This is a genomic window from Accumulibacter sp., from assembly GCF_023806625.1.
Classification (GTDB): domain Bacteria; phylum Pseudomonadota; class Gammaproteobacteria; order Burkholderiales; family Rhodocyclaceae; genus Accumulibacter.
Genome location: NZ_JAMTDX010000003.1, coordinates 1 through 51,658, shown reverse-complemented (window position 1 = coordinate 51,658; position 51,658 = coordinate 1). Strand labels below are relative to the sequence as shown.

Annotated in this window: 52 protein-coding genes and 2 pseudogenes; 35 read left to right on the top strand and 19 right to left on the bottom strand. The window is 68.1% G+C overall.

Annotated elements, in window-relative coordinates; all coding sequences use genetic code 11:
* Positions 1-310: 310 nt before the first annotated feature.
* The 4 genes from NFW05_RS00705 (at position 311) to NFW05_RS00690 (ending at position 3,203) form a co-directional block, all read left to right on the top strand.
* The gene (locus NFW05_RS00705; RefSeq protein WP_295301909.1) at positions 311-658 is read left to right on the top strand and encodes a hypothetical protein; all 348 of its coding nucleotides are present in this window, start codon (positions 311-313) and stop codon (positions 656-658) included.
* Positions 659-842: 184 nt separating this feature from the next.
* Entirely contained in the window at positions 843-1,439 is a 597-nt protein-coding gene (locus NFW05_RS00700; RefSeq protein ID WP_295301908.1) for an RNA polymerase sigma factor, read from the top strand.
* On the top strand, positions 1,436-2,269 hold the full coding sequence (locus NFW05_RS00695; RefSeq protein WP_295301906.1) for a hypothetical protein: 834 nt from the start codon (positions 1,436-1,438) through the stop codon (positions 2,267-2,269). The genes NFW05_RS00700 and NFW05_RS00695 overlap by 4 nt, the downstream gene beginning before the upstream one ends.
* Before the next feature lie 115 nt (positions 2,270-2,384).
* On the top strand, positions 2,385-3,203 hold the full coding sequence (locus NFW05_RS00690; RefSeq protein ID WP_295301905.1) for a hypothetical protein: 819 nt from the start codon (positions 2,385-2,387) through the stop codon (positions 3,201-3,203).
* A gap of 34 nt (positions 3,204-3,237) precedes the next feature.
* Here the strand turns inward: NFW05_RS00690 and NFW05_RS00685 are convergent, their stop codons facing one another.
* Entirely contained in the window at positions 3,238-3,546 is a 309-nt protein-coding gene (locus NFW05_RS00685) for a transcriptional regulator (protein ID WP_295301903.1), read from the bottom strand.
* Between the two features lie 3 nt (positions 3,547-3,549).
* A complete protein-coding gene (locus NFW05_RS00680; protein ID WP_295301901.1) occupies positions 3,550-4,476 on the bottom strand; it encodes a sodium-dependent bicarbonate transport family permease in 927 nt (308 codons plus the stop codon).
* Between the two features lie 178 nt (positions 4,477-4,654).
* On the opposite strand from NFW05_RS00680, the gene ppc reads away from it, so the two are divergent.
* Complete coding sequence (gene ppc / locus NFW05_RS00675) at positions 4,655-7,447, top strand: phosphoenolpyruvate carboxylase (RefSeq protein WP_295301899.1); 2,793 nt, start codon at positions 4,655-4,657, stop codon at positions 7,445-7,447.
* A 16-nt stretch (positions 7,448-7,463) separates the two neighbouring features.
* On the opposite strand, the gene NFW05_RS00670 is transcribed toward ppc, so the two are convergent.
* The 7 genes from NFW05_RS00670 to NFW05_RS00640 form a co-directional block, all read right to left on the bottom strand.
* Positions 7,464-7,925 carry a DUF4124 domain-containing protein gene (locus NFW05_RS00670; RefSeq protein WP_295301898.1) on the bottom strand — a complete coding sequence of 154 codons (462 nt, stop codon included), beginning with the start codon at positions 7,923-7,925 and terminating at the stop codon, positions 7,464-7,466.
* A gap of 57 nt (positions 7,926-7,982) precedes the next feature.
* Entirely contained in the window at positions 7,983-9,002 is a 1,020-nt protein-coding gene (locus tag NFW05_RS00665; RefSeq protein ID WP_295301896.1) for an L-threonylcarbamoyladenylate synthase, read from the bottom strand.
* Positions 8,989-10,146 carry a 5-(carboxyamino)imidazole ribonucleotide synthase gene (locus NFW05_RS00660; protein WP_295301895.1) on the bottom strand — a complete coding sequence of 386 codons (1,158 nt, stop codon included), beginning with the start codon at positions 10,144-10,146 and terminating at the stop codon, positions 8,989-8,991. The genes NFW05_RS00665 and NFW05_RS00660 overlap by 14 nt, the downstream gene beginning before the upstream one ends.
* 192 nt (positions 10,147-10,338) lie before the next feature.
* Positions 10,339-10,836 (bottom strand): 5-(carboxyamino)imidazole ribonucleotide mutase, encoded by a 498-nt coding sequence (gene purE / locus NFW05_RS00655; RefSeq protein WP_295301893.1) that lies wholly within the window; start codon positions 10,834-10,836, stop codon positions 10,339-10,341.
* A 139-nt stretch (positions 10,837-10,975) separates the two neighbouring features.
* Positions 10,976-11,827, bottom strand: a complete 852-nt coding sequence (gene folD, locus NFW05_RS00650; RefSeq protein ID WP_295301892.1) for a bifunctional methylenetetrahydrofolate dehydrogenase/methenyltetrahydrofolate cyclohydrolase FolD — start codon at positions 11,825-11,827, stop codon at positions 10,976-10,978.
* Between the two features lie 112 nt (positions 11,828-11,939).
* Complete coding sequence (locus tag NFW05_RS00645; RefSeq protein ID WP_295301890.1) at positions 11,940-12,575, bottom strand: indolepyruvate oxidoreductase subunit beta; 636 nt, start codon at positions 12,573-12,575, stop codon at positions 11,940-11,942.
* A gap of 241 nt (positions 12,576-12,816) precedes the next feature.
* Entirely contained in the window at positions 12,817-14,721 is a 1,905-nt protein-coding gene (locus tag NFW05_RS00640; RefSeq protein WP_295301889.1) for a thiamine pyrophosphate-dependent enzyme, read from the bottom strand.
* Positions 14,722-14,970: 249 nt separating this feature from the next.
* Here NFW05_RS00640 and NFW05_RS00635 point away from each other — a divergent pair, with 249 nt between their 5' ends.
* From NFW05_RS00635 to NFW05_RS00595, 9 genes are all read left to right on the top strand, one after another.
* Positions 14,971-15,765 carry a cobalamin-dependent protein gene (locus NFW05_RS00635; RefSeq protein WP_295301887.1) on the top strand — a complete coding sequence of 265 codons (795 nt, stop codon included), beginning with the start codon at positions 14,971-14,973 and terminating at the stop codon, positions 15,763-15,765.
* Positions 15,762-16,814 (top strand): uroporphyrinogen decarboxylase family protein, encoded by a 1,053-nt coding sequence (locus NFW05_RS00630; protein WP_295301886.1) that lies wholly within the window; start codon positions 15,762-15,764, stop codon positions 16,812-16,814. The genes NFW05_RS00635 and NFW05_RS00630 overlap by 4 nt, the downstream gene beginning before the upstream one ends.
* On the top strand, positions 16,814-18,562 hold the full coding sequence (locus NFW05_RS00625; protein WP_295301884.1) for an ATP-binding protein: 1,749 nt from the start codon (positions 16,814-16,816) through the stop codon (positions 18,560-18,562). The genes NFW05_RS00630 and NFW05_RS00625 overlap by 1 nt, the downstream gene beginning before the upstream one ends.
* Entirely contained in the window at positions 18,559-20,199 is a 1,641-nt protein-coding gene (locus NFW05_RS00620; RefSeq protein ID WP_295301882.1) for an ATP-binding protein, read from the top strand. Before NFW05_RS00625 ends, NFW05_RS00620 begins: the two co-directional genes overlap by 4 nt.
* Entirely contained in the window at positions 20,196-21,848 is a 1,653-nt protein-coding gene (locus tag NFW05_RS00615; protein WP_295301881.1) for an ATP-binding protein, read from the top strand. Before NFW05_RS00620 ends, NFW05_RS00615 begins: the two co-directional genes overlap by 4 nt.
* A 37-nt stretch (positions 21,849-21,885) precedes the next feature.
* The gene (locus NFW05_RS00610; RefSeq protein WP_295301880.1) at positions 21,886-22,338 is read left to right on the top strand and encodes a response regulator; all 453 of its coding nucleotides are present in this window, start codon (positions 21,886-21,888) and stop codon (positions 22,336-22,338) included.
* A 148-nt stretch (positions 22,339-22,486) separates the two neighbouring features.
* Positions 22,487-22,975, top strand: a complete 489-nt coding sequence (locus tag NFW05_RS00605) for a response regulator (protein ID WP_295301879.1) — start codon at positions 22,487-22,489, stop codon at positions 22,973-22,975.
* Positions 22,972-24,291, top strand: coding sequence for a diguanylate cyclase (locus NFW05_RS00600; protein ID WP_295301877.1), 1,320 nt, complete (start codon positions 22,972-22,974; stop codon positions 24,289-24,291). The genes NFW05_RS00605 and NFW05_RS00600 overlap by 4 nt, the downstream gene beginning before the upstream one ends.
* Positions 24,292-24,345: 54 nt before the next feature.
* Complete coding sequence (locus NFW05_RS00595; RefSeq protein WP_295301876.1) at positions 24,346-27,369, top strand: EAL domain-containing protein; 3,024 nt, start codon at positions 24,346-24,348, stop codon at positions 27,367-27,369.
* 43 nt (positions 27,370-27,412) lie between these two features.
* On the opposite strand, the gene NFW05_RS00590 is transcribed toward NFW05_RS00595, so the two are convergent.
* The 3 genes from NFW05_RS00590 to NFW05_RS00580 all read right to left on the bottom strand — a co-directional run bounded on the left by NFW05_RS00590 (position 27,413) and on the right by NFW05_RS00580 (position 29,738).
* Positions 27,413-27,613: a hypothetical protein gene (locus NFW05_RS00590; RefSeq protein WP_295301875.1), complete on the bottom strand. Its 201-nt coding sequence runs from the start codon at positions 27,611-27,613 to the stop codon at positions 27,413-27,415.
* Between the two features lie 26 nt (positions 27,614-27,639).
* Positions 27,640-29,136, bottom strand: a complete 1,497-nt coding sequence (locus NFW05_RS00585; protein ID WP_295301873.1) for a sodium:solute symporter family protein — start codon at positions 29,134-29,136, stop codon at positions 27,640-27,642.
* A gap of 257 nt (positions 29,137-29,393) precedes the next feature.
* A complete protein-coding gene (locus tag NFW05_RS00580; RefSeq protein ID WP_295301871.1) occupies positions 29,394-29,738 on the bottom strand; it encodes a hypothetical protein in 345 nt (114 codons plus the stop codon).
* Between the two features lie 181 nt (positions 29,739-29,919).
* Here NFW05_RS00580 and NFW05_RS00575 point away from each other — a divergent pair, with 181 nt between their 5' ends.
* Both NFW05_RS00575 and NFW05_RS00570 read left to right on the top strand, forming a co-directional pair.
* Positions 29,920-30,330 carry a hypothetical protein gene (locus NFW05_RS00575; protein ID WP_295301870.1) on the top strand — a complete coding sequence of 137 codons (411 nt, stop codon included), beginning with the start codon at positions 29,920-29,922 and terminating at the stop codon, positions 30,328-30,330.
* A 154-nt stretch (positions 30,331-30,484) separates the two neighbouring features.
* Entirely contained in the window at positions 30,485-30,892 is a 408-nt protein-coding gene (locus tag NFW05_RS00570; RefSeq protein ID WP_295301868.1) for a secondary thiamine-phosphate synthase enzyme YjbQ, read from the top strand.
* 46 nt (positions 30,893-30,938) lie between these two features.
* Here the strand turns inward: NFW05_RS00570 and NFW05_RS00565 are convergent, their stop codons facing one another.
* Positions 30,939-32,069, bottom strand: coding sequence for an NAD(P)/FAD-dependent oxidoreductase (locus tag NFW05_RS00565; RefSeq protein WP_295301867.1), 1,131 nt, complete (start codon positions 32,067-32,069; stop codon positions 30,939-30,941).
* 228 nt (positions 32,070-32,297) lie between these two features.
* Between NFW05_RS00565 and NFW05_RS00560 the strand changes: the two genes are divergently transcribed.
* The 5 genes from NFW05_RS00560 to NFW05_RS00540 all read left to right on the top strand — a co-directional run bounded on the left by NFW05_RS00560 (position 32,298) and on the right by NFW05_RS00540 (position 35,634).
* On the top strand, positions 32,298-32,840 hold the full coding sequence (locus tag NFW05_RS00560) for a DUF924 family protein (RefSeq protein ID WP_295301866.1): 543 nt from the start codon (positions 32,298-32,300) through the stop codon (positions 32,838-32,840).
* Between the two features lie 57 nt (positions 32,841-32,897).
* Positions 32,898-33,311 (top strand): secondary thiamine-phosphate synthase enzyme YjbQ, encoded by a 414-nt coding sequence (locus tag NFW05_RS00555; RefSeq protein ID WP_295301863.1) that lies wholly within the window; start codon positions 32,898-32,900, stop codon positions 33,309-33,311.
* 90 nt (positions 33,312-33,401) lie between these two features.
* On the top strand, positions 33,402-34,280 hold the full coding sequence (locus tag NFW05_RS00550) for an NAD(P)-dependent oxidoreductase (RefSeq protein WP_295301861.1): 879 nt from the start codon (positions 33,402-33,404) through the stop codon (positions 34,278-34,280).
* Positions 34,280-35,149 carry an NAD(P)-dependent oxidoreductase gene (locus NFW05_RS00545; protein ID WP_295301858.1) on the top strand — a complete coding sequence of 290 codons (870 nt, stop codon included), beginning with the start codon at positions 34,280-34,282 and terminating at the stop codon, positions 35,147-35,149. The genes NFW05_RS00550 and NFW05_RS00545 overlap by 1 nt, the downstream gene beginning before the upstream one ends.
* A complete protein-coding gene (locus tag NFW05_RS00540; protein ID WP_295301856.1) occupies positions 35,146-35,634 on the top strand; it encodes an LEA type 2 family protein in 489 nt (162 codons plus the stop codon). The genes NFW05_RS00545 and NFW05_RS00540 overlap by 4 nt, the downstream gene beginning before the upstream one ends.
* A gap of 23 nt (positions 35,635-35,657) precedes the next feature.
* Here the strand turns inward: NFW05_RS00540 and NFW05_RS00535 are convergent, their stop codons facing one another.
* Positions 35,658-38,468 (bottom strand): Hsp70 family protein, encoded by a 2,811-nt coding sequence (locus NFW05_RS00535; protein ID WP_295301854.1) that lies wholly within the window; start codon positions 38,466-38,468, stop codon positions 35,658-35,660.
* Positions 38,469-38,921: 453 nt separating this feature from the next.
* Between NFW05_RS00535 and urtA the strand changes: the two genes are divergently transcribed.
* From urtA to ureG, 12 genes are all read left to right on the top strand, one after another.
* On the top strand, positions 38,922-40,190 hold the full coding sequence (gene urtA / locus NFW05_RS00530) for an urea ABC transporter substrate-binding protein (protein WP_295301853.1): 1,269 nt from the start codon (positions 38,922-38,924) through the stop codon (positions 40,188-40,190).
* 90 nt (positions 40,191-40,280) lie between these two features.
* Positions 40,281-41,879, top strand: a complete 1,599-nt coding sequence (gene urtB, locus NFW05_RS00525; RefSeq protein WP_295301851.1) for an urea ABC transporter permease subunit UrtB — start codon at positions 40,281-40,283, stop codon at positions 41,877-41,879.
* Positions 41,880-41,894: 15 nt separating this feature from the next.
* A complete protein-coding gene (gene urtC, locus NFW05_RS00520; protein ID WP_295301850.1) occupies positions 41,895-43,043 on the top strand; it encodes an urea ABC transporter permease subunit UrtC in 1,149 nt (382 codons plus the stop codon).
* Entirely contained in the window at positions 43,040-43,882 is an 843-nt protein-coding gene (gene urtD / locus NFW05_RS00515) for an urea ABC transporter ATP-binding protein UrtD (protein ID WP_295301849.1), read from the top strand. Before urtC ends, urtD begins: the two co-directional genes overlap by 4 nt.
* Positions 43,883-43,894: 12 nt before the next feature.
* A complete protein-coding gene (gene urtE / locus NFW05_RS00510) occupies positions 43,895-44,587 on the top strand; it encodes an urea ABC transporter ATP-binding subunit UrtE (protein WP_295301847.1) in 693 nt (230 codons plus the stop codon).
* The gene (locus NFW05_RS00505) at positions 44,587-45,447 is read left to right on the top strand and encodes an urease accessory protein UreD (protein WP_295301846.1); all 861 of its coding nucleotides are present in this window, start codon (positions 44,587-44,589) and stop codon (positions 45,445-45,447) included. The genes urtE and NFW05_RS00505 overlap by 1 nt, the downstream gene beginning before the upstream one ends.
* 9 nt (positions 45,448-45,456) lie before the next feature.
* Positions 45,457-45,759, top strand: a complete 303-nt coding sequence (ureA, locus tag NFW05_RS00500; protein WP_295301845.1) for an urease subunit gamma — start codon at positions 45,457-45,459, stop codon at positions 45,757-45,759.
* 10 nt (positions 45,760-45,769) lie between these two features.
* Positions 45,770-46,078 (top strand): urease subunit beta, encoded by a 309-nt coding sequence (locus NFW05_RS00495; protein ID WP_295301844.1) that lies wholly within the window; start codon positions 45,770-45,772, stop codon positions 46,076-46,078.
* The gene (gene ureC / locus NFW05_RS00490; RefSeq protein WP_295301842.1) at positions 46,075-47,796 is read left to right on the top strand and encodes an urease subunit alpha; all 1,722 of its coding nucleotides are present in this window, start codon (positions 46,075-46,077) and stop codon (positions 47,794-47,796) included. Before NFW05_RS00495 ends, ureC begins: the two co-directional genes overlap by 4 nt.
* Before the next feature lie 2 nt (positions 47,797-47,798).
* Positions 47,799-48,329, top strand: a complete 531-nt coding sequence (gene ureE, locus NFW05_RS00485) for an urease accessory protein UreE (RefSeq protein WP_295301839.1) — start codon at positions 47,799-47,801, stop codon at positions 48,327-48,329.
* Positions 48,330-48,336: 7 nt separating this feature from the next.
* Entirely contained in the window at positions 48,337-49,023 is a 687-nt protein-coding gene (locus tag NFW05_RS00480; protein ID WP_295301837.1) for an urease accessory protein UreF, read from the top strand.
* An 8-nt stretch (positions 49,024-49,031) separates the two neighbouring features.
* A complete protein-coding gene (ureG, locus tag NFW05_RS00475; protein ID WP_295301835.1) occupies positions 49,032-49,661 on the top strand; it encodes an urease accessory protein UreG in 630 nt (209 codons plus the stop codon).
* Between the two features lie 71 nt (positions 49,662-49,732).
* On the opposite strand, the gene NFW05_RS00470 is transcribed toward ureG, so the two are convergent.
* The 3 genes and pseudogenes from NFW05_RS00470 to NFW05_RS00460 form a co-directional block, all read right to left on the bottom strand.
* The gene (locus NFW05_RS00470) at positions 49,733-50,020 is read right to left on the bottom strand and encodes a hypothetical protein (protein ID WP_295301912.1); all 288 of its coding nucleotides are present in this window, start codon (positions 50,018-50,020) and stop codon (positions 49,733-49,735) included.
* Positions 49,933-50,118: pseudogene (locus NFW05_RS00465) on the bottom strand (IS3 family transposase); the annotation flags it as partial. The gene NFW05_RS00470 and the pseudogene NFW05_RS00465, both read right to left, overlap by 88 nt.
* A gap of 119 nt (positions 50,119-50,237) precedes the next feature.
* Positions 50,238-50,471: pseudogene (locus NFW05_RS00460) on the bottom strand (hypothetical protein); the annotation flags it as partial.
* A gap of 2 nt (positions 50,472-50,473) precedes the next feature.
* On the opposite strand from NFW05_RS00460, the gene NFW05_RS00455 reads away from it, so the two are divergent.
* On the top strand, positions 50,474-50,692 hold the full coding sequence (locus NFW05_RS00455; RefSeq protein WP_311104720.1) for a S24 family peptidase: 219 nt from the start codon (positions 50,474-50,476) through the stop codon (positions 50,690-50,692).
* Between the two features lie 51 nt (positions 50,693-50,743).
* Here NFW05_RS00455 and NFW05_RS00450 read toward each other — a convergent pair whose 3' ends face one another.
* On the bottom strand, positions 50,744-51,031 hold the full coding sequence (locus tag NFW05_RS00450) for a BrnA antitoxin family protein (RefSeq protein ID WP_295301832.1): 288 nt from the start codon (positions 51,029-51,031) through the stop codon (positions 50,744-50,746).
* Positions 51,018-51,284: a BrnT family toxin gene (locus tag NFW05_RS00445; RefSeq protein ID WP_295301830.1), complete on the bottom strand. Its 267-nt coding sequence runs from the start codon at positions 51,282-51,284 to the stop codon at positions 51,018-51,020. Before NFW05_RS00445 ends, NFW05_RS00450 begins: the two co-directional genes overlap by 14 nt.
* A 45-nt stretch (positions 51,285-51,329) precedes the next feature.
* On the opposite strand from NFW05_RS00445, the gene NFW05_RS00440 reads away from it, so the two are divergent.
* Positions 51,330-51,658 (top strand): transposase (locus NFW05_RS00440; RefSeq protein WP_295301828.1); only part of this gene is annotated, 329 nt, incomplete at its 3' end.

Sequence of the window (51,658 nt, the reverse complement as noted above, 5' to 3'; positions counted from 1 at the left end):
TTTCATGGTCGGGGGCGAGTGGGCCCACTCATGATTGGTTAGGCTGGTCGCGTTTCGGGAGGCCTGCTCGTGCAGGCGCCGACGATCGAGGAAGCGCTCGCAGGCGAGCGACGATGGTCGGCCGATGAGGCTACGGCCCGGAATGGCGGGGAGCGCGTCGGCGGATTGCCGGGACACCGGAATCCGAGAGAAAAGTCTAATTCGGCGGTCGAATATTCGGTATAATTTGTTGCGTTGCAGCATATCCCGGCTTACGAGGCTCGGCAGACTGCGCGACGCCTGGCCCAGCCAGAACAAGAGGAGTACCCGCATGAAAGCACCAAAAATCCTGCCCTGGATCGCCCACAAGACCGGGATCAGCGAAGAACTCGCGCTCAAACTGTGGCGGCGCGCGGCCGGCGAGGCCGAATACGTCACCGGCAGCTGCACCAGCTCGGAGTATTGCCGGCTGGCCGTCGAGCGTTTCATCGACTACGCGGAAGCCGAGGGTCAATGCTCGGTCGAACGAGAAACCGTCGCCGCGCGGACCTGCGTTTCGTGGCTCTGCCGTTATCAGAACCGAATCTCCAGGCTCAACCTGATCACCGCCCAGAACGTCTTCCGCCTGTGGCAGGCGAACTGGAACCAGTTCTTCGGCAACGAGCAGCGCGCCGCCTGAGATCCGGCCCGGGCACCGTGGCCAGCCGGCGCAAAGCCGGCGGCAAGTGTGCCGGGCGGCGCCCGGACCTCGACCGGCAGCCAGCGGGAGAGCGCCACCTCGTTCCTCTCGCCGCTGCCGACGTCCATCTCCCCGGTTTCTCGAGACGGCTTGCGTTTGAGCGCGGGCCGGCTAGACTGCGTGCATGCACGCCGACTGGAGCGACGAGAGACTGATGATGGCCTACCGGGATGGGGATGCGGATGCCTTCACCGCGCTGTACGGGCGCTACCGGGGCTCGCTGCACCGTTATCTGGTCCATCACTGCGGCAGCCCGGCGGTCGCCGAGGATCTCTATCAGGATGTCTGGATCAAGGTGGTCAACGCGCGCGCCGATTACGAGCCACTGGCCCGTTTCTCGACGTGGCTTTTCAGGATCGCGCGCAACCGTCTGATCGACCACTACCGCAGGCAGTCGTCGCAGCCCGTGGCCAGCGCGACGACCAGGGCGAGCCCCGAAGACGACGATCCCGACGAGGAGGAAGCGTGCTTCGCCGGTCTGTGTGCGCCCGACCACGAAAGACCGGATGCGCTCGTCGAGCGGCACGACAAGGCCAGGCGGATCAGCGAAGCGTTGGCCAGTTTGCCGGCGCCGCAGCGCGAGGCGTTCCTGCTCGCCGAAGAGGCTGGCCTGACTCTCGATGAAATCGCGCTGGCCACCGATTCGGGGCGTGAAACGGCGAAAAGCCGCCTGCGCTACGCGCTGAACAAGCTCAGGCACTCCTTGCAGGATCTGCTGTGAGCGACCCGAGCATCGAAATGCCGCACGATCCGCAGGTCTCCGGGCTCTACCGGCGGTACGCGACCGATGAGCCGTCGGCAGCCGTCGACCGGCGAATCCTCGCCCTGGCGCACGCCGCCGTGTCGAAGCAGCGCCCCGGCGTGCCGCCGAGCCGCTGGTGGCTGCGCTGGCGAACGCCACTGGCATTGGCGACGACCGCCGCACTGACCCTGACGCTGTCGATCCTTCATGAACGGCAGACCGGCGAGCGGGCGGCGCAGGAGCCGGTCGAGGCCCCTGCCGGGAGCGGACCGGCGTCGGTCGGGCAGGCCGCGCGGGGCCCGGTCAAGTCCGGAGCCAGCGTCGCCGAGCCTCGACCGCTCGCGCCGAGTCCGGCAGCGAAGGCGGAGCTTCGGTCAGGTTCGCCGGCGGCAGCCGACGTTCGAGCACCGGCGCGGACGGCGACCGAACGGCCAGGCGAAGGTGACCGAAGGCGCGCTGAAGGAGCCTTTGCCGGGCCGGCGGCGCAGGGAGGCGCCGAAAGAGAGACAGGCGCTGCGACCAATGCTTCGCCGGCGGCCGGCGCGGACAGAGCGCTTCCTGCAGCGGCCGCTCCCCGTGGGCTGGGCGTCACGCGCGAGTCTGCGCGCGCCGAGACGGCCCCTGCGCCGGCCCCGTCCGCGCCGTCGGCGGCGCGGACGGAGAAGAAGGCCGAGCGTTCGCCGGCCGCGTGGCTCGAGGAAATCCGCAGGCTGCGCCGTGAGGGCCAGATCGATGAGGCCGACCACCAGCTTGCCGAGTTCCGCCGCCTGAACCCCGACTTCCCGGTGCCCGAGGACCTGTTGCGCTAGACGCGGGGCAGCGCCGCGGTGCGGATGCGCGCAAGATTCGCTGGTCGCGTTTGACCCCGGTTTCGCGCGCGCTGCGTTTATGGACTCATCCCCCTGCCCAATCGAGGAGAATGCCATGAAACGATTCGCCGCCCTGCTTGCCGCCCTTCCGCTTGCCGCGTGCATCAGCTTCGCTGACGCCGGTTCACTCGTCGATGTCGGCGTCGTCGACCGTACGACCGGCCAGAAGCTGCGCGTCTATCGCCACGACGGCCGCCTGTACGTTGCCGGTACGCCGGGCAATCGCTACGCGGTCGTGCTCCGCAACCGGACTGGCGGGCGCCTGCTGACCGTCGTCTCGGTCGATGGCCTGAATGTCCTCAACGGTCAGACGGCGTCTGTCGACCAGTCGGGCTACGTCCTCCATGCCGGACAGGAGGCCGGAATCTCGGGTTGGCGCAAGAGCCTGGACGAGGTGGCCGCGTTCTATTTCACCGCGCTCCCCGACAGCTACGCGGCGCGGTCCGACCGCCCGCAGAACGTCGGGGTGATCGGTGTCGCCGTCTATCGCGAGGCCGCGCCGGTCGCCCCGCCACCGGTCGGGCTGTCGACCCGCCAGGAGAAGAGCACCGCTTCTGCCGACGGCGCCGCAGCAAACGAAGCAGCCGCACCCCCGGCGTCCGCTGGGCAGGCCACGGCTCCGGCTCCGGCAGCGGCCGACCAGGCGGCAGCCAAGCGATCCGAAAGCCGTCTCGGAACCGGGCACGGCGAACGAGTCAGCGCTCCGACACAATACACCGACTTTCGCCGGGCCAGTGACGCCCCCGCCGAGGTGGTCACGATCTACTACGACAGCTACCCGCGGCTCGTCGCGCAAGGGATCATTCCGCGGGCCAAGCCGCAACCGGTTCCCGACCCGTTCCCTGGCGGGTTCACGCCCGATCCGCGAAGCTGATCGCCGACTCGGGACAGGATCGTTTCGCGCCCGGTCACGCCCTGTACTTCTCCGGGCGCAGCACGCCGACCTCGCAGACGTAGAGGCAGATGCTGTAATGCGCGAAGTAGCTCTGCTGCAGGTGTTCGCCGAGCACCTCGCAGGTGTGCGCGTCGCAGAGGACCTCCATGCGGATGCAGCGGTCGGCGTCCCAGAGCGCTTCGCGTGCGCCGCTGCTGCCGCCCCCACGGGCATCGACGATCGTGTAACCGTGCGCGCCGAGCCGCAGCGCGTCCTCGACGAGCCGGGACTCGAGCGCCGCCTCGGCGAGGATGACGAGAAGCCTGCATGGATGAGTCTGCATGGGTCAGCTCCTGAGCAGCTGGGTCAGCTGGAAGTACAGCGGAATGCCGACGACGATGTTGAAAGGGAAGGTGATCGCCAGCGCTGCGGTGATCGAGATCGCCGGATTGGCTTCGGGAACGGCGATGCGCATCGCCGCCGGCGCAGCGATGTACGACGCGCTGCCGGCCAGCGTCGCGAGCAGCACCGTGCCACCCGGGCTGAGACCGATCACCGTGCCGAGCAGGATGCCGAGGCCGGCCGCGACCAGCGGCATGCCGACGCCGAAGCCGATCAGGAAGAAGCCGGTCTTGCGCAGGTCGCCGAAGTGGCTCGCCGCGACCAGACCCATCTCGAGCAGGAAGAGGCAGAGCACGCCCTTGAACAGCTGGAAGAAGAACGGGGTCAGTGGCTCGATTCCCTTGGGGCCGGCGGCCCAGCCGACGAGCAGGCCGCCGACGAGCAGGACGACGCTCTTGCCGAGCAGAACTTCGTGGAGCAGCTTGCTCCACGCGACGCTGCCGCCCGAGCGGGCGAGAAGCACGCCGACGACGATCCCGGGAACCTCGAGCAGGACGAGCAGCAGCGGCATGTAGCTTTCGTGTGGCATCGCCTGCTGGACGAGGAAATTGACGCCGACGGCGTAGGTGACGACGCTCACCGATCCGTAGTGGCCGGCGATCGCTCCGGCGTCGCTGCGTGAGAAACGGCCGATCGCCCGCAGGACCGGGTAGGCGAGCAACGGAATCAGCGCGCCGAGCGCAACCACGGCAAGGGCCTTGGGGAGGATCGCCAGCGGGTCCTGTTTGGCCAGTTCGGCTCCTCCCTTGAGCCCGATGGCCAGCAGCAGGTAGATCGACAGCGCTTCGTAGAGCGGCGCCGGAATCCGCAGGTCCGAACGCATCAGGCGCGCGACTGCGCCGACGATGAAGAACATCACTGCTGCATCCATGGGCGGGCTCGCTCGGTGAGTATCGGCGACCTTCGACCGCGCGCCGGTGGTCGGGTTCCCGGTGATCGCGAGAAAACCTGCCGACGGCGTCGGGTCGCCGGATCGTCGCCCGAGCGGCCTTGACGCGCCTGGCGCCGATCCTGATAACATTCGCGCGAACCCTTCGCTTCAGCAGGCCATGCCCAGACCAGTTCCCCACCAGGCGCCTTCCGCGGACGACAAGGACCAGCCACTCGTCGAAGACATCCGCCTGCTCGGCCGCATACTCGGCGAGGTGATCCGCGAGCAGGACGGGTCGGAGGCCTTCGCTCTCGTCGAGCGGGTGCGCCAGCTGTCGATCGCCTACCGGCTGCGCAGCGACGAGCAGGCCGGGCGGGATCTCGACGCACTGCTGCGCAGCCTGAGCAACGAGCAGACGGTCAGCGTCATCCGCGCGTTCAGCTATTTCTCGCATCTCACGAACATCGCCGAAGATCGTCACCACGTCCGCCGCCGGCTGCATCACGAAAACGCCGGGCACCTGCAGGAGGGCTCGCTGGCGCTGACCCTGAAGCGGCTGGCCGACGCCGGAGTGCCGCCCGAGACGATCGCCGGGACGCTCCGCGACGCGCATGTCTCGCCGGTGCTCACGGCTCATCCGACCGAAGTCCAGCGGCAGAGCATCCTCGCCGCACAGCGGGCGATCGCCGAACTCGTCGAGCGCCGTGACGGGCTGTCGAGCCCGCGCGAGCGTGCGCTCAACGAAGCTGCGATCAAGGCGCGGGTGACGCAGATCTGGCAGACGCGGATGCTCCGCCTGGCCAAGCTCAGCGTCGCCGACGAGATCGAGAGCTCGCTTCAGTACTACGGGATGACCTTCCTCGCCGAGGTTCCGCAGATCTACCGGAATCTCGAGGACGAACTTCCGGGCGAGCCGATCGCCCCCTTTTTCCGGATGGGCAGCTGGATCGGCGGCGATCGCGACGGCAATCCCTTCGTCACCGCCGAGACGTTGCGCCTGGCTCTGCGGCGCCAGGCCGAGACGGCGATCCGCCACTACCTCGCCGAGCTCCACGAACTGGGCAGCGAGCTGTCGATCTCGGCGCTCTGGGCGCAGGTCAGCGCCGAGGTCGAGGCGCTCGCCGAGCACTCGCCGGACACCAGCGAGCACCGCCGCGACGAGCCCTACCGGCGCGCGCTGATCGGCATCTATGCGCGTCTCGCAGCCAGCCTGCGGAGACTCACCGGGCAGTCGGCCGCGCGCGATGCGCTTGCGCCGGCTCCACCCTATGCCTCGGCAGACGAGTTTCTCGGCGACCTCGGAGCAATCGAGCGATCGCTGCGCGCGCACCACGGCGATTCGCTGGTCGGGCTCAGGCTCGCTCCGCTGATCCGGGCGGTCGAGGTCTTCGGCTTTCATCTGGCGACCGTCGACCTTCGCCAGAGTTCCGATCAGCACGAGAGTGTGCTGGCCGAGCTGCTCCGCGTCGCGCGGATCGAGGCGGACTACGCGGCGCTCGGCGAAGCGGCGCGCCGTTCGCTGCTCGTCCGGCTGCTCGGCGACGTGCGCCCCTTGCGTGTCCGCGGCGCCGTGTACAGCGCGCAGACCAGCGCCGAGCTCGCGGTTTTCGAGGAAGCCGGGTCGCTGCGGCAGCGCTTCGGGCAGCGGGCGATCCGCCAGTACATCATCTCGCACACCGAGGCGGTCAGCGATCTGCTCGAGGTGCTGCTGTTGTTCAAGGAGACGGGGCTGCTGAGCGGGGCGCTCGACGCCGAGGCGACGAGCCAGCTGATCGTCGTCCCGCTGTTCGAGACGATCGGTGACCTGCGGCGCGCGCCGGCGATCATCCGCAGCTTCTTCGCGATTCCCGGCGTCGCTGCGCTGATCCGTCGCTCGGGCGCCGAACAGGAGATCATGCTCGGCTATTCGGACAGCAACAAGGACGGCGGCACCTTGACCAGCAAGTGGGAACTGTACAAGGCCGAGACGGCACTGGCCAGGTTGTTCGAAGAGCGGCGCGAAGTCCGGGGAATCACCTTGCGCCTGTTTCATGGCCGTGGCGGCACGGTGGGTCGTGGCGGGGGCCCGAGCTACGAAGCGATCCTCGCTCAACCGCGGGGAACCCTGAACGGCCAGATCCGCCTGACCGAGCAGGGTGAGGTGATCGCCTCCAAGTACGCCAATCGCGACATCGGGCGGCGCAATCTCGAGACGCTGGTTGCGGCGACGCTCGAGGCGACCCTGCTGCCGCCGAAGCGGGCTGTTCCCGGGCGATTCGTCGACGTGGCCGAGGAACTCAGCACGGCGAGCATGGCCGCGTACCGCCGGCTGGTCTACGAGACGCCGGGTTTCGCGGACTACTTTTTCTCGGCCACGCCGATCCGCGAAATCGCCGAGCTGAACATCGGCTCGCGTCCAGCCTCGCGCAAGGCGGGTCGGTCGATCGAGAGTCTGCGAGCGATTCCCTGGGGCTTCAGCTGGGGCCAGTGCCGCGTCGCGCTTCCCGGCTGGTGCGGCTTCGGCTCGGCTGTCGAGGCCTATCTCGCCAGCCGGCCGGCAGACCGCGAGTCACGGCTCGAGCTGCTCCGCCGGATGTACGCGCAGTGGCCGTTCTTCCGGACCTTGCTCTCGAATCTCGACATGGTCATGGCCAAGACCGACCTCCGGATCGCGCGCCGCTACGTCGAACTCGTCGAAGATCGTGAATTGGGCGAGCGGATTTTCGGACTGATCGAGGCCGAGTGGCGGCGAACCCGCGAGGCGCTGGCGCTGATCACCGGCGAAAGCCGGCTCTTGGCGTCGAATCCTTCGCTGGCCCGCTCGATCGAACATCGTTTCTCGTATATCGACCCGTTGCATCATTTGCAGGTCGAACTGATGCGCCGCTACCGGGCGGGGTTGGTGGCTGGCGATCCAGGACTGGAACGTGTCCGGCGGGGGATTCACCTGTCGATCAACGGGATTGCCGCCGGGCTGCGCAATACCGGCTAGCCGGCGCGGTCGGCGATCATTGGCCGTCGCAGGTTGCGGCGACTTCCTTGCGCAGCGCCTCCCGCTGCGCGGCGCGCTTCTCTTCGCTCCAGTAGAGCCGTTTGCCGCTTTCGTCGAGCGAGTACGTGGCCGACGACCTCTCCGCCAGCGCCAGGTCGTGTTTGAGAGCGACGCATCTCATTCTGCGCGCCTTCGCCTTTTCCTCTTCGGCCTGCTGGTTCCGCTCCTGCTCGCGACGTTCGATCTGCCGCTTCTGGAACTCGACCTCCTTTTCCTGCCAGGTCTTTGCCGCTGGCCGGGGGGTCTGGCCGCTCGTCGACGGCGACGCTGCGCTGTCGATCGCCTCGGCCTTGCGCGTCACTGGAGGCGTTTCCGAGAAGTGCGTGACGCCATTCTCGTCGACCCATCGGTAGATGCTCGCTGCCGAGCTGTCTCCGACGACGAGCAGCAGCAGCAGGGTCAGCAGTCTCTTGTGCATGGACATCTCCTGGCGCGTGGACCGTTCAGCAACCAACGGCAAGCGGCCGCATGCCGGCTAGCGCGGTGCGCACGCCGCCCGGGCGAGGCGGTCGGCGATCGCCGCCCAGGCCGCCGTGGTGGGAAGCTCCTCGACGAGGATCAGATCGACCCCGGCCTCGTCGAGCTCGCGCAGCGTCGCGTACAGCCCGCGCGCGTAGCCCCAGGGCTCGTCGGGAAGCCGGCTCAGCGCGGTGACGTCGCCGGCCGGCAGTGAGGCGCTGTGGCAGAGCAGCGCGCAACGCCGGCCGCCGCCGCGCAGGCGCTCGACGACCTCGCCGAGCCGCTCGGCGGGGACGATGCGCAGCGGGGTGGCCGGCGCATAATGCGCGGCCAGCGACCCCGGGACTCGCGGCGCGTCGTCTCCAGTCTCTCGGCCGGCCGGCTCCGGCCAGAGGCCGGTGACCAGCGCGATCTGTGCGGCGCTGATGCGTCCCGGCCGCAGCAGCCTTGGCGGTTGGTCGTCGCCCCGACTCAGGTCGAGAATCGTCGACTCGATGCCGACCGGGCACCGGCCGCCATCGAGTACCAGCCCGACCCGCTCGCCGAGTTCCTGACGCACGTGCGTCGCCTCGGTCGGACTGATCCGGCCGAAGCGGTTGGCGGACGGTGCGGCGATGCCGCTGCGCCCGCCGACTCCGCCACCGGCCTCGGCCCAGGCACGGAGCAGGGTGAGCGCCAGCGGGTGCGCCGGGACGCGTAGGCCGACGGTTTGCTGGCCGCCGGTGACTGCCGTGGGTACGCCGGGTGCGCGCCTGAGAATCAGCGTCAGCGGACCTGGCCAGAACGCCTCGCTGAGTTCCCACGCGCAGTCCGGGATCTCGCGCGCCCAGCGCTCGAGGTAGGCGTCGCCGGGCAGATGGACGATCAGCGGATGGTTCGCCGGCCGTCCCTTGGCTGCGAAAATCCGCGCCACTGCCAGCGGGTTGGCCGCGTCGGCGCCGAGGCCATAGACCGTCTCGGTCGGAAAGGCGACGAGTTCGCCAGCCTGGAGCAGCGCGACGGCGAGGCCGATCTCGTCGGCGTCAGCAACCGGCATCGACGATCCCGATCGCCGCACGGGCGGCCAGCGCGGTCTGCCGGGCGCGCTCGGGGTCGGCGTCGAGCACCGTGAAATGACCCATCTTGCGGCCGGGGCGCGCGTGATGCTTGCCATAGAGGTGGAGCTTCAGGCCCGGTACTTCGTGCAGCTTCGACCAGTCCGGCTCGCGCGAGCGATGGCCGGCGGCGGGGTCGAACCACAGGTCGCCGAGCAGATTGACCATCGCCGCCGCCGAGTGTGCGTCGCCGAGGGCCAGCGGCAGTCCGCAGAGCGCGCGGATCTGTTGCTCGAACTGGCTGTTGAGGCAGGCGTCGAGCGTGTAGTGGCCACTGTTGTGCGGCCGTGGAGCGATTTCGTTGATCAGCAGGCGGCCGGCGACGATGAAAAACTCGACGGCCAGCGTGCCGACATAGTCGAGACTCGCGGCGATCTCGGCGGCGAGTTCGGCCGCCTGCTCGCGCAACGCGCAGGGTACTCGAGCCGGTGCTACCGACAGATCGAGGATCCCGTTGCGGTGGCTGTTTTCGGCGACCGGGAAGCTCGCCACCCGTCCGGCTGCGTCGCGGGCGAGAACGACCGAAACTTCACGCTCGAGGTCGAGGCGGCGCTCGAGGACGCAGGCTTCGCCGTTGAACTGCCGTAATGCGGCGAGCGCCTGATCGCGGCCGGCTACGACGGCCTGTCCCTTGCCGTCGTAGCCGAAGCGGGCGACCTTGATGATTCCCGGGTAGAGGTCGTCGCCGGCTTGCGCCAACTCGTGTTCGTCGTGGATTGCGGAGAAGGGCGCGTGGGGCAGGCGTTGGTCGCGGAGGAAGTTCTTTTCAGCGATGCGGTCCTGACAGACGGCGACCGCGGCGGCGGACGGTCGGACGACGACGAACTTGGCGAGGTAGTCGAGCGCACCCGACGGAACGTTCTCGAACTCGGTGGTCACCGCCGCGCAGATCTGCGCCAGTTCGTCGAGCGCCGGGTAGTCGTCGTAGGCGGTCGGCAGGTGACGGTCGGCGATTCGACCGGCGGGGCTGTTGGGGTCGGGGTCGAGAACCCAGACGCGATAACCCATCTCGTGCGCCGCGGCGACGAAGAAACGGCCGAGTTGGCCGCCGCCGAGCATGCCGAGAGTCGCCGGAGGGAGGATCATCGCAGAGGGCGTGAAGAAATCGTCGCGGGCCGGCCGAGAGGCCCGGCGCGAAGGAAGGGCAGCGTCCTCTGCTTTCCCTCCTGCAGCGAACCACGTGACATGGCGGATCGATAGGCGGGAACGGAGCGAGCGACGCTGCAGGTCGGCTGCGCAGTGGATTGATTCACAACCTCTGAACCTCGCACTGGCCGGTCAGACTTCGGGGAGCTTCATGGCCATGACCTTCCTCGCCTGGGCCTGACGGAACTCGTCGAGCCGCCTGGCGAGGTCGGCGTCGTCACCGGCGAGCATGGCGATCGCGAACAGCGCCGCGTTGGCCGCTCCGGCCTCACCGATGGCGAAGGTGGCGACGGGGACTCCCCTGGGCATCTGGACGATCGACAGCAGCGAGTCCTGTCCGGACAGAGCCTTGGACTGAACCGGAACGCCGAGAATCGGTACCGTGGTCTTCGCGGCGAGCATTCCCGGCAGGTGAGCCGCACCGCCGGCGCCGGCGATGATCGCCCGCAGCCCGCGCTGGCGGGCGCTTTCTGCATAGTCGAAGAGCAGGTCCGGCGTGCGGTGCGCAGAGACGACGCGCGCCTCGAAGCCGACCCCGAACTCCTTGAGCAGTACGGCTGCCGCCTGCATCGTCGGCCAGTCGGAGTCGGAGCCCATGACCACTCCGATCAGCGGTTGCGGCTGATCCATCAGAGTCTGTAAATGAATCTGCTGCGTGGCCAATCTGCGGTCTTGCTCATTCGCTCACTCCTCGCTCATCGATTCGCGCTGTCTCCTCGTTCGGGCGCGCGGTGTGTCGGCCTGCTCGCGCCGATTTCTTCACCACTTCTCAGTGCACGTCCCGTTCCGCGGCTTCGAGCGTGTTGGCGAGGAGCATGGTGATCGTCATCGGGCCGACGCCACCGGGAACCGGGGTGATCGCGCCGGCGATCTCGCTGACCGGGCCGAAGTCGACGTCGCCGCAGAGCCTGCCGTCGGGCAGGCGGTTGATCCCGACGTCGATCACCACGGCCCCCGGCTTGACCATCTCGGCGGTGACGAAGCGCGGCTTGCCGAGCGCGGCGACGAGGATGTCGGCGCGCCGGGTGTGGAAGGTGAGGTCGCGTGTCTGCGAATGGCAGACCGTGACCGTCGCGTTGGCCTGCATCAGCAGCATGGCCATCGGTTTGCCGACGATGTTCGAGCGACCGAGGACGACGGCCTCCTTGCCCTTCGGGTCGATTCCCGAGTCGGCGAGAAACTGCATCACCCCGTACGGTGTACACGGGATGAAGCGCGGGTGGCCCTGGACGAGCGCACCGACGTTTTCGGCGTGGAAACCATCGACGTCCTTGGCCGGGGAAATGGCCTTGAGGACCGCGTCGCTGTCGAAATGTCCGGGCAGCGGCAGTTGCACCAGGATGCCGTGGATTCGCGGGTCGGCGTTGAGTTCGCCGATCTTCGCGAGTACGACTTCCGGCGCGACGTCAGCCGCGAAGCCGATCCTTTCGGAATGAAGACCGGCCTGCGCACAGGCGTTGACCTTGTTGCGCACATAGATCCGCGACGCCGGGTCTTCGCCGACGAGGATCACCGCGAGGCCGGGGCGTTTGCCCCGCTCAGCCAGCGCGTCGGCGCGTGCGCGGAAATCGGCACGGAGCTTCTGGGCGAGCGCGTTGCCGTCGAGAATTCTTGCGGTCATGGTCTGAATCCGGGGAAAGAGGCCAGCGCCCGGCACTGGCCGAACGGTGGCGGAGCCGGCACGAAGCGGCCTGCGCCAGGGAATCGATTCTAGCGCACATTCGCGAAGCGCTTCAGTCGGCCGCGGCCGATACGCGCTCTGCTTCCTCGGCAGCCGCTCGGCCGGCGGCAAACGCGCGCCGGTTGAGCTCGACGATTTCCGGCTTCTTGTGCGCAAAGCGCTTCAGGATGCACTGCTCGAGCACTTCCGCCGGGAAGGGGAGATGGTCGGAGATCGCCCCGAGCATCACCGTGTTGCCCAGCCGAACGTCGCCGAGCCCGAGAGCGATCGCCGACCCGTCGAAAGAGACGACGTGCGTCCCGGCGGCGCGCATGGCGCCGACCGGGTCGGCGGGATAGTCGTAGAGTCCGAGTTCGACGACCGGCGGCACCAGACGTCCGCTGTTCATCAGCACGAGCCCTTGCGGGCGCAGCATGTGCCGCCAGCGCATCGCTTCGGCAGCCTCGAAGCCGAGCAGGACGTCAGCCGTTCCCGGGGTGATCTGCGGCGAGAGGACGCGCTGGCCGAAACGCAGGTGCGACGAGACGACCCCGCCGCGTTGGGCCATTCCGGCGACTTCGGTCTTCTTGACGTCGTGGCCGAGGGCGATCGCCGCTTCGGCGAGAATCTCGGTGGCGGTCATCACGCCCTGGCCACCGGTACCGACGACCAGGATGTTGGTGGTGGTGAAAGCTGCTTCTTGAGCCATGGGGCTGGAGTCTCCGTCGGTCAGAATGAGGTGAAACGGCGCCCGAGGCGGTTATCCGACCTGCCCTCGGAGCAGTGCGGCGGGGTCCTCGGGGGTGCTGCCCCGGCAGGCCGGTGGACCACTCGGCTGGTTCGCCGGTAACCCTGCCGCGGGGTGCTCCGTCCTGCCGACCGCCGTCGGTGCCACGCGACTGCTGCGCCTCGGCCGCCGTCGGGCTCGTCTCCGGCAGCGCGTCGCCAGGCTACGCGCTCGTCGGTGCTGCAGCCTCCTTGCGGACCACCTTGATCGGCATCGCCAGCGTGTCGACATGGACGATCGCGTCAGGCGCGCAGGGCTTGAGGCACAGTCCGCAGCCGGTGCAGGCGGCGCTCTCGATGCGCACGAAGGCCAGGTCGACCTCGCGGCCGCTGGCCTTCCTGACCCGGTCGCGACGCGTGACATGGATCGCCGGACAGCCGACGTCGATGCAGTTGCCGCAGCCGGTGCACCGCTCGTCGAGCACCTTGTAGGGCTTCAGCGGGTGGTAGTCCTTGATCAGCACGCACGGCTGGTTGGTGATGATCACCGAGGGTTCGGGGATCTTCGTTTCCTCGCGCAGGGTCTTCAGCAGCACCGGCAGTTCGTAGGCGTTGACCACGTGGACGCGCTCTTCGCGCACGCCGAGCGCCCTGACCAGTTGGGCGAAATCGACTCGCGGAGCGTCGTTGCCGTGGATGTCCCGGCCACTTCCCGGATTGTCCTGACCGCCGGTCATGCCCACTGCCCGGTTGTCGAGCAGCAGGACGGTGACGTTGCCGCGGTTGTAGACGATGTCGAGCAGTCCCTGCATACCCATGTGCAGGAAGGTCGAGTCGCCGATCACGGCGAGCACCTTGCGGTCCTTCTCGGATTCACTCCGTCCCTTGTCGAGACCGAGCGCCATGCCCATCGACGCGCCCATCGAGATGCACGCATCGAGGGCGTTCCAGGGTTGTCCGAAGCCGAGCGTGTAGCAACCGATGTCGCCCGAAATGGTCACGTTGCGTAGCTGCGAGAGCGTGTAATAGACGCCGAGATGTGGGCAGGCGACGCACATCGTCGGTGGACGCGGGAAGACCGGCATCGGTTGAGCGCGGGACGGTTCGGGCGCCGCGTCGCCGAGCAGGCGAGCGATCGCCGGCTTGAGCACCTGCGGCGAGAGTTCGCCCGACAAGGGCAGGATGTCCTTGCCGATCACCTTCATTCCCTGCGCCTTGAGCTCGTTCTCGATCAGCGGTTCGACTTCCTCGACGACGACCAGTTGCCCGCACTCGGCGGCGAAGCTGCGCAGGCGGTCGAATGGCAGCGGATGCGACAGACCGAGCTTGAACACCGGCGCGTCGGGAAAACTCTCGCGGACGTGCATGTAGGCCGGCCCCGAGGTGACGAAGCCGATCCGGCGGTCACCTCCGGACTCGGCGAAATTGAGCGGCGAGACTTCGGCCTCGGCGCGCAGACGTCGTTCGCGCTCGAACATCAGCGGCAGGCGGCGACCGGCTGCGCTGGGCACCATCACCCAGCGGCTGGCGTCCTTGGCGAAGCCGGCGGTCGGTCGCGCGCTGCGTTCGCCGGTGCTGACCAATCCCTTGACGTGACAGATCCGTGTCGTCATGCGCACGATCACCGGCACCTCGAAGCGCTCGGACAGGTCGAAAGCGGCCAGCGTGAACCGGTATGCTTCCTGCGAGTCGGCCGGTTCGAGTAGCGGAACGTGCGCGAAGCGGCCCCAGAAGCGCGAATCCTGCTCGTTTTGCGAAGACGACAGACCCACGTCATCGGCGATGGCGATGACCAGCCCGCCGACGACGCCGGTCAGCGTCATGGTCATCAGTGCATCCGAGGCGACGTTCATCCCGACGTGCTTCATCGCGCAGAAGCTTCGGGCACCGGCCATTGCCGCTCCGAAAGCGACTTCGAGCGAGACCTTCTCGTTGACCGACCATTCGCTGTAGATGTCCGGATAGGCAGACAATGCCTCGAGCATCTCGGTCGATGGTGTACCCGGGTACGCTGCCGCAACGCGGCCGCCCGCTTCCCACACCGCCCTCGCCACGGCCTCGTTTCCCGACATCAGCAATCGGCTTGCCGGTGCCACTGGCCGCCCGGACATCACTGCTTCAGCACTCATTGCATTTCCTCGCCAACGGGTCTCCTGGTTGGCGGCCCTCGGCGCCGCCCTGACAAGGCCCGTATACTGACACAGATCCTGGCGGCTTCGCGGGCCGGGGGTCCGGCTGACAGCGCCGCGCCGCCGGCAGTGCGTGGGTGCCGTCGGCGAGCTTCATCGCTTTCCGACCCGGCCGCCGGGGCGAACTCGCGCCAACCATCTGCGGCGAGATCTCAAGCCCGGCCGGGTGCCTGCCGTATACGAAAATTCATGGAAATGCTCTGCGCTCGCGGAGCGTCCGCGACCGGCTTCGCGCAGCAGCGCGAAGCCCGTGCCGAATCGCTTTGGCCGGTGGTCGCCGACGCCGCGAGCAGGAACGACTGGCCGCCGGAGTCGCCTGGTCGACTACCCGGTTGCCGCGAGGTGATGGCGATGAGCGACTTGCCGCAGAGTTTTCTCGCGGCCCTCGAGGAACTCGATCAGCTTCGGGCTGACGCACTCTTTCGCCTGGCGCTTGCCGACCGTGCCCCGATCGAAGCCGTCGAGCAGCTGATCGTTCCGGCGCTCGAAGCGATCGGCCGGGGCTGGGACGAGGGACGGACGGCGCTGTCGCAGGTCTATGTGGCCGGCCGCTTCTGCGAACGGCTGGTCTCCGGGGTCTTCCCGGCAGGCATTGAAGCCGGCGGTGAGCGGCCACGGACGGCGATCGTCGTGCTCAACGACTACCATTTCCTCGGCAAGCGAATCGTCAGCGCGGTGCTGCGCGCCAGCGGGATCGCGGTCCTCGACTACGGCCGAATGGACGTCGATGAGCTCGTCTCGCGCGTCGCTGCGGATCGCCTCGAGGTGTTGCTGATCTCGGTGCTCATGCTGCCCGCCGCGCTCCAGGTCGGAGCGCTGACTGCGGCCCTGCGGGCGCGCGACCTGCCGGTCCGGGTGGCCGTCGGCGGGGCGCCCTTCCACTTCGATGCCGAACTCTGGCGCGAAGTCGGTGCGCACGCCATGGGGCGCACTGCCGGCGACGCGCCGGGAATCGTTCGTGCGCTGCTCGAGGAGGGGCGATGAATTCGATGCAGCGCTGCCTGGCTGCGCTGGCGCACCAGGAGCCCGACCGCGTTCCGCTCTTCCTGCTGGCCACGTTGCACGGCGCCCGCGAACTGGGCATGCCGATCGCCGAGTACTTTTCGGCGGCCGAGCACGTCGTCGAGGGGCAGTTGCGGCTATTCAGGAAGTACCGCGGCGATTGCCTCTACGCCTTCTTCTATGCAGCGATCGAGGCCGAGGCCTGGGGTGGATCGACACACTTCCGGGCCGATGGGCCGCCGGCCTGCGGCGAACCGGTGATCGGCAGCGCGTCACTGATCGACAGGCTCGATCCGCCGGCGATCGACGACGCTCCGGGTCTGCTGCGGGTCATCGAGACCATTCGCCGGCTGAGCGACTTTGCCGGCGACCGCGTGCCGGTCATCGGGGTGGCGATTTCTCCGTTTTCGTTGCCCGTGATGCAGATGGGATTCGCCGCGTACCTCGACCTGATCCACGACGACCGGGCGCGCTTCGAGCAATTGATGCGCGTCAACGAGGAATTCACCGTCAGTTGGGCCAACGCACAGTTGGCCGCCGGGGCGACGGCGATCTGCTATTTCGATCCGCTGTCTGCGGCTTCGGTCATTCCGCCGGCGCTCTACCGGCAGACTGGCCGGCGGGTTGCGCGGCGGACCCTCGCCCGGATCACGGGCCCAACGGCAACGCATCTGGCTTCGGGGCGCGCGCTGCCGATCATGGGCGACCTCGCCGACACCGGGACGCTCGCCGTCGGCGTCAGCGCGCTCGAGGACCTGCGTGTTCTCAAGGCGGCGGCCGGCGATCGCGTGGCCCTGCTGGGCAATCTGAACGGGGTCGAGATGCGCCGGTGGACGCCGGTGCGCGCCGAAGCCGAGGTCAGGCGGGCGATTGCCGGTGCGGCGCGGGGTGGTGGCTTCATCCTTTCCGACAACCACGGCGAGATTCCCTGGCAGGTCGCCGACCAGGTCCTGATGGCCATCGGCGACGCCGTCGAGCGCTGGGGCCGTTATCCGCTCGACTGGATTCCCAGCGCGGCTCGGGCAGGCTGATGGCCGGTGCTCTTCGTTTGGTCGTCTGCCGGCACTTCGCCGGCGAGGCCGTCGCAGCCGTTGCCGCCGAGGGCTGGGACGACGTCCAGGTGAGCAGCGTGTGCGCGCGCTGTGGCTGCCCGCCGCTTGGCTGGGACGAGCTCCAGCCGGCGATCGGCGACGCCGGTGCTGCCCTGCTCGTCCTCGGACGACCCTGCCTCGTCGGCCTCGATCGGCTGTCGGATTGCGGGCCGCTGCGGCGCCGCGTGCTCGACCAGTGCTTCCACCTGGTTGCCGACCCAGGGGTCGTCGACCAGGCCCTGGCCGAGGGGGCTTATCTGGTCAGTCCCGGCTGGCTGGCCGACTGGCGAGGCCATCTTTCACGGATGGGATTCGGCGCCAATGGCGCGGCGGAGTTCTTCGCCGAGTTCGCCCGGCGCATCGTGCTCCTCGACACCGGCATCGATTCCGCAGCCCCGGCGTTGCTTGCCGAGATGGCCAAGAGCCTGGGTCTGCCGGCGGGTCGCCTGTCCGTCGGACTCGGGCAGTGTCGCCAGACATTCGCCAGGAGCGTCCTGGAATGGCGCCTCGACGAGGCGCGAGCGACCATCGGCGAGCGTGATGCGCGGATCGCACGCAATCTTGCCGAGCATTTCGCGGCGATCGATCTTTTCGCCCGGCTGGCGCGCAGCAGCAACGAAGCCGAGGTGCTCACGACGATCGGCGAACTCTTCGGGATGCTCTTTGCCCCCGGCAGGTTTTATCATGTGACGGTGGAGAACAGCGTTGCCAATCCCGACGCCACGGTGCCGCAGGACCTGCTGGGACCGCTGCTGGCGTTGCAGGACGACTACGACTGGACGCCCTCGGGTCGCGGCTTCATGCTGCGCATCGCCCGACGGGGCGAGGTGCTCGGTCTGCTGGCCGTCGATGAACTGGCCTGTCCGCAGCATCGCGAACGCTACCTGAACCATGCGCTGGCGATGAGCGGAGTCTGCGCGCTGGCCATCGAGAATGCCCGGGCGCGTGAGCGGTTGCTGGCGGCGAAAAAGATGGCCTCGCTCGGCGCTCTCGTCGCCGGAGTCGCACACGAGATCAATACGCCGCTGGGCATCGCCCTGACCGCGTCGTCGACCATGCACGGAGAATCCCGGGAGATCGTGGAGCGGCTGGCTGCCGGCTGTCTGAGCCGGTCCGACCTGACTCGACACCTCGACCGGGCGAGGTCGGCGAACCGGCTCGTCCGGTCGAGCCTCGAAAGGATCGCCAGGCTGGTCGACAGCTTCCACCAGGTGGCCCTCGACGAGCGTCCCGACGAGAGGTTGCGCTTCAGCTTGCGGGACTGCCTCGATCAGGTGGTGCGCAGTTTCGGCGCTGCGTTGTCGGGAGACCGCGTGGCCGTGCGGCTGGAATGCGATCCGCGGATCGAGATCGAGAGCTTCTTCGCCGACTGGGTGTGCGTCCTGGTCAACCTGATCGGCAACTCGTTGCGCCACGCCTTCGTCGGGCGCGCCCGCGGGCAGATCATGATCGGCGTCGTCGTCGTCGGTGGATCGTTGCACCTCGATTATCGGGACGACGGTCGCGGGCTTCAGGGGACCGAGCCGGGCCGGGTCTTCGAGCCCTTCTTCACCACCGACCACGAGCACGGGGCCGGGCTCGGGCTGTTCATGGTGCACAATCTGGTCACCCATCGCCTTGGCGGTCGAATCAGGTGCTGCGACGATTCGGGCCAGGGTCTCGGCTTTCACCTCGAGGTTCCAAGATGAGCAGCGGTCTGCCTGGCGATGGCGACGACTTTCCGGTGCTTTTCGCCCCCGATCCGGCCGACGAGGTGTTGCAGCGCGATCTTCCCTGCTGGGGAGTCCTGCTCGTCGATGACGAGCAGGACGTCCATGCCGTCTTGCACCTGGCGCTACACGACGTGCTCGTCGAAGGCCGCCGGTTGCGGCTGCTCGACGCCCGCTCGGCGAGTCAGGCGAAGACCCTGCTGGCCGAGTATCCCGACGTTGCCCTGATCCTCCTCGACGTGGTCATGGAGTCCGACCAGGCCGGGCTTGAACTCGTCCGCCACGTGCGCGATGAACTCGGCAATCGCTGCATCCAGATCGTCCTGCTCACCGGGCAGCCGGGCTATGCCCCGCAGCGCGAGGTGGTCAGCGGCTACGCGATCGACGGTTATCGGCTCAAGTCGGAACTCAGCGCCAACCGGATATTCGTTCAGGTCTATTCGGCGATCCGCACCTATCGGCTGATGCGCGAACAGGAGAGCCTGCAGCGCGATCTCGAAGAGAAGGTCAGCGAACGCGATCGCGCGTTGCAGGCCCTGCGCGAAAGCGAGGCGATGCTGATTCGGGCGCAGTCGGTGGCCCACGTCGGGAGCTGGAACTATGAGCTGGTCAGTGACGAGATGCAGCTCTCGGCCGAGAGCTGCCGGATATTCGGCGTTCCCGAGGGGACGGTCGGCAGCTGCCAGACCTATCTCGACAGGTTGGTCCCCGAAGACCGCGAGGCGTTCATCGAGGCCTGGCACGAGTTCCTGGGCAGCGGCGAGGAGTTCGAGCACGAACACCGGATCATCGTCGGTGGAAAGCCGCGTCACGTCCGTCATCAGGCCGACCTGACCCGCGACGGGCAGGGTCGACCGCTGCGCAGCCTGGGCACCACGCAGGACATCACCGAACGCAAGCAGGCCGAAGAGGAGCTGCGTCGGTCGAATGCCGAACTCGAACAGTTCAGCTACGCGATCTCGCACGACCTGCGCCAGCCGCTGAGGATGATCTCCAGTTACCTGCAGCTGCTCGGGATCAGCCTCGCCGGTCGGCTCGACGCCGAGCAGAACGACTACTTCAGCTTCGCGATCGACGGTGCGCGGCGCCTCGACCGGATGCTCGTCGCGCTGCTCGAATACTCGCGAGTCGGCCGTCTGGGCGAGCCACCGGTCTGGCTGCACAGCCGGGTGGTTCTCGACGAGGCGCTGCTGTTTCTGCAGCCGGCGATTGCCGAGGCCGAGGCCCGAGTCAGCGTGCGTGGCCGGTGGCCCCGGGTCTATGTTCGCCCCGACGAGATGCTGCGCCTGTTCCAGAACCTGATCGGCAATGCGACCAAGTTTCGCGTCAGCGGGAGGACTCCCGAGATCACCGTGGTCAGCAGGCTGTCGGGCAACGAATGGGAGGTGTCGGTCGCGGACAACGGCATCGGCATTCACCCCGGACAGATCGGACGGCTGTTCCACGTCTTCCAGCGTCTGCAGGGGCGCGCATCGTTCGAGGGCAGCGGAGTGGGTCTGGCGTTGTGCCGGAAGATCGCCGAGCACCACGGCGGGCGGATCTGGGTCGAATCCGCAGGTGAAGGGCTGGGCAGCTGCTTTCACCTCGTCCTGCCCGTTCCCGGGGAACGTTCGTGATCGCGCGGATCAGCCGCGGCGTGGCCGCACGGCCGTCGCAGATCCGGGCGCTGCTCGCGGCCCGGGTTTGTCAGCCGATCAGCATCGCGCTGGCCGTCTTCGTCCTCGCCGCAGCGCTCGTCGCCGGGCTGATCTGGCGCCAGGAGCGCTACCGCCTGCGCGATGCTCGCGGCCTGGCCGCGACTCTTGCCGCCGAACAGGCGTTCGCGATGCAGTCGGGCCTCGAGCGTGCGTTGTCGGCGACCTATGCGCTGTCGGCGATCGTTCGCCAGGGCTGGAGGAGTGGTAGCGAAGACCGCCTGCCGGCGATCGCTGGCCTGCTGCGGGATTTTCCGGGGTCGACGATGCTCCAACTCGCTCGCGGGGGAGTAGTCAGGCAGGTGGCGCCAGCGGATGGCCACGAGGCGGCGATCGCGCACGATCTGCTCGGCGACCCGCTGCTCGGTGCGACCGCGCGGCGCGCCCGCGACACCGGCCAGCTGACGATCGCTGGCCCCTACGCGATGGACGGCGGCCTGGCACTCGCCGGCTGTCTGCCGATCTTCGTCGACGAGGCCCACGGTCAGCACGGATTCTGGGGGCTGGCGATCGCGGTCATCGCTGTTCACGAGATCGCCGCGCCGGTGCGCCTCGCGGAACTGGTGGAGCATGGTTATGGCTACGAAGTGCTCTGGTCGTCGCCGGATAGCCACGGCGCGCAACTGATTGCCAGGTCGGCCAGCGCCGTCGGGAGCGATCCGGTGGAAAGGGTCGTTCCCGTAGCCAACGCCAGCCTGATCCTGCGGCTCGCGCCACCGGTTGGCTGGGGCGATGTGCCCGGGCTGCTCTGGCAGTCGCTGGTCGGTCTGCTGTTCTGCGCACTGCTCGCCTGGCAGGCCGGATGGCAGACGAGACTCGCCGCAACCGCCAAGGCGCACGAGCGCAATCTCGAACGCCGGGTCGCACAGCGCACGGCGGACCTGCAGCGCTTCGCCGAAGTCACTGCGCATCACCTTCAGGAACCGGCGCGCCGCATGGTCAGTTACGCCGGTCGGCTCAAGGGCCAGCTCGCCGGACGACTCGACGACCCCGAGGCGAACATCTCACTCGACTTCATCGGCCAGCAGGCGGGCCGCCTTCAGGAACTGCTGCGCGATGTCGAGCTGTACCTGGCCGCGGACCAGCCGCGTGGCCGGGTCGAGTCCTGTGACGCGGAACAGACCGTGGCCGCGCTGCTGAGCAGGCTCGCCGAGTCGATTGGCGAAGCCGGCGCGCGCGTTCGGGTGGGTCCGCTGCCGCGTGCCCGGATCGATGCACCGCGCCTCGGCGACATGTTCCGGGTGGCGCTCGAAAACGCGCTGGACCACGGCCGAAGCGAGAATGCGCTGTGCATCGAGATCGATGGATCACGCAGCGGGGACCTCGTCCGCTACCGGGTCAGCGACAACGGCCCCGGGGTCGAACCAGAGTATCGGGCGCGGGTGTTCCGGGTCTTCGAGCGCCTCTCGGCCAGCGGCGAGGGAACCGGTATCGGGCTCGCGCTGCTGCAGCGCATTGCCGAGAGCATCGGTGGCCACGCCTGGATCGAGGAAGCCCCTGGCGGAGGTTGCCAAGTTGTGCTGGAATTGCCGGCAGGGGAGGAGAACTTGGCGCCCGAGGGCCGGTCGTGACCATGTATCGGCGCATTGCTGGATCGCGTGCAAGACGATGACAGCCCACACCCCGGCCCCTCAACTGGTCATTCTGCTGGCCGAGGACGAGCCGGCCGATGCCCACCTGTTTCGGCTGGCGCTGAAGGAGAACCACGTCGCTGCCGACGTGCAGCACGTCGTCGACGGCCGGGAAGCGCTCGAGTACCTGCGCCGCCAGGGTCTGCGCTTCGCCGCTGCGGTGCGTCCGGACCTGATCCTGCTCGATCTCAACCTGCCGCGCATGGACGGCCGGGAGTTTCTCGCAGCGATCAAGGAAGATGGCGAATTGCGCGAGATTCCGGTGGTCGTCCTGAGCACCTCCCGCGCAGAGCGCGACGTCGTCGCCGCGTATCGGCTGGGTGCCGCCGGCTATCTCGCCAAGTCGCCCGACGTCACCGAGTTCATCCGTGACATACGCAAGCTGACGACCTACTGGGGCAGCGTCGTGCGACTTCCGGAGCGACAGTGAGAAGCGGTGAGCAGATCGCCGGCATGGCCGCGGCCGCGCGCGTGAGCGAAACGATTGTATATTAGAGCGATGGGCGGGAAGTGAGCGAGCGGGCAACAGCGCGGATCGGTCGCGCGGCAGATTCTTTCACAGCGGCTGGTCCGAGTTCATGAATCAGCGGCTGCGTAGCAGACGAATGCTGATCGTCACCCGGAACGCCGACCAGGCGAGTCGCGCGCGGCAGTCTCTGCTGTGCAGGATGTGCGAGGTCGAGATTCACGCAGCGCAGGATGGGTCAGAGGCGCGCGGCTGGTTGTCCGCCAGGCGAGACGACCTTACGGCCAGGGAGTGCCCGGACCTGATCATGCTCGACCTGGGCAGCCCGGCGTCCGGCGCCCTCGAATGCCTCTGCGCGCTGAAGCAGGACGAAGCGTTGCGCGCGGTCCCGGTGATCGTCGTCGCTCCATTGCTGCCCGACGACGACGTGCGTGCCGCCTACCGGGCTGGCGCAGCGAGTTGCCTGCCGCGAGGGGAGGAGGCGGAGGATCTCTTGGCGGTCATCGACGCACTTGGCGACTACTGGTTCGGACTGGTGTGTCTGCCGCACGATGGCGGGTGGTCGCCGGGCAGACTGGGGGGAACGGAGGACCGTCGATGAGCAAGCCAGCGCAGTCGCAGATCGCGATTCTCGTGGTCGAGGACGATCCGGGCGACCTTGGATTGATCCAGGCGTACCTCCGCCTGGCCGGCCTGCGGCGTGGGGGTGACCGGGGCTCCGTGGCGACCGCGTCGACGCTGGTCGACGGCGCTGCGCTGGCGGTGAGTGTCGCGCCCGACGTCGTGCTGCTCGACCTTTCCTTGCCCGATTCGGCGGGACTGGCGACGGTTCAGGTGATGAGCTCGGTCGTTCCGGATGTGCCGGTCATCGTCCTGACGGGCCAGGACGATCATCAGCTGGCCGAAGCGGCGCTCGAAGCCGGGGCTCAGGACTACCTCGTCAAGGGCCAGTTCGACCACGACGCACTCGGCAGGGCGATCCGCCACGCGCTCGTCCGGCAGAAGCTCGAGTCCCGCCTGCGACTCTTCGAGGCGGCCCTGAACTCGGCGGCGAACGGCATCCTGGTTACCGACGTCAATTCGCGGATCGAGTGGGTGAACCCGGCGTTCACCCGGATGACCGGTCTGACGCTCGATGAGGTGGTCGGGCGAACGACGAGTGAAATGCTCAACTCCGGCAAGCAGGATGCCGCTTTCTATCAGCGGATGTGGGAAACGATACTGGACGGTCGCGTGTGGAGCGGTGAACTGATCAATCGGCGCAAGGACGGCAGCCTCTACGACGAGGCGCTGACCATTTCTCCGGTGACTGACGTCAATGGCCGGATTCGCCATTTCGTGGCCATCAAGCAGGACATCTCCGAGCGCAAGGCCGCCGAGGAAAGGGTTCAGCATCTCGCCCACCACGACCAGCTGACCGATCTGCCCAACCGGGTGCTGCTGACTGACCGTCTGTTTCAGGCGTTGGCCCAGGCGCGGCGCGAACGCAGCACACTGGCGCTGATGTTCCTCGATCTGGACCAGTTCAAGCCGGTCAACGACACGCTGGGTCACGATGTCGGGGACCTCTTGCTGAAGGAAGTGGCTCTGCGCCTGCAGAACTGCGTGCCCCGGGAATCGGACACGATCTCGCGCCTCGGTGGCGACGAATTCGTCATCCTGCTGGCGCAGATCGACAAGGCCGTCGATGCGGTTCTCGTTGGCGGCAAGATCCTCGCGGCGTTGAATCGGCCATTCAGTATCGGACCGCATCAGATCGTCGTTTCGGCGAGCATCGGCATCGCGGTCTATCCGCAACATGGCGAAGACGCCAACAGCCTGCTGAAGAACGCCGACCTGGCGATGTACCTGGCCAAGAAGGCCGGCCGCAACTGCTACCGGTTCTTCCGGGAAATCACCGACACGGCGAGGGCCTGACCACCGGAGCGGGGAACGACGAGGAGGGATGAAGTGCTCAGGGAGCGGGGTGCGGTGACTGAAACGCGCGAGGATCAGCCCATGTTCTGGGCGCCGTCCTTGACTTTCCTGCGCGCGGCGAGCCGGGCGATCCTTTGCGGCGCGCTCGGCGTGCTGCTGACGATCCTGCTGGTCATCCCCGACCAGCCGCTGCGTGCCGTCGGGCCCGCGCTTCTCGCGGTCGTCGCGACGATCTCGCTGCGTCAGCTTCGTGCCGGGCGCGTACGCGCCGCGCTGGCCGTCCTCGTCTGGGGAACCTGGCTCACGGTGATCGGCATCACCGCCTTCTTCGGCGGGGTCCGCGGCCTGCTGGTGATCGTCTATCCGCTACTGATCCTCACCGGCGGCTGGTTGCTCGGCCCGAGAACGGCGGTGGTCATCGCCGCGCTGACCGTCGCCGCGATCGTCGGCTTCGTCGCCGGTGACCTCTGGGCCTGGCTGCCGCCTCGGCCGCCGACCCCGGCGCTGATGTTCGGCGTCGTCCAGACCGCTGCGGTCGTCGTCGCCGCGCTGCTGATCATTCATCTGGTCGGCTCGTACCGCAGCCGGATCGACGAGGTTCGGCAGCTCGGCCGTGACCTCGCCCAGCGGACCGCCGAACTGCAAGCCAGCGAGGCCGACCTGAACCGGGCTCAGGGCGTTGCCCACGTCGGGAGCTGGATTTATGACCTGATCGGCGGGCGGATCGAGATGTCGGCCGAGACCTGCCGGATCTTCGGTCTGCCCGAGGGGGTCACCGGGGATATGCAGTCGTTTCTGGCTATCGTGCATCCCGACGATCGGGCTGCACTGAAGCAGGCGAGCGATTCGGCGCTTCATGGAGACACCTTCGACATCGAGCTGCGCATCGTCGTCGACCGTGCGGTTCGCTGGATCGTGCTGCGTGCCGAAGTCGAGTTCGACGTCGACGAGCGGCCGGTGCGCAGCGTCGGGACGGCGCAGGATGTCACCGCGCGGAAGGAACTCGAAGCGAGCCTGCGTGACCAGCGCGAGTTTTTCCGGCTGATTTCCGAGAGCATCGGCGAGCACATCGCCGTGCTCGACCTCGAAGGCCGGCGACTCTACAACAGTCCGTCTTACCGGCAGTTCTTCGGCGACGCGAGGAACCTGCGCGGCAGCGACTCGTTCGCCGACGTGCATCCCGAGGACCGCGATCTCGTCCAGCGCGTGTTTCACGAGACGGCACAGAGCGGCGTCGGCCAGGAAATCGAGTATCGGCTGGTGCGTCGAGACGGCAGCGTCAGGCACATGTCGTCGTCGGGAAAGGTGATCCGCGACAGCGAGGGACAGCCGGTGCGGATCGTCGTCGTCTCGCATGACATCACCGATCGCAAGCACGCCGAGCAGTGGGAGAGGATCGCGGCGACCGCCTTCGAATCGCAGCAGGGGATGTTCATCACCGACGCGTTCGGGATCATCCTGCGGGTCAACCAGGCGTTCACCGAGATTACCGGTTATTCGGCCGAGGAGGCGGTCGGGCGCAACCCGTCGCTGCTCCGCTCGGGTCGGCACGACGCGACCTTCTATGCGGAGATGCGTGAAAGCCTCGAGCGTACCGGCGCCTGGCAGGGCGAGATCTGGAACCGGCGAAAGAGCGACGAGATCTATCCCGAGTGGCTGACCATCTCGGCGGTGACCGACAGTGATGGCCGGGTGACGCACTATGTCGCGACGCTGACCGACCTGACGATGCGCAAGGCTGCTCAGGAGGAGATTCGGCATCTGGCCTTCTACGACGCGCTGACCGGGCTGCCCAATCGTCGCCTGCTGCACGAGCGCCTGCGTCTGGCGATGGCCACGAGTGCCCGGCGCGGTCGCCAGGGTGCGCTGCTGTTCATCGATCTCGACAATTTCAAGACGCTCAACGACACGCTCGGGCACGAGAAGGGCGACCTCCTGCTGCAGCAGGCCGCTCGCCGCCTTTCCGACTGCATTCGCAGTCGCGATACGGTCGCGCGTCTCGGCGGGGACGAGTTCGTGGTCATGCTCGAGGACCTCGGCGAGCGGATCGATGAAGCGGTGACCCAGAGCCGGATCGTCGGCGAGAAGATCCTTGCAGTCCTCAATCGCCCCTATGACCTGGCTGGCCACGAATACCACAACACGCCGAGCGTGGGCATCACGCTGTTCAGCGGCGAGCGGGATGCGCTCGACGAACTGATGAAGCGGGCCGATCTGGCGATGTACGAGGCCAAGGCGACCGGGCGGAACACGCTGCGTTTCTTCGATCCGCAGATGCAGGCCGTGGTCACGGCGCGCGCGGCGCTCGAGAAGAACCTCCGCGAAGCGCTGCAGCGGCGGGAGTTCTTCCTCTGCTATCAACCGCAGGTCGATGGCTCAGGCTGTGTCGTCGGCGTCGAGGCGCTGGTTCGCTGGAAGCACCCGCAACGCGGTCTGGTCTCTCCGGCCGAGTTCATCCCGCTCGCCGAGGAGACCGGGCTGATCCTGCCGCTCGGGCTGTGGGTCCTCGAAACCGCCTGTGCGCAGGTTGCCGTCTGGGCGGAGTGCCCCGGCCGGGAACGGCTGACCGTCTCGGTCAACGTCAGCGCGCGGCAGCTGCGCCAGGCGAATTTCGTCGAGCAGGTCCTCGGCGTCCTGGCCAGCAGCGGTGCCAACCCGCACAACCTGAAGCTCGAGCTCACCGAGAGCATGCTGCTCGACAACGTCCAGGAGATCATCGCCAAGATGAGCGCGCTCAAGGATCGCGGCGTCTGCTTCTCGCTCGACGACTTCGGTACTGGTTACTCGTCGCTCTCCTATCTCAAGAAGCTCCCTCTCGATCAGCTGAAGATCGACCAGTCCTTCGTTCGCGACCTGCTCACCGACCCCAACGACGAGGTGATCGCGCGGACGATCGTCGCCCTGGCCAGCAGTCTGGGCCTGGCGGTGATCGCCGAAGGGGTCGAAAGCGTCGCGCAGCGCGACCTGCTCAAGGCGCAGGGATGCGACGCGTACCAGGGCTACCTGTTCAGCCCGCCGCTGGTCGCCGCGGACCTCGAACGTTTCCTCGACGCGCAGCAAGCGAGGGCGGGCGGATGATCGCCGCCGGTCGCCGGCGAGGCCTTGCGGAGCGATCGGGCGATCAGGGGCGCGGCCGGTCGGCCGCCTCGCCGTCCTCGGCCCTTTCTTCCTCGATGGTCTCTTCGAGCGACTCGAGGTCCTTCCTGTTCTGACGCAGGAACAGGACGAGAGCCCCGAGCAGGGCGAGGGCGAGCACGGCGACCAGGGCGACGGCCCCCCAGTCGAGGCTGGCCAGCGAGTTGGCGGGCGATGTCGGGTTCATGTCGGTCTCCTCTTCCTGGGGGTGAGTCAATGGGGATGCCGGTGCGGCGCCTCGGAATGATGCGTCAGAGCGGCGGCATGGTGGTGAAGCGTGGCGTGGCTGTCGACCCTCGGCGTCGGGCGGCCAAAACGCTGCGGCAGGCACGATCCGGCGATCATTCCGAGCAGGCTCACGCCGAGCCCGATCAGCTGCGCGGGCACGGGCGGCTCTTCGACCAGCACCTCGATCAGCAACCAGGACGCGAGACCGCCAAGGATCGCGGTCAGCGCCCCCTGGGTCGTGGCACGCTTCCAGTAGGCCCCGAAGAAGAGCGGCACGAAGGCGCCGGCGAGGGTCACCTTGTAAGCGTTCTCGACCATCTTGAAGATCGACGCCTCTGAGTTCAGCGCAAAGCCGAGGACGAGGACCGTGAAGCCGACGAGGGTCAGCCGCATGATGCGCAGGAAGGCATGGTCGCCGAGTTCGGGGAAATGGCTGCGCACGATGTTCTCCGAGAAGGCGACCGAAGGCGCGAGCAGCGTGGCCGATGAACAGCTCATGATGGCCGAGAGAACCGCACCGAAGAAGATCGCCTGCGCGACCACCGGCGTGTGTTCGAGGACCAGCGTCGGCAGCACGAGTTGCGAATCGCTCTCGATCAGGCCGTTGAACCTCGCGGGATCGATCAGCGTCGCCGAATAGGCGATGAACATCGGGATGAAGGTGAAGCAGAAATAGAGACCTGCGCCGAGGATCGAGGCCTGGATGGCCACCCGTGCGCTCTTCGCCGAGGTCACCCGCTGGAAGACGTCCTGCTGGGGAATCGATCCGAGCATCATCGTCACCCAGGCACCGATGAAGCCCAGCCATTCGGTCGCCGTACCCCCGGGGAAGAAATCCAGCCGGCCGGCGCTCGCTGCCTGATCGAGGACGGCCGCGACGCCGCCGGTCATTGCCGAGACGAGGTAGCCGATGTAGAGCATGCCGCCCATGACCACGCCCATCTGGACGAAGTCGAGGATGGCCACCGAGAGCATGCCGCCAAAGGTCGTGTAGGTCAGCACGATCGCCGCGCCGAGGATCATTCCCGCAGTCTGCGGTACCGCGCCATCGGTGACCACGTGGAAGACGAGGCCGAGCGCCTTGATCTGGGCCGATACCCAGCCGAGGTAGGAAGCGACGATGCAGACCGTGGTCAGAACCTCGACCGTGTGGTTGAAGCGCATCCTGAAGAAGTCGCCGAGGGTCAGCACGTTGAGCCGGTAGAGCCGCGTGCCGTAGAAAATCCCGGCGATGACCAGGCAGAGGCTGGCGCCGAACGGGTCGGCAACGACGCCGCGCAGACCTTCGCGGACGAAGGTGGCCGAGACGCCGAACACCGCCTCCGCGCCGAACCAGGTGGCGAAGACGGTCGCCGTGACCACCGGCAGCGGCAGGCTGCGGCCGGCTACGGCGAAGTCCTTGGTGTTGTGCACCCGCGTCGCGGCGTAAAGCCCGATGCCGATCGACAGCAGCAGGTAGATGACCACGAACCAGATCAGCATCGAGACACTCCGGGAGCCGGTTTGGTTTCTCGCGACGACGCCACGGTTGCCAGGCCCCCGGGCCCCGCCGGAATGACGCCGTCCGCGGCCTGCTGCAGTCCCGGGCAGCTTGGCGGACTCCCGCGGCCGATCCGCGGGGATGTCCGGGAATTATCCCAGAAAGCGGGCTGCGGCGCGTCGCGCAGCGACTGCCGGCTCCGGCCGGTGGTCGCCTTCCTGCCGGCTGGTGGCCGGCCGCATCCCGGTCGTCGTCGGTGTCAGCCAGCCGGAGCCTTGCGCTGCTGCGCCTCGGCCCACAACGCCCGGGCGAAGGCCTTCCACGCCGGACCGCCGTGGCTCTCGATGCCGACCGTCGCGCTTTCTTCGAGCGTCCGCAACATGATCCCGGCCAGGCCGAAGAGCTCGACCCTGGCCAGCAGCTGGTGGTCGACCGGGCCCGATGCGGCCATCCTGACCCGTTCCTGAAGGTGGTCGAGCGCCTCGCGCGCGAGGCTCCGGACCTGCACCTCGTCCGACCAGTCGATGCCCAGCGCGATGCCCTTGCGTTCGATCTCGAGTTCGATCTCGCGAGTGTCGTTGTCGTAGTTCTCGAATCCTGCCATGGTCCTTTCTCCTTGGGCCCTCGGGAAGCGGCGCTGCGCGGCACCCTCGGCATTTCGGGATGCTCTTCCAGAAGCGGTTCGGGCCTCCGCTGCCGCCTCTGCGATGCTCCTGTCAACGCGTACGCTGCCTGGGCGTTGTTCGACACAGGCGATCCGCCTGTCCATCTGCAAGGAGAAGGTTATGCGTAAAGTATTGACTGTGGCAATGGCTGTGTTGTTGTCCGCCGGTCTGGCCCACGCTCAGGCCCCTGCCCAGCCGGCCGCTCCGGCGAAGCCGGCGGCGATGCCGGCAGCTCCGGCGGCGATGCCGGCGGCTCCGGCTGCTGCGGTCCCGGCGACTCCGGCAACGCCGGCCGTTCCGGCGGCGAAGGCGGAAGCGCATGCGGCAGCGCCCGCGGCGGGTGGTTGCGAAGCAAGGGCCGTCAGCAAGGACGGCAAGCCGCTGGCCGGTGCCGCAAAGGCCGCGTTCATGAAGAAGTGCGAGGGCGAGGCGGCTTCGGGCTGTGAAGCCAAGGCGGTGAGCAAGGACGGCAAGCCGCTGACCGGCGCGGCCAAGACCGCGTTCATCAAGAAGTGCGAGTCGGGCAAGTAGCCGCGAAGAGTACCGCGAGTCGGCCGGATCGGCCGACTCCGCGCGGTGTTGCGGAGCGCACCCGCGCGCGGTGTGGTCGCGCCGGCCAGCGGCTGCGCTTTGCAGCCGCCGGTCACGCGGCCGGCGATCACCGGCAGGACGCCGAAGAACGGCGATGCGCGAGACGCTGATCGTCAGCACGCAGCGCCGCGAGCAACTCGTCGACATAACCCGCCTCGTCGAGCCGGTGGTTACGCGCAGCGGCATTCGCGATGGTCTGGTCTCGCTGTACGCCCAGGGCGCGACCTGCGCGATCATGATCCAGGAGAACTGGGATGAAAGCGTGCAGACCGACGTCGTCGACTTTCTCCAGCGGTTGATCCCGCGGGGCGTCTGGTCGCACGACGAGCAGGACGGCAACGGCGACGCGCATCTGAAGGCCGGGCTCGTCGGACCTTCCGAGACGCTGCCGCTGATCGACGGCCGACTCGGTCTTTCGCGCTGGCAGAACATCTTCCTCTGTGAGTTCGACGGACCGCGGCGCGAGCGGCGGATCGTGTGCACGATCATCGCCGACCGCTGAACGCGGCGCCCGACCGAGTCGGGCCGCCGGCAGTCGGTGACGGAGTTCAGCTGCCGATGATCGCGGCGACCTGCCGGGCGATCGCCAGGCACGCGGTCAGGCCCGGCGATTCGATCCCGAACAGGTTGACCAGGCCCGGGATGCCGTGGTCGCGGGGTCCCTGGATCAGGAAGTCAGCGGGCGGATCGTCCGGCCCGGCGATCTTCGGACGGATTCCCGAATAGGCTGGCACGAGGGTGCCGTCGCCAAGCGCTGGCCAGTAGCGACGGATTGCCGCGTAGAAGGCGTCGGCTCGCGCCGGGTCGACGCGGTAATCGGGCCAGCCGATCTCGCCATCCCGAACGGGTCCGGGCAGCCACTCGACGTCGGGTCCGAAACGCGCCTGGCCGGCGAGGTCGAGGGTCAGGTGCACGCCGAGGCCACCGGGTTCCGGGAGCGGATAGACCAGCCGCGAAAACGGCGAGCGTCCGCTCAGCGCGTAGTAGTTGCCCTTGGCCAGGTAAGTCGTCGGCAGCCGTCCGGCCGGGAATCCCGAGAGCGACGCTGCGACTGCGGGTGCCCACAGTCCTGCGGCGTTGACCACCAGGTCGGCGCGAAAACGGACGCCGGCAGCACCACCCGTTTCGAGGACGAATCCCGCCGTCTCGACCCAGCCACGCCTGAGCGGACTGTTCACGGCCAGCAGTGCGCCTGCCGACTGCGCATCGCCGAGGAGCGAGAGCATCAGGCCGTGGCTGTCGACGATTCCGGTCGACGGAGAGAGCAGGGCGGCCGTGCAGCATAGCTCGGGTTCGAGCCTGCGTGCCTGTTCAGCGTCGAGCAGGCGCAGATCTTCGACGCCGTTGGCCCGGCCCTGAGCGAGCAGGGCTTCGAGCCTCGCATGCTGGCTGCGCGCGGTGGCGACGATCAGCTTGCCACAGCGGCGATACCCGACGACGTGGCGGGCGCAGTAATCGTCGAGCGCGTGCCGTCCGGCGACGCAGAGCTGCGCCTTGAGCGAGCCTTCGGGGTAATGGATTCCGGCGTGGATCACCTCGCTGTTGCGCGAACTCGTTTCGCTGCCGAAGCTGTTGCGCCGCTCGACGATCAGCGTCTCGATGCCGCGCTGCGCGAGCGCGCGTGCGCAGGCGAGACCGACGACTCCGGCGCCGATCACCGCCGCTCCGACCTTCTCCAAGGCTCGTGTCTCCCTCTGTCGATGGCCAATTGTAGTCCGTCTGCGGTGCGCAGAGCGCAAGCGCGAGCGCTCGCTGCCGGTGGCGTCTGGCGCTCGGCGGGGTGAGCCGCTAGACTGTCGGTCGTGGGCGTCCGGCAGGCGCTGCCGCATCGTGCGCAGGGCCGGATGACCAGGGCCGGGTCGGCGACGGGGTCGGTCGCGGGCGACGATCAGGTTGCGGAGGCGGAGATGACGACCAGCGCTGAAGTCCTGAGTTTCTGGTTCGAGGAGATCAGTCCGTCGCAGTGGTGGGCGAAGGACGAGGCTTTCGACCGGCAGATCGCCGGGCGTTTCGCCGCCGTGCATTCGGCGGCGCTGCGCGGCGAACTCCACGGCTGGCGCGATGGCGGCGAGGGTCGGCTCGCGGAGATCATCGTCCTCGACCAGTTCTCGCGGAACATCTTCCGGGGCCGTCCGGAGGCCTTTGCCGCCGACGGAATGGCCCTCGTCCTCGCCCAGGAAGCCGTTGCGCGAGGACTCGACGAGCTGCTCGACGTCTCGCGCCGCGCCTTCCTCTATCTGCCGTACATGCACAGCGAGTCGCGGCTGATCCATCGCCAAGCGGTCCGGCTGTTCGCCGCCGCAGGTCTCGAGGACAACCTGCGCTTCGAGATGCAGCACCGGGCGATCATCGAGCGCTTTGGGCGCTACCCGCACCGCAACGCGATTCTCGGTCGACCGTCCACGCCCGAGGAGATCGAATTCCTGAAGCGTCCAGGATCGTCCTTCTGAGCATCGGCCGCCTGCCGGAGTGCACAACTGCCGCACTCGCCTCGAGGAGAGGGCCCCGTGACCCATCAGCAAAGCCTTGAATTTCATACTCACGGCCGCGGAACGCTGGAGATCACCGGCGAGGTTGCGCGGGTCGTGCGCGCGGCCGGCGTGAGCTGCGGGCTGGCCCACGTTTTCGTCCAGCACACCAGCTGCTCGGTGGTGCTGACCGAGAACGCCGACCCGTCGGTGCGCCGCGACCTGGAAACCTTGGCCGCGCGCTGGGCGCCGGACGGTGATCCGGCGTATCGGCACGACGACGAAGGCGACGACGACATGGCCGCGCATGGCCGGAACATCGTCGCGGGGGCCGCGGTGTCGGTCCCGGTCGCCGATGGCCGCCTGCTCCTCGGGACCTGGCAGGGGATTTATCTCTGGGAACACCGGACGATCGCCCATCGCCGGCGTGTCGTGGTCACCGTTGTCGGCTGACGCGCAGTCGCTCGTCCGCCCGACCGGTCCCGGTCGATTCTTGCTAAACTCGCCGGTCGGTGTCGTCTGGCGGTCGAGCGGAGAGAGTCAATGAAAATCGGATTCATCGGTCTGGGAATCATGGGGCGCCCGATGGCCCTAAACCTGCTGAACGGCGGTCATCAGCTCGCCGTCTGGGCGCGGCGAGCCGAATCGATGCAGCCGCTGCTCGACGCCGGAGCGAGGGGCGCAGCGAGCCCGGCGGCGCTGGCCGGCGGGGTCGACCTGGTGATTTCGATGGTCGCCGATGCGCCGGACGTCGAACAGGTGATGCTCGGCGAGCGCGGCGTGGCCAGTGCCGGCAAGGCCGGACTGGTCGCCGTGGACATGAGCACGATCCGCCCGGCGGCGGCGCGCTCGATCGCGGCCCGGCTGCTCGAGCAGGGCATCGATTTCCTCGACGCCCCGGTCTCGGGCGGCGAGGTCGGCGCGGTTGCCGGCACGCTGTCGATCATGGTCGGCGGCAGCGCGGCCGCTTTCGAAAGGGCCCGGCCAGCCTTCGCGAGCATCGGACGGAACATCGTCCATGTCGGCGAGTCGGGCGCCGGCCAGGTGGCCAAGGCGGCGAACCAGATCGTCACCGGTGTCGGCGTGCTGACCGTCGCCGAGGCGCTCAACTTCGCCGCGCGCAGCGGCGTCGATCCCGCTCGCGTCCGCGAGGCGCTGCTCGGCGGCTTCGCCTATTCGCGGATCCTCGAGAACCATGGGCAGCGGATGCTCGACCGCGACTTCCGGCCTGGTTTCAAGTCGTGGATGCACCAGAAGGACATGAACATCGTCATGCAGAGCGCGCACGAACTGGGCCTGTGCCTGCCGGTTTCTGCGGCGACCGCGCAGATGTACAACGCGATGGTCGGTTCCGGACTCGGCGAAGAGGATTCGATCGCCGTTCTCAAGCTGCTGGAACGCCTGTCCGGCGCAGCGAGTTGATGCGCGTCGGCTTCATCGGCCTCGGCGTGATGGGGCGGCCGATGGCCGGGCACCTGCTGGCCGCCGGGCACGATCTCGCGGTCTGGGCGAGAAGGCCGGCGGCCGCGGCACCGCTGGTCGATGCTGGAGCCGTCGGGTGCGCGACGCCGGCGGCCGTGGCCGATCGCTGCGAGGTCGTGTTCACGATGCTCACTGCGGGGAGTGACGTCGAGCAGGTCGTTTTCGGGCGCGACGGCCTCGACGCAGGCCTGGTCGTCGGTTCGATCGTCGTCGACATGAGTTCGATCGCCCCCGAGACGGCGCGTTCGCTGGCCCGGCGGCTGGCGGCGCGTGGCGTCGACATGCTCGATGCGCCGGTCTCGGGCGGCGAGCAGGGGGCGCTCGCGGCAAGCCTGTCGATCATGGTCGGCGGGCCGAAGCGCGCACTCGATCGCGTGCGACCGCTCTTCGAACGCCTCGCCACGACGATCGTCCATGTCGGCGAGAGTGGTGCGGGTCAGGTCGCCAAGGTCTGCAATCAGATGGTCATGGTCGGTACGCTCCAGGCGATCGCCGAGGCGCTGCACTTCGCCCGTTGCGCAGGCGCCGACGCGCATCGTGTGCGCCTCGCGCTGGCCGGCGGTTCGGCGGCCAGCCGGGTGCTCGAGGTGATGGGCGGCAAGATGGTCGAGCGCGATTTCGTGGCCGGTGTCGAAGCGCGACTGCATCACAAGGACTACGCGGTGGTCCTCGACGAAGCGCATCGCCGAGGGTTGCCGATGCCCGTTTCGGCGCAGGTCAGCCAGCAGCTCAATGCGCTGATGGCCATGGGTCTCGGCCGCTGCGACAGCGCGGCACTGCTCCGGGTGCTCGAGGCCGGCAGCCGGTGAAGCGCTTCCTGATCGTCCTCTGCCTCGTCGCCCTCGGCGGTTGCGCGGGTCTCGGCAGCCTCGCGCGCAAGCCCGAAGTGAGCATCGCCGGACTCAGTCTCGTCCAGGCGCGGCTGTTCGAACAGCGTTTCGCGCTGCGGCTGCGCATTTCCAACCCGAACGACGTCGATCTCCCGGTCAATGGTCTCAGCTTCGAGGTCGAGATCAATGGACAGCCGTTCATCACCGGTCTCTCGGACAAGCCGGTGACCGTCCCGCGCTTCGGCGAAGCGATACTCGAGGTGATGGCCACGAGCACGGCGGGCAGCGCGCTCAAGCAGCTGCGTGAGTTGCAGAAGGGCGGGCGGATCGACTACCGGATCAGCGGCCGCCTGCAGCTCTCCGGCATCGGCGCGCTGCCTTTCGAGCGGCGCGGCGACCTGCAGCTTCCGGCAACCGACGGCGCGCCGCGCAAGTCTCCACAGTCGGGAGCTGGCAGCGTCTGACGGCTGCCGGTGGTGAGCGGCACTCAGCCCGGCCGGCTGCGCGTTCCGGCATCGCCCGGCGCGACTGCCGATTCGACGAGGCGCAGACCGGCGGGCAGCGACTCGCCGAAGGCGCGGCGCTCGTCGGCCCTGTCGAGTTCGACGACCGTCTGCAGTTGCGCCGTCCACGCGGCCTGCGCACCGATCGCGGCCAGTCGCGAGATCACCGTCTGGCGCAGCGCTTCGGGGATGTCGCGCAGGCGGTCGCCGGTCAGCCGACCGATCTGTGTCGCGGCAAAGGCGGCCGGTTCGACCTTCTTCCAGTCGGTTTCGAGCAGTGCCGCGAGCCAGCCGCTCGCGGATTCGGGTGGCACCACCTGATGGGCGCTGCCGTAGAGCGGCTGACGCGCGCCGATGCGGCCGAGCGCCCACCAGCCGAGCGGTCTCTCGGATGAGCGGCGCAAGCGTCCGAGAAGCCAGTCGCCGATCTCGATCTTGCGTTCGACCGACAGTCTTTCGAGCGAGGCGACGAGGCGCAGCATGTCGTCGTGACTCCCGGCGACGGCCGTCGGCAGTCGGCCGCGAACCCGTGCCGTGTCGGCGCGCAGCCACGGCGTGAGTTCGGAGAGGATCTCCTCCTGGATCGGCGCGGGCAGTCCACCTGCCGCACGCCGCCAGAGTGTCCACCATTCCGACCAGTTCTGGCTGTCGTTGACGTACTGCAGGCGCTGCGCCAGCAGTTCGCAGAGTTGTTCGACTCGCCAGTCGTCGAGCGGGTAGCCGAGGCCCGGGCGAAGGCAGAATCCGGCGAGATTGAGCCACACGCGTTCGTGCTCGGACGAGCGCCTGCGGCGACGGGCGCGCTGCATCAGCGTGTCGAACAGCGCCCGCAGCAAGGGCATCTCCCAGTCGTCGCGCTTGCCCAGCAGGTGCTCCAGATAACCGCGCAGGCGCCGCACTTCGCGGCTGTCGATGGGTTGCGAGCTCGGCCCGAAAAGGCGGTCGATCGCCTGCTGGGCGTCGGCGAAACGCGCCGGCAGCGCGGCCGAGACGATCGCCTGCTGGTCAGCCGCCTGGCGGAGCTGGAATTCGAGCAGCCAGCGGCGAGTGGCGTCCTCGCTGCTCACGCAGTGCAGTTCGAGTGTGCCGACCTCGGTCATCGCGGCGATCAGCTCGACGCGGACGTCGCGCTGGCTGCTGCCGGCGAGCGGCTGGACGACGCTGGCGATCGGCGGCAGGCGAACGAAGTCATCGTCGCCGAGGCTGGCGATTTCGCCTGGCCGATAAACCGTGTCGCCGACCGACGAGGCGAGGTGGAAGCGCACCGGCTGGCCGAGACGAAGGCTGAAGCTGCGCTCGGCGAGGCGGATCTCCTGGCCCTCGTCGGTGCCACGCGGCAGCAGACAGATGCCCCGGCGGCGCTCTCCCTGTTCGTCGAGAACGAGGAAGTAGCTGCGCGCCGATCCACCGCCGATGCGTCGGCCGTGGCCCTGGCGAACGAGCGCGAAGGCGACCGCCCCGCGCGCGACGGCAACGTCCGGATCGTCGTTGTGCAGCAGGCGCAACGGTTGTCCGCGCCAGTCGCCGAGCGTCCGGCAGACGCGCTCGGCGAGCGCCGCCGCACGAAAGACGCCGCCGTTGAGCAGCAGCGTGTCGGGCACGGGCAGCACGCCGTCGCTCGCCTCGCCGCCGAGCGCGTGCTGCGCGGCATGGGCGTGACGGCGAAGGAAGGCGGCGATGTGCCGGGTGATCGCCGGATCCGCCGGATAGGGCAGGCCGAACTCGACGATCGCCGCCCGTCGCTGCTGCAACGGCTGGTCGGGCGCGCAGTGCGGGAAGAAACCGTCGACGAGCAGCTCGCGGACGTCCTCGCGAGCGAGTTCGATCGTTCGCGCGCTGCCGATCAGTCGCGAGCCGCCGCCGAGGAGCGTCACGAGGACCGAGGCCGGCGCGTCATCGGCGAGCAGTTCTTCCTTGGCGACGCGGCAGCGCGCGTTCAGTTGCGAGAAGCGCGCCGCCGACAGTCGCCCGTCACTGGCCGGAAGACGCGACTCGACGAGATGCGTGAGGGCCAGGTCCATGTTGTCGCCGCCGAGCATCAGATGGTCGCCGACGCCGATTCGCGTCAGCTCCGGCTCGCCGTCGTTGGTCGACACCTCGATCAGCGTCAGATCGGTCGTTCCGCCGCCGACGTCGCAGACGAGCAGCAGCCGGCTGCCGGCGAGTTCCTCGGCGACCCGCTGCTGGTGGCGGAACAGCCAGTCGTAGAACGCGGCCTGCGGTTCCTCGAGCAGGCGCACGCGCGGCAGCCCGGCGAGCCGCGCGGCTTCGAGGGTCAGCGCGCGCGCGCCGTCGTCGAAGGACGCCGGGACGGTCAGGACCACCTGCTGGTCTTCGAGCGGCGCCTCGGGAAAACGATGGGTCCACGCTGCCCGGACGTGTGCGAGGTAGCTCGCGCTGGCCTCGACCGGAGAGATCCGGGCGATCCTTTCGTCGGCCCCCCACGGGAGAATCGGCGCCAGGCGATCGACCGCGGCGTGCGATAGCCAGCTCTTGGCGCTGGCGACCAGGCGGCCGGGTACCCGGGCGCCGAGCTCGATCGCCAGCTGGCCGGTGATCGCCGCCTCGGCGCTCTCCGCCGGCGTCCACGGAAGCTGCGCCTCGCTGGTGCCGATTTCTCCCGCTGCCGGGTGGTAGCGTGCCGAGGGCAGGAGAGGTTTGGCGGCGACCTGCCCGAGGCCAACGAGCTGTTCGATCGCCAGCAGCTCGATCTGCCCGGTGCCTGGCGCGCTGTACGCGACGACCGTGTTGCTCGTGCCGAGGTCGATCCCGACGATGTACGCTTTGTTCATCATTCCCCGCGGGTCGGTGCGTGGTCTGCGAGCGGGGCTCGCGCCGTCAGGCCCACCCAGGCGCGCGCCTGTCCTGGTTGCGGGCCTGAGCGGGAAGATCGCCAATGCGCTTCGCGGTAGCTCGTTCCAGTCCGGAATCTGGGGGCGGAAGCGCCGGCTTCAAGTGGCGCGCAGACGGCTTCGGCTGGCGATCACCGGAAAGCGCGGAGCGCTCGGAGAACCCCGCTGCTGCGGCTCGTTCTCGGCGGCGGGGGGCGATGCCTCATGGTGGTGCTCGACGGTGCCCCGGAATGGTGCGCACGACGCCTTGCCGGTGTCTCGGGGGGCTTGCCGCGGCCTGTGGACGCCGCTTTGGCGTGTCGTTGGACAGCCTCGAGACTTTCTGGCACGGCGATTGCTTTGACTCCACCGAGGAAGAAGATCTTCCCGGTTCCCAACCCTAGAGGAGTTCAGAAAATGATCCGTCGCCACTTCATGAAGACCGTCGGTGCTGCCGCCGTCACCGCCGCTTTCGGCCTCGTTTCGTTCACCGCGCACGCAGCCGAAACGATCAAGGTCGGCATCCTCCACTCGTTGTCCGGAACGATGGCCATTTCCGAAACGGCGCTCAAGGAAACCGCGCTGATGACCATCGACGAGATCAACAAGTCCGGCGGCGTGCTCGGCAAGAAGCTCGAACCGGTCGTCGTCGACCCGGCCTCGAACTGGCCGCTGTTCGCCGAGAAGGCGCGCCAGCTGCTGACCAAGGACAAGGTCGCGGTGGTCTTTGGCTGCTGGACCTCGGTCTCGCGCAAGTCGGTCCTGCCGGTGTTCAAGGAGCTCAACGGACTGCTCTTCTATCCCGTGCAGTACGAAGGCGAGGAACTCGAGCGCAACGTCTTCTATACCGGCGCGGCGCCAAACCAGCAGGCGATTCCGGCGGTCGAGTACCTGATGAGCAAGGAGGGCGGAGAAGCCAAGCGCTTCGTCCTGCTCGGTACCGACTACGTGTATCCGCGGACGACGAACAAGATCCTGCGCGCCTTCCTCAAGTCGAAGGGCGTCGCCGAGGCCGACATCATGGAGGAATACACGCCCTTCGGGCATAGCGACTACCAGACGATCATCGCCAAGATCAAGAAGTTCGCTTCCGAGGGCAAGAAGACCGCCGTCGTGTCGACCATCAACGGCGACTCCAACGTGCCGTTCTACAAGGAACTTGGCAACGCCGGCCTGAAGGCCACCGACGTCCCGGTCGTCGCCTTCTCGGTCGGCGAGGAAGAACTGCGTGGCGTCGATACCAAGCCGCTGGTCGGCCACCTCGCGGCCTGGAACTACTTCATGTCGCTGAAGAACCCGCAGAACGAGAAGTTCGTCAAGGCGTACAAGGACTGGGCGATCAAGCAGAAGCTGCCGAACGCCAAGACGGTGGTCACCAACGACCCGATGGAAGCGACCTACGTCGGCATCCACATGTGGAAGCAGGCCGTCGAGAAGGCCAAGTCGACCGACGTCGACAAGGTGATTCCGGCGGTCGCGGGCCAGAACTTCGCCGCCCCGTCCGGCTACACGCTCAAGATGGACGAAACCAACCACCATCTGTGGAAGCCCGTGTTCATCGGCGAGATCCGCGCCGACGGCCAGTTCAACGTGGTCTGGAAGTCCAAGGGCCCGATCCGCGCCCAGCCGTGGAGCCCGTTCATTCCGGGTAACGACAAGAAGAAGGACGAGCCGGAAGGCAAGTAATCGCCCGCGTTTCACGAGTCGCCGTCCGGGTGACTCGGCACACTCCCTCTCCCGACCCCCCCGGGAGAGGGCTTTTCGATCGGAAGAGACATGCGCATCACCGGACTACTGCTCTGTGGCTGGTTGCTCGGCGGCTCGTGCCAGGCGGCGATCGATCCGGCCCTGCTCGCGCCGCTGGCCGCCGACGATTCCGAGCAGCGGATCGAGGCGATCGGCGCGCTGGCGCGCAGCGCCCCCGATGAGGCGCTGCCCGTGCTCGGTGCGTTGGCCAGCGACTCGCTGGCCGTCGCCGCAGGCAATCGGCTGGTGATCATCGATGGCCAGCGGGTTGTCGACGCGGCGACCGGGCGCGAGATCACCCCGCCTCCGGCGAACCTCGAAGCGATCAACATCAACAACCGCGTGCGCCGGGAACTGGCCAGTGCGCTGGCCGCGTTGCGGCTGTTCTCGAACGACCGCGACCAGCGCCTGCAGGCCGCCCACGAAGTCGCGGCCGGCGCCGACGCGAGCCTGCTGCCGTTGCTCGACAAGGCGCTCGCCGCCGAGACCGACCCAGAGATCGTCGGGCGGCTGCGCATGGCCCACGCTCAGGCCAGCCTGACTTCGTCCGACGCCGGCGTTCGTCAGGCGGCGGTGCGCACCCTCGGCGAGAGCAGCGATCCGCGAGTTCGCCAGTTGCTCCTGCCGCTGACCGAGAAGCGCGGCGATGGCTGGGTCGAGCCGGACGGCGCGGTGCGCGCCGCGGCCGGAACGTCGATCCGCGAGATCGAACGGCGTCTCGCCTGGGCTGACGGCCTCGGTCGTGCGTTCACCGGATTGTCGCTTGGCTCGATCCTGCTGCTCGCCGCGCTCGGCCTGGCGATCACCTACGGCGTGATGGGGGTGATCAACATGGCCCACGGTGAACTGCTGATGGTCGGCGCCTATTCGACTTGGCTCGTCCAGGGCGTCTTCCGCACCCATTTCCCGGGCGCCGTCGACTGGTACCTGCCGGCGGCGGTGCCGGTCGCCTTCGTCTCCGCGGCCCTCGTCGGCGTGCTGATGGAGCGGGTGGTGATCCGCCATCTGTACGGTCGGCCGCTCGAAACGCTGCTCGCCACCTGGGGCATTTCGCTGTTCCTGATGCAGGTGGCACGCAGCCTGTTCGGCGCCCAGAACGTCGAGGTCGCCAACCCGGCGTGGATGGCCGGCGGCGTCGAACTGCTGCCGAACCTCGTCCTGCCGTGGAACCGGATCATCATCGTGGCCTTCTCGATCGCCGTTCTCGCGGCGATGTGGGCGATGCTCAACCTTTCGCGTCTGGGCATGTTCGTCCGGGCGGTGACGCAGAACCGCGCGATGGCCGGCTGCGTCGGTGTTCCGACGGGGCGCGTCGACACGCTGGCTTTCGGCCTCGGCGCGGGAATCGCCGGGCTCGGTGGTGTGGCGCTGTCGCAGATCGCCAACGTTGGCCCGGACATGGGCCAGGGCTACATCGTCGATTCGTTCATGGTCGTCGTCCTCGGCGGCGTCGGACAACTCGCCGGGGCGGTCTGGGCCGCGCTCGGCCTTGGGGTGGTCACCAAGTTCCTCGAAGGGTGGACCGGAGCGGTCATCGCCAAGATCGTCGTCCTGGTGTTCATCATCCTGTTCATCCAGAAGCGTCCGCAGGGCCTGTTTGCCCTCAAGGGCCGTTTCGTCGAGTCCTGAGCCGCGGAGACGCCGATGCCTACCCCCCTGATCGTCCGTTTCCTCGGCGCTTTCGACCGGCGCGGCTGGCAGTTCGCGGCGCTATTCGCCGCGCTGACGCTGGTCGCCGTTCCGGTCATGCACCTCGTCGTTCCATCCGGGAGTCCGCTGCATCTGTCGACCCATTTCGTGACCCTGACCGGCAAGATCCTCTGCTACGCGATCGTCGCCGTGGCGATGGACCTGATCTGGGGTTACGCGGGGATCCTCTCGCTGGGTCACGGCCTCTTCTTCGCCCTCGGCGGCTATGCCTTCGGGATGTACCTGATGCGCCAGATCGGACGCGACGGCAGCTACCAGAGCGATCTGCCCGACTTCATGGTCTTCCTCGACTGGAAGGACATGCCCTGGTTCTGGGCCGGCAGCGACAGCTTCATCTGGGCCGTGCTGGTCGTGCTCACCGTTCCCGCGCTGATCGCCTTCGTCTTTGGCTACTTCGCCTTCCGCTCGCGAATCCGCGGCGTCTACTTCTCGATCATCACCCAGGCGCTGACCTACGCGGCGATGCTCCTATTCTTCCGCAACGAGACGGGCTTCGGCGGCAACAACGGGTTCACGGATTTCAAGCGCATCCTCGGCTTCTCGATCACCGCCCCCGAGACGCGGGTCGTCCTCTTCGCGCTCTCGGCGATGGCGCTGCTCGCCACGCTGCTGCTCGCCCGCTATCTGGTGGCTTCGCGCTTCGGGCGCGTGCTCACCGCGATTCGCGACGCCGAGTCACGGGTGATGTTCCTCGGCTACCAGCCGCTGTGGTACAAGCTCTTCGTGTGGACCCTCTCGGCGATGCTCTGCGCGATCGCCGGGGCGCTCTACGTCCCGCAGGTCGGGATCATCAATCCTTCCGAGATGTCGGTCGGCAACTCGATCGAGATCGCCATCTGGGTGGCCGTCGGCGGGCGCGGCACGCTGATCGGGCCGCTCATCGGTGCCTTCCTGGTCAACCTCGCGAAGAGCTGGTTCACCGTCAGCTTCCCCGAGTACTGGCTGTTCTTCCTCGGCGCAATGTTCGTCGTCGCCACGCTCTACCTGCCGCAGGGGGTCGTCGGTCTATGGCTGAAGCTGCGTGCGCGAGCGGCGCGTGCCGAAAATCCCGTCTCGCCGGCGACGAAAGGAGCGCGCGCATGAAGGCCGTCGATCTGCCTCTCGCGAACGGCGAGAACTCCCCGTGGGACAGTGGCACGGCCGAGCTCGGGCACATCCTCCATCCGGGCGAACTCGACCTCTCGCACAAGGTCATCCTCTACCTCGAGGACATCAGCGTCAGCTTCGATGGCTTCCGGGCGCTCAACCGTCTATCGCTGACCATCGACTCGGGCGAGCTGCGCTGCATCATCGGCCCGAACGGCGCCGGCAAGACGACGATGATGGACGTGATCACCGGAAAGACCCGACCCGACGAGGGCCGCGCGTTCTTCGGGCAGACGATCGACCTGACCCGCCTTTCGGAGGCCGAGATCGCCAGCTCGGGAATCGGCCGGAAGTTCCAGAAGCCGACGATCTTCGAGAACCACAGCGTCTTCGAGAATCTCGAACTGGCGATGAAGACCGACAAGCGCGTGCGGCGCAGCCTCTTTTCGGTCCTCGACTCGGCGGCCGCCGACCGCATCGCCGAGACGCTCGAGCTGATCCGCCTGGCCGGCGCCGCCGATCGGCAGGCCGGTCTGCTCTCGCACGGCCAGAAGCAATGGCTCGAGATCGGCATGCTGCTGATGCAGGAGCCGAGGCTGCTGCTGCTCGATGAGCCGGTCGCCGGGATGACCGACGAGGAGACCGAGCGAACCGGCGAGCTGTTCCTCTCGCTGGCCGGGCTGCACTCGCTGGTCGTCGTCGAACACGACATGGCCTTCGTCCGGCAGCTCGGCGGGCGGGTGACCGTGCTCCACGAAGGCAGCGTGCTCGCCGAAGGCAGCCTCGAGGAGGTGCAGGGCGATCCGCGGGTCATCGAAGTCTATCTCGGGCGATAGGGCGATCAGATCATGTTGACGGTCAATGGTCTCAACCAGTACTACGGCGGCAGCCACATCCTGCGCAATCTGAGCTTCGCGGCCGAAGCGGGGAAGGTGACCGCGATCCTCGGGCGCAATGGCGTCGGCAAGTCGACGCTGCTCAAGTCGCTGATGGGCCTCCTGCCGCTGGCCAGTGGTCGGGTCGAGTTTGCCGGGAACGACCTGACCCGCGCCGCGCCGCATCAGCGGGTCAGGGCGGGAATCGGCTACGTGCCGCAGGGCCGCGAGATCTTTCCGCGCCTGACGGTCCACGAGAACCTGCTCATGGGGCTCGCCTCGCGTCCCGGCGGGAGCGACTTGCCCGAGCGGGTGTTCACGATGTTTCCGGTGCTCCGGCAGATGTTGCGCCGGCGCGGCGGCGACCTCTCGGGCGGTCAGCAGCAGCAGCTGGCGATCGGCCGGGCGCTGGCGATGGGACCGAAGCTGCTGATCCTCGACGAGCCGACCGAGGGAATCCAGCCGTCGATCATCAAGGACATCGAGCGGGCGATCCGCTCGCTGGCCCAGGGCGGCGAGATGGCCATCCTGCTCGTCGAGCAGTATTATGACTTCGCCCGTTCGCTGGCCGACCAGTACCTGGTCATGGAGCGGGGCGAGATCATCATGCGCGGGCGCGGGGAAGACATGGACAAGGATGGGGTGCTGGCGGCCCTCGCCGTCTGATGGTCGGGCGGTGGTCCGTCGCGGCGGACGAGGCGGCGCGGCCGGGCTGGGCGGCGCGCCTCGATCTGGCTTTCGCCAGGCGCGGCGAGCGGTCGGTCCTCGTCGGCCGGGCGCACCACGGACCGCTGCGCGTGCAGAAGGCGCTCCATCCGGAAGGTCCGGGCGTCTGTCAGGTGATCGTCGTGCATCCGCCGGGCGGCGTCGCCGGTGGCGACAGCCTCGAGATCGACGTCTCGGCGGCGACCGGCGCCCACGCACTGCTGACCACGCCCGGTGCCGGCAAGTGGTATCGCGCGGGCGGACGCGCGGCGCGCCAGGCGCTGACCGTGCGCGTCGAGCCGCAGGCGGTGGTCGAATGGCTGCCCCAGGAGACGATCGTCTTCGACGGCTGCGAGGCGTCGATGGGCACGCGGGTCGAACTCGCCGATGCGGCGCTCTACTGCGGCTGGGAGATTCTCTGTCTCGGCCGGACCGCGGCCGGCGAGACCTTCAGCCGCGGCCGTCTGGCGCTGGCCACGCGGATCGAGCGGGCCGGCGCGCCGCTGTGGGTCGAACGCGGGCAGCTCGCCGGCGGCTCGTCGTGGCTCGCGGCAGCCCCGGGCCTCGCCGGGCGGCCGGTCTGTGCGACGCTGTTGCTCGCCGGCCGGGCCATCGACGGCGAATGGATCGACGCCTGCCGGGCGATCCCGCTCGCCGACGGCGTGCTCGGCGGGGTGAGCATGCTCCCCGAGGTCCTCGTCGCCCGCTGCCTGGCCCCGGCGGCCGAAGCCGCGCGCGGCTGGTTGAGCGAGCTCTGGCAGCAGTTGCGTCCGCGGGCGCTGGGGCGGGTCGCCGACCCGCCCCGGATCTGGAATACGTGAGGAAGAGCGATGGAACTGACGCCGAGAGAGAAGGACAAGCTGCTGATGTTCACCGCCGCGCTGCTCGCCGAAAGACGCCGCGCGCGCGGCCTGAAACTCAACTACCCGGAAGCCGTCGCGCTGATCAGCGCGGCGATCGTCGAAGGGGCCCGCGACGGGCGGACGGTCGCCGAGCTGATGAGCTACGGGACGACGCTGCTGACGCGCGACGAGGTCATGGAAGGCGTCCCCGAGATGATCCACGAGATCCAGGTCGAGGCGACCTTTCCCGATGGCACCAAGCTGGTCACCGTGCACCAGCCGATCATTTGAGGAGACGAGCATGATTCCCGGAGAATTGCGCATCGAGCCCGGCGACGTCGAACTCAACGAAGGTCGGCCGACGATTCGCCTGAGCGTGGCCAACACCGGCGACCGGCCGATCCAGATCGGCTCGCACTACCACTTCGCCGAGACCAACGCCGCGCTGTCCTTCGATCGCCAGGCGGCGATCGGCTTCCGGCTCGACATTCCGGCGGGAACCGCGGTGCGCTTCGAGCCCGGTCAGACGCGCAGCGTGCAGCTCGTCGCCTTCGCCGGCGCGCGCCGGGTGTACGGCTTCAACGGCCTGGTCATGGGGGCGCTGCAATGAGCGTCCGGATCTCGCGCCAGGCCTACGCCGAGATGTTTGGTCCGACGGTCGGCGACCGCGTGCGCCTCGCCGACACCGACCTGTGGATCGCCGTCGAGAAGGACCTGACGGTGTATGGCGAGGAGGTCAAATTCGGCGGCGGCAAGGTCATTCGCGACGGCATGGGGCAGTGCCAGCTGACCGCCGCCGAGGTCGCCGACACGGTGATCACCAATGCGCTGATCGTCGACCACTGGGGGATCGTCAAGGCCGACATCGGCCTCAAGGACGGGCTGATCGCGGCGATCGGCAAGGCTGGCAACCCCGACATCCAGGCCGGGGTGACGATCGCCATCGGCGCGAGTACCGAGATCATCGCCGGCGAAGGGCTGATCGTCACCGCCGGCGCCATCGACAGCCACATCCACTTCATCTGTCCGCAGCAGATCGACGAGGCGCTGATGTCGGGGGTGACGACGATGCTCGGCGGGGGCACCGGGCCCGCTGCCGGCACCTGTGCGACGACCTGTACGCCCGGGCCCTGGCACATCCGGCGAATGCTCGAGGCCGCCGAGGCCTTTCCGATGAACCTCGGCTTCTTCGGCAAGGGCAACGCTTCGCTGCCCGAGCCCTTGCGCGAGCAGGTTCGCGCCGGAGCGATCGGGCTCAAGCTGCACGAGGACTGGGGGACGACGCCGGCGGCGATCGACAACTGCCTCTCGGTCGCCGACGAACTCGACGTCCAGGTCGCCATCCATACCGACACGCTCAACGAATCGGGTTTCGTCGAAACGACGCTGGCCGCTTTCCGCGGCCGGACGATCCACAGCTTCCACACCGAAGGCGCAGGCGGCGGCCACGCGCCGGACATCCTGCGCGCCGTCGGCGAAGCCAACGTCCTGCCCTCGTCGACCAATCCGACCCGGCCGTACACGGTGAACACCGTCGACGAACACCTCGACATGCTCATGGTCTGCCATCACCTCGACCCGGCGATCGCCGAGGACGTCGCCTTCGCCGAGAGCCGGATCAGGCGCGAGACGATCGCCGCCGAAGACATCCTGCACGACCTCGGCGCGCTGTCGATGATGTCCTCCGACTCGCAGGCGATGGGCCGGGTCGGCGAGGTGATCATCCGCACCTGGCAGACGGCGCACAAGATGAAGGGCCAGCGGGGTTTCCTCGCCCCACCCGGCGGCCATCCCGGCGAACCTGCCGACCACGACAACTTCCGCGTCCGGCGCTACCTCGCCAAATACACGATCAACCCGGCGATCACCCACGGCATCGCGCATCTCGTCGGGTCGGTCGAGCCGGGCAAGCTCGCCGACCTGGTCCTCTGGAAACCCGCGTTCTTCGGCGTCAAGCCGTCGCTGGTCCTCAAGGGTGGGATGATCGCCGCGGCGCCGATGGGCGACGCCAATGCCTCGATCCCGACGCCGCAGCCGGTCCATTACCGGCCGATGTTCGCCGCCTTCGGGCGCGCGCTCGGTCGCTCGGTGAGCTTCGTCTCGCAGGCCGCGCTGGCCAGCCCCGAACTCGCCGCGCTCGGTCTGGCCAAGCCGCTGGTCGCCGTGCGCGGCACGCGCGGCCTGCGCAAGACCGACATGGTGCACAACGACGCGACGCCGCGGATCGAGGTCGATCCCGAGACCTACGCGGTGCGCGCCGATGGCCAGCTGCTGGTCTGCGAGCCGGCGACGACGTTGCCGATGGCCCAACGCTACTTTCTGTTCTGACGATGCTCGTCGCCGAATCCCTGACGACGCCCGACACCCCGGCCAGCGACCGCCTGGTCCTGCCCTTCGACGCACGCTGCCGGAGCCGCCAGCGGGTCCGGCTGGTCAGCGGTGACGAACTCGGCTACGTGCTGCCCGCCGGGACCGTGCTGCGGCACGGGGACCGGCTGCTCACCGAGGAGGGTCGGGTGGTCGCCGTCGAAGCCGCGCCCGAGGCACTGCTCGAGGTGCGCACGGCCGATCGCCTGCTGCTGATCCGCGCCGCGTACCATCTCGGCAACCGCCACGTGCCGGTACAGATCGGCGAGGACTGCCTGCGTTTCCAGCCCGACCATGTGCTCGGCGAGATGCTCACCCGGCTCGGCTGCCAGGTCGTCGCGGTCGAGGCGCCGTTCGACCCCGAGGGAGGCGCCTACCGCGCCCACGCGCACGCCGACGGGCATGACCACGAGCCGCGAGTCGCCGGATCCGCGGCGCACGACCCGGGCCACGGGCCGCACCGGTCACCGGCGAAGATCCACGAGTTCAGGTGAGCTTCGGGTGACCATCGGCTCGCCGCGTCTCGCCCTGCCGCGCCTGCTGCAGCTCGCCAGTCCGGCGCTGCCGGTCGGCGCCTACACCTACTCGCAGGGACTCGAGTGGGCGATCGACGCGGGGATCGTCGGCGATGCCGAGAGCGCCGGCGAGTGGATCGGCGGGGTGCTCGGCGAATCGCTCGGGCGCTTCGAACTGCCGCTGCTCGCGCGCCTGCACGAAGCCTGGCGGGGCAACGACCGGCGCGAGGTCGAGCGCCTCAACGGCGACTTCCTGGCCAGTCGCGAATCCGCCGAACTGCGCGCCGAGGCGGTCCAGATGGGCTACTCGCTGCGCCGGCTGCTCGGCGATCTCGACGCCTTCGCCTTGCCCGGCTTCTACCGCGCGCTTCCGGAAGCGTCGTTTCCCGCCGGCTGGGCGCTCGCAGCCTGCGTCTGGCAGGTCCCGCCGGGCGATTCGCTGACCGGCTATCTGTGGTCGTGGGCCGAGAATCAGGTGATGGCCGCGCTGAAGGCCGTCCCGCTCGGCCAGGCTGCCGGTCAGCGGATCCTGCTCGCGCTCGGCGCGCGGATTCCGCGAATCGTCTACGCCGCGCTCGATCTGCCCGAAGAGCGGTGGAGCAACTTCGCTCCGGGTCTGGCTCTGGCCTCGATGAGGCACGAGACGCAGTATTCGCGGCTCTTTCGATCGTGAAGGAAGGCATGAAACCACGTCCCGCCCTGCGCGTCGGCATCGGCGGCCCGGTCGGATCGGGCAAGACGGCGCTGACCCTGGCCCTGTGCCTCGCGCTGCGCGACCGCTACAGCCTCGGTGTGGTGACCAACGACATCTACACCGCCGAAGACGCCAGCTTCCTCGTCCGGCACGCCGCCCTGCCGAGGGAGCGCATCCTCGGCGTCGAGACCGGCGGCTGTCCGCATACCGCGATTCGCGAGGACGCCTCGATCAATCTCGAGGCGGTGGCCCGGCTGACCGCCGCGTTCCCGGATATCGAGATCGTTTTCGTCGAATCCGGCGGCGACAACCTCGCAGCGACCTTCAGCCCCGAACTTTCCGACCTGACGATCTACGTCATCGACGTCGCCGCGGGCGACAAGATCCCGCGCAAGGGCGGTCCGGGAATCACCCGCTCCGACCTGCTGGTGATCAACAAGACCGACCTCGCGCCGCTGGTCGGCGCCTCGCTCGAGGTCATGGAGCGCGACAGCCGGCGGATGCGCGGCCAGCGGCCGTTCGTCTTCTCGAACATGAAGACCGGACAGGGACTGGCCGGGATCATCGCCTTCATCGAGGAGCGTGGCGTGTTGCGCCGGCCGGGCAGTAGCCGCTGAGCTCGCCTCGTCGCGCGGTCGATTTTCGCGCCAGCCGGTGAGACCGGCGGGTACGCGGCGACCGGCGAGGCTCAGCGAGACGCAGCGGCGCCCGCCGCTGGCTCGCCGAAGCACAGGCTGCGCGCGTCTCCGTTGGCCATCCGGACGATGAACTTCCAGAGCGCCGGGCCGTAGAGGTCGTGGTGACCGGCGATCACCGAAGCCGTCGTGCGCAGGGTCCACAGCGCAAGCGACGACCCGGCTCCCGTCGGGAGGCATTCGATCGTCGCTTCGCTGCCATCGCAATCACCGCCTGCAGCCGCGCCGCCGCTGTCCAGGCCCGCTCCCGAGCGGGCCTGGACAGCGCCTCTGCCCGCCAACGCTCGAGGGTCGTGACCGAAATTCCGACCTCCCGCGAAACCTCCTCGATCACCGCGCTCTCCGGTGGCAGCAGCCGCCCCAGCACCCGATCCTTCATCGCTTGTCCGTATCTCGATCTGTGTCGTCTCCTGATCGCCCCCTCGCTTCAGATCCTAACGAGGCGGCAACTGGTCTGACGCAGAGGGTGGTGCGTGTCAAGATAGTTGTCGCCTGAGTTCATGCTGCCAATGGCATACTGTTGGTCATCGTGGTTGCCGCATTCACGACGACATCGCGTTCCGGGTTGAGCGTCACGGTGTCGATGGGCGACCAGTTCCGGGTGTGTCGACTCCAACGGGCCGGGTTCTTCGCGCGGGCGGCCTGGTAGAGCAGATGGCGTGCGGCGAGGAGGGCCCGATCATCGCCGGCATGACGTTGCTCGGGGGTGACATAGCGGATAGCGGAATGGCGATCTGATCTTCGTCGATCCTGACCGCACGGCTGGGCATGGCTCGCTAGTCGTCGTTCGCCGGGATGACGAGAGGGAAGCGACCTTCAAGAAGCTGGTCGTCGAAGGAGATCGGCGCTACCTGCGCGCGCTGAACCCGGCGTGGCCAGAGCCCATCCTGGCCATCGACGGCAACGCCACCCTATGCGGCGTCGTGATCTTCAAGGGGGAAGTGACGATCTGACGGGCGCGCGGTGGCGTCGTGGGGTGCCGGTTTCGGCGGGAACGCCAGAGACTAAGCCGGTGAATGCGTCTTGAGCCAGTCGCGCAAAGCAGCATCCACGCGGGTTTGCCAGCCCTCACCTGAGGCACGGAAGGCTTGCACGACATCCGGGGACAGGCGAATGGTGATGCGCACCTTGGTCACGGTGGACAGCGGCCTGCCGCGCTTGAGCGTGGGCTTGGCGACCTCCCAATCGGTATCGGTATAGGGAACGGCATCCGGGTCGGACATCGCCGCTGCCGTGATAGCGGTGTCCTCTTCCGACGTGGGCATGATGGTTCCGGGCTTAAGCTTCGGCATAGCGTTTCACCTCTCGCTGATTGGCCTTGCGCAGGCTGATGATGCGCCGAACCTCGGCGCGGTCCACAAAGGCCACGTAGTACAGACGAAGCCCGATGTAGCAGATGGCGGCCATGCGCGTTTCGCCATACTCGCGCCGGACATCAGGCCAGACCACCGCCGATTCCCACTCCACTTCAGCAGCCAGCGCGAGCGATACGCCGTGCTTGGCCATGTTGGCGGCGTCCTTGGCGAGGTCGTAGACGATTTCCATGTGAATGAGTGTATGCACACAAACACAGGGAGTCAAGGAGTTTCTGTGCATACACATCAGCCGCCGGGGAATGCGTCGATGGCGAACTGGGAGCACGGTGGCGGCTTCTCACTCGACGCCAGCATGCGCGTGGAAGGGGCCGACCACCAGGGCCTGGAAAGGCTGTTGCGCTACTGCGCTCGACCGGCCTTCGCTCTGGAGCGTTTGCGTGAAATCGACGCTGAACACCTGGTCTATGAGAGCGTCAAGCCAGGTCCCGGCGGCAGCGTCAGCTTGATGCTCACGCCGCTCGAACTGATCGAGCGTCTCGCGGCGCTGATTCCGCCGCCGCGCCGACATCGGCATCGGTACTACGGCGTACTGGCACCCAACGC

Excerpts from the sequence above, each read along its gene's own strand:
- NFW05_RS00575 (WP_295301870.1), top strand. The coding sequence starts at position 29,920 with ATGCGTAAAGTATTGACTGTGGCAATGGCTGTGTTGTTGTCCGCCGGT.
- NFW05_RS00640 (WP_295301889.1), bottom strand. The coding sequence starts at position 14,721 with ATGAGTGCTGAAGCAGTGATGTCCGGGCGGCCAGTGGCACCGGCAAGC.
- urtD (WP_295301849.1), top strand. The coding sequence starts at position 43,040 with ATGAAGGCCGTCGATCTGCCTCTCGCGAACGGCGAGAACTCCCCGTGG.
- NFW05_RS00610 (WP_295301880.1), top strand. The coding sequence starts at position 21,886 with ATGACAGCCCACACCCCGGCCCCTCAACTGGTCATTCTGCTGGCCGAG.
- NFW05_RS00445 (WP_295301830.1), bottom strand. The coding sequence starts at position 51,284 with ATGGAAATCGTCTACGACCTCGCCAAGGACGCCGCCAACATGGCCAAG.
- NFW05_RS00605 (WP_295301879.1), top strand. The coding sequence starts at position 22,487 with ATGAATCAGCGGCTGCGTAGCAGACGAATGCTGATCGTCACCCGGAAC.
- NFW05_RS00505 (WP_295301846.1), top strand. The coding sequence starts at position 44,587 with ATGGTCGGGCGGTGGTCCGTCGCGGCGGACGAGGCGGCGCGGCCGGGC.
- NFW05_RS00670 (WP_295301898.1), bottom strand. The coding sequence starts at position 7,925 with ATGCACAAGAGACTGCTGACCCTGCTGCTGCTGCTCGTCGTCGGAGAC.
- ureG (WP_295301835.1), top strand. The coding sequence starts at position 49,032 with ATGAAACCACGTCCCGCCCTGCGCGTCGGCATCGGCGGCCCGGTCGGA.
- NFW05_RS00630 (WP_295301886.1), top strand. The coding sequence starts at position 15,762 with ATGAATTCGATGCAGCGCTGCCTGGCTGCGCTGGCGCACCAGGAGCCC.
- NFW05_RS00535 (WP_295301854.1), bottom strand. The coding sequence starts at position 38,468 with ATGATGAACAAAGCGTACATCGTCGGGATCGACCTCGGCACGAGCAAC.
- urtE (WP_295301847.1), top strand. The coding sequence starts at position 43,895 with ATGTTGACGGTCAATGGTCTCAACCAGTACTACGGCGGCAGCCACATC.
- NFW05_RS00685 (WP_295301903.1), bottom strand. The coding sequence starts at position 3,546 with ATGCAGACTCATCCATGCAGGCTTCTCGTCATCCTCGCCGAGGCGGCG.
- ureA (WP_295301845.1), top strand. The coding sequence starts at position 45,457 with ATGGAACTGACGCCGAGAGAGAAGGACAAGCTGCTGATGTTCACCGCC.
- NFW05_RS00590 (WP_295301875.1), bottom strand. The coding sequence starts at position 27,613 with ATGAACCCGACATCGCCCGCCAACTCGCTGGCCAGCCTCGACTGGGGG.
- NFW05_RS00585 (WP_295301873.1), bottom strand. The coding sequence starts at position 29,136 with ATGCTGATCTGGTTCGTGGTCATCTACCTGCTGCTGTCGATCGGCATC.
- NFW05_RS00570 (WP_295301868.1), top strand. The coding sequence starts at position 30,485 with ATGCGCGAGACGCTGATCGTCAGCACGCAGCGCCGCGAGCAACTCGTC.
- urtA (WP_295301853.1), top strand. The coding sequence starts at position 38,922 with ATGATCCGTCGCCACTTCATGAAGACCGTCGGTGCTGCCGCCGTCACC.
- NFW05_RS00680 (WP_295301901.1), bottom strand. The coding sequence starts at position 4,476 with ATGGATGCAGCAGTGATGTTCTTCATCGTCGGCGCAGTCGCGCGCCTG.
- NFW05_RS00620 (WP_295301882.1), top strand. The coding sequence starts at position 18,559 with ATGAGCAGCGGTCTGCCTGGCGATGGCGACGACTTTCCGGTGCTTTTC.
- NFW05_RS00625 (WP_295301884.1), top strand. The coding sequence starts at position 16,814 with ATGGCCGGTGCTCTTCGTTTGGTCGTCTGCCGGCACTTCGCCGGCGAG.
- NFW05_RS00600 (WP_295301877.1), top strand. The coding sequence starts at position 22,972 with ATGAGCAAGCCAGCGCAGTCGCAGATCGCGATTCTCGTGGTCGAGGAC.
- NFW05_RS00700 (WP_295301908.1), top strand. The coding sequence starts at position 843 with ATGCACGCCGACTGGAGCGACGAGAGACTGATGATGGCCTACCGGGAT.
- NFW05_RS00690 (WP_295301905.1), top strand. The coding sequence starts at position 2,385 with ATGAAACGATTCGCCGCCCTGCTTGCCGCCCTTCCGCTTGCCGCGTGC.
- ureE (WP_295301839.1), top strand. The coding sequence starts at position 47,799 with ATGCTCGTCGCCGAATCCCTGACGACGCCCGACACCCCGGCCAGCGAC.
- NFW05_RS00545 (WP_295301858.1), top strand. The coding sequence starts at position 34,280 with ATGCGCGTCGGCTTCATCGGCCTCGGCGTGATGGGGCGGCCGATGGCC.
- NFW05_RS00635 (WP_295301887.1), top strand. The coding sequence starts at position 14,971 with ATGGAAATGCTCTGCGCTCGCGGAGCGTCCGCGACCGGCTTCGCGCAG.
- folD (WP_295301892.1), bottom strand. The coding sequence starts at position 11,827 with ATGACCGCAAGAATTCTCGACGGCAACGCGCTCGCCCAGAAGCTCCGT.
- NFW05_RS00645 (WP_295301890.1), bottom strand. The coding sequence starts at position 12,575 with ATGGCTCAAGAAGCAGCTTTCACCACCACCAACATCCTGGTCGTCGGT.
- NFW05_RS00660 (WP_295301895.1), bottom strand. The coding sequence starts at position 10,146 with ATGATCCTCCCTCCGGCGACTCTCGGCATGCTCGGCGGCGGCCAACTC.
- urtB (WP_295301851.1), top strand. The coding sequence starts at position 40,281 with ATGCGCATCACCGGACTACTGCTCTGTGGCTGGTTGCTCGGCGGCTCG.
- ureC (WP_295301842.1), top strand. The coding sequence starts at position 46,075 with ATGAGCGTCCGGATCTCGCGCCAGGCCTACGCCGAGATGTTTGGTCCG.
- purE (WP_295301893.1), bottom strand. The coding sequence starts at position 10,836 with ATGGATCAGCCGCAACCGCTGATCGGAGTGGTCATGGGCTCCGACTCC.
- NFW05_RS00450 (WP_295301832.1), bottom strand. The coding sequence starts at position 51,031 with ATGCCGAAGCTTAAGCCCGGAACCATCATGCCCACGTCGGAAGAGGAC.
- NFW05_RS00665 (WP_295301896.1), bottom strand. The coding sequence starts at position 9,002 with ATGCCGGTTGCTGACGCCGACGAGATCGGCCTCGCCGTCGCGCTGCTC.
- NFW05_RS00560 (WP_295301866.1), top strand. The coding sequence starts at position 32,298 with ATGACGACCAGCGCTGAAGTCCTGAGTTTCTGGTTCGAGGAGATCAGT.
- NFW05_RS00705 (WP_295301909.1), top strand. The coding sequence starts at position 311 with ATGAAAGCACCAAAAATCCTGCCCTGGATCGCCCACAAGACCGGGATC.
- NFW05_RS00495 (WP_295301844.1), top strand. The coding sequence starts at position 45,770 with ATGATTCCCGGAGAATTGCGCATCGAGCCCGGCGACGTCGAACTCAAC.
- NFW05_RS00550 (WP_295301861.1), top strand. The coding sequence starts at position 33,402 with ATGAAAATCGGATTCATCGGTCTGGGAATCATGGGGCGCCCGATGGCC.
- NFW05_RS00580 (WP_295301871.1), bottom strand. The coding sequence starts at position 29,738 with ATGGCAGGATTCGAGAACTACGACAACGACACTCGCGAGATCGAACTC.
- ppc (WP_295301899.1), top strand. The coding sequence starts at position 4,655 with ATGCCCAGACCAGTTCCCCACCAGGCGCCTTCCGCGGACGACAAGGAC.
- urtC (WP_295301850.1), top strand. The coding sequence starts at position 41,895 with ATGCCTACCCCCCTGATCGTCCGTTTCCTCGGCGCTTTCGACCGGCGC.